Origin of the sequence: Pseudomonas sp. D3 (assembly GCF_029320995.1) — a bacterium.
GTDB lineage: Bacteria > Pseudomonadota > Gammaproteobacteria > Pseudomonadales > Pseudomonadaceae > Aquipseudomonas > Aquipseudomonas paraveronii.
This window is the reverse complement of the sequence record NZ_CP119772.1, coordinates 3,035,032-3,091,784: the sequence shown is the minus strand read 5'-3', so window position 1 is coordinate 3,091,784 and position 56,753 is coordinate 3,035,032. Positions and strand designations below refer to the sequence as shown.

At 60.8% G+C, this 56,753-nt stretch carries 55 protein-coding genes and 1 pseudogene (2 of these 56 only partly in view); 16 read left to right on the top strand and 40 right to left on the bottom strand.

What is annotated here, in order from left to right:
• Positions 1-268, top strand: partial view of a DUF1543 domain-containing protein gene (locus P3S72_RS14195; protein WP_276197818.1) — the 3' portion only. Its footprint begins 227 nt before the window's first position; the window shows 268 of its 495 coding nt (coding positions 228-495); its start codon lies beyond the left edge, outside the window; the stop codon is at positions 266-268.
• A gap of 44 nt (positions 269-312) precedes the next feature.
• On the opposite strand, the gene P3S72_RS14190 is transcribed toward P3S72_RS14195, so the two are convergent.
• From P3S72_RS14190 to P3S72_RS14180, 3 genes are all read right to left on the bottom strand, one after another.
• A complete protein-coding gene (locus P3S72_RS14190; RefSeq protein ID WP_276197817.1) occupies positions 313-816 on the bottom strand; it encodes an AAA family ATPase in 504 nt (167 codons plus the stop codon).
• A gap of 203 nt (positions 817-1,019) precedes the next feature.
• A complete protein-coding gene (gene dapF, locus P3S72_RS14185; protein ID WP_276197816.1) occupies positions 1,020-1,823 on the bottom strand; it encodes a diaminopimelate epimerase in 804 nt (267 codons plus the stop codon).
• Between the two features lie 25 nt (positions 1,824-1,848).
• A complete protein-coding gene (locus P3S72_RS14180; RefSeq protein ID WP_276197815.1) occupies positions 1,849-3,435 on the bottom strand; it encodes a L,D-transpeptidase family protein in 1,587 nt (528 codons plus the stop codon).
• A 39-nt stretch (positions 3,436-3,474) separates the two neighbouring features.
• On the opposite strand from P3S72_RS14180, the gene P3S72_RS14175 reads away from it, so the two are divergent.
• Together P3S72_RS14175 and P3S72_RS14170 are read left to right on the top strand one after the other, a co-directional pair.
• Positions 3,475-4,188, top strand: coding sequence for a murein L,D-transpeptidase catalytic domain family protein (locus P3S72_RS14175; RefSeq protein ID WP_276197814.1), 714 nt, complete (start codon positions 3,475-3,477; stop codon positions 4,186-4,188).
• A 30-nt stretch (positions 4,189-4,218) separates the two neighbouring features.
• Positions 4,219-4,965, top strand: coding sequence for a creatininase family protein (locus P3S72_RS14170; RefSeq protein WP_276197813.1), 747 nt, complete (start codon positions 4,219-4,221; stop codon positions 4,963-4,965).
• 39 nt (positions 4,966-5,004) lie between these two features.
• Here the strand turns inward: P3S72_RS14170 and P3S72_RS14165 are convergent, their stop codons facing one another.
• Together P3S72_RS14165 and P3S72_RS14160 are read right to left on the bottom strand one after the other, a co-directional pair.
• On the bottom strand, positions 5,005-5,346 hold the full coding sequence (locus tag P3S72_RS14165) for a hypothetical protein (protein WP_276197812.1): 342 nt from the start codon (positions 5,344-5,346) through the stop codon (positions 5,005-5,007).
• Between the two features lie 34 nt (positions 5,347-5,380).
• Positions 5,381-6,025 carry an ATPase gene (locus tag P3S72_RS14160; RefSeq protein WP_276197811.1) on the bottom strand — a complete coding sequence of 215 codons (645 nt, stop codon included), beginning with the start codon at positions 6,023-6,025 and terminating at the stop codon, positions 5,381-5,383.
• A 132-nt stretch (positions 6,026-6,157) separates the two neighbouring features.
• Between P3S72_RS14160 and P3S72_RS14155 the strand changes: the two genes are divergently transcribed.
• Positions 6,158-6,424 carry a hypothetical protein gene (locus P3S72_RS14155; protein WP_247403901.1) on the top strand — a complete coding sequence of 89 codons (267 nt, stop codon included), beginning with the start codon at positions 6,158-6,160 and terminating at the stop codon, positions 6,422-6,424.
• On the opposite strand, the gene yfcF is transcribed toward P3S72_RS14155, so the two are convergent.
• The 9 genes from yfcF to P3S72_RS14110 form a co-directional block, all read right to left on the bottom strand.
• Entirely contained in the window at positions 6,399-7,031 is a 633-nt protein-coding gene (yfcF, locus tag P3S72_RS14150; RefSeq protein ID WP_276197810.1) for a glutathione transferase, read from the bottom strand. The two genes, P3S72_RS14155 and yfcF, sit on opposite strands and share 26 nt — an antisense overlap.
• Before the next feature lie 131 nt (positions 7,032-7,162).
• Positions 7,163-9,451 carry a 5-methyltetrahydropteroyltriglutamate--homocysteine S-methyltransferase gene (gene metE / locus P3S72_RS14145; RefSeq protein WP_276197809.1) on the bottom strand — a complete coding sequence of 763 codons (2,289 nt, stop codon included), beginning with the start codon at positions 9,449-9,451 and terminating at the stop codon, positions 7,163-7,165.
• Between the two features lie 223 nt (positions 9,452-9,674).
• The gene (locus P3S72_RS14140; protein WP_276197808.1) at positions 9,675-10,994 is read right to left on the bottom strand and encodes an OprD family porin; all 1,320 of its coding nucleotides are present in this window, start codon (positions 10,992-10,994) and stop codon (positions 9,675-9,677) included.
• A 141-nt stretch (positions 10,995-11,135) separates the two neighbouring features.
• Positions 11,136-11,969: a phosphodiesterase gene (locus P3S72_RS14135; RefSeq protein WP_276197807.1), complete on the bottom strand. Its 834-nt coding sequence runs from the start codon at positions 11,967-11,969 to the stop codon at positions 11,136-11,138.
• Between the two features lie 10 nt (positions 11,970-11,979).
• A complete protein-coding gene (locus tag P3S72_RS14130) occupies positions 11,980-13,011 on the bottom strand; it encodes an ABC transporter ATP-binding protein (protein ID WP_276197806.1) in 1,032 nt (343 codons plus the stop codon).
• Positions 13,008-13,802 (bottom strand): ABC transporter permease subunit, encoded by a 795-nt coding sequence (locus P3S72_RS14125; protein WP_276197805.1) that lies wholly within the window; start codon positions 13,800-13,802, stop codon positions 13,008-13,010. The genes P3S72_RS14130 and P3S72_RS14125 overlap by 4 nt, the downstream gene beginning before the upstream one ends.
• Positions 13,799-14,617: an ABC transporter permease gene (locus P3S72_RS14120; protein ID WP_276197804.1), complete on the bottom strand. Its 819-nt coding sequence runs from the start codon at positions 14,615-14,617 to the stop codon at positions 13,799-13,801. The genes P3S72_RS14125 and P3S72_RS14120 overlap by 4 nt, the downstream gene beginning before the upstream one ends.
• Positions 14,618-15,622, bottom strand: a complete 1,005-nt coding sequence (locus P3S72_RS14115) for an ABC transporter substrate-binding protein (protein WP_276197803.1) — start codon at positions 15,620-15,622, stop codon at positions 14,618-14,620.
• Positions 15,606-16,625, bottom strand: coding sequence for a LacI family DNA-binding transcriptional regulator (locus P3S72_RS14110; RefSeq protein ID WP_276197802.1), 1,020 nt, complete (start codon positions 16,623-16,625; stop codon positions 15,606-15,608). The genes P3S72_RS14115 and P3S72_RS14110 overlap by 17 nt, the downstream gene beginning before the upstream one ends.
• A gap of 356 nt (positions 16,626-16,981) precedes the next feature.
• Between P3S72_RS14110 and P3S72_RS14105 the strand changes: the two genes are divergently transcribed.
• Together P3S72_RS14105 and P3S72_RS14100 are read left to right on the top strand one after the other, a co-directional pair.
• Positions 16,982-18,079 (top strand): carboxynorspermidine decarboxylase, encoded by a 1,098-nt coding sequence (locus P3S72_RS14105; protein ID WP_276197801.1) that lies wholly within the window; start codon positions 16,982-16,984, stop codon positions 18,077-18,079.
• 28 nt (positions 18,080-18,107) lie between these two features.
• Complete coding sequence (locus P3S72_RS14100) at positions 18,108-19,352, top strand: saccharopine dehydrogenase family protein (protein ID WP_247402344.1); 1,245 nt, start codon at positions 18,108-18,110, stop codon at positions 19,350-19,352.
• A gap of 644 nt (positions 19,353-19,996) precedes the next feature.
• Here P3S72_RS14100 and glsB read toward each other — a convergent pair.
• The 3 genes from glsB to P3S72_RS14085 all read right to left on the bottom strand — a co-directional run bounded on the left by glsB (position 19,997) and on the right by P3S72_RS14085 (position 22,769).
• On the bottom strand, positions 19,997-20,905 hold the full coding sequence (gene glsB, locus P3S72_RS14095) for a glutaminase B (protein WP_276197800.1): 909 nt from the start codon (positions 20,903-20,905) through the stop codon (positions 19,997-19,999).
• A gap of 151 nt (positions 20,906-21,056) precedes the next feature.
• Complete coding sequence (locus P3S72_RS14090; protein ID WP_276197799.1) at positions 21,057-21,698, bottom strand: ribonuclease T2; 642 nt, start codon at positions 21,696-21,698, stop codon at positions 21,057-21,059.
• A 90-nt stretch (positions 21,699-21,788) separates the two neighbouring features.
• A complete protein-coding gene (locus P3S72_RS14085; RefSeq protein ID WP_276197798.1) occupies positions 21,789-22,769 on the bottom strand; it encodes a Gfo/Idh/MocA family oxidoreductase in 981 nt (326 codons plus the stop codon).
• A 127-nt stretch (positions 22,770-22,896) separates the two neighbouring features.
• Between P3S72_RS14085 and P3S72_RS14080 the strand changes: the two genes are divergently transcribed.
• A complete protein-coding gene (locus P3S72_RS14080; RefSeq protein WP_276197797.1) occupies positions 22,897-23,268 on the top strand; it encodes an NUDIX domain-containing protein in 372 nt (123 codons plus the stop codon).
• Between the two features lie 554 nt (positions 23,269-23,822).
• Here P3S72_RS14080 and P3S72_RS14075 read toward each other — a convergent pair.
• The 3 genes from P3S72_RS14075 to P3S72_RS14065 all read right to left on the bottom strand — a co-directional run bounded on the left by P3S72_RS14075 (position 23,823) and on the right by P3S72_RS14065 (position 24,981).
• The gene (locus P3S72_RS14075; protein ID WP_276197796.1) at positions 23,823-24,107 is read right to left on the bottom strand and encodes a hypothetical protein; all 285 of its coding nucleotides are present in this window, start codon (positions 24,105-24,107) and stop codon (positions 23,823-23,825) included.
• Position 24,108: 1 nt separating this feature from the next.
• On the bottom strand, positions 24,109-24,555 hold the full coding sequence (locus P3S72_RS14070; protein WP_276197795.1) for a GNAT family N-acetyltransferase: 447 nt from the start codon (positions 24,553-24,555) through the stop codon (positions 24,109-24,111).
• 96 nt (positions 24,556-24,651) lie between these two features.
• Positions 24,652-24,981 (bottom strand): hypothetical protein, encoded by a 330-nt coding sequence (locus P3S72_RS14065; protein WP_124362714.1) that lies wholly within the window; start codon positions 24,979-24,981, stop codon positions 24,652-24,654.
• Positions 24,982-25,382: 401 nt separating this feature from the next.
• Here P3S72_RS14065 and P3S72_RS14060 point away from each other — a divergent pair.
• Positions 25,383-28,313: pseudogene (locus P3S72_RS14060) on the top strand (RHS repeat-associated core domain-containing protein); the annotation flags it as partial.
• Positions 28,314-28,389: 76 nt separating this feature from the next.
• On the opposite strand, the gene P3S72_RS14055 reads toward P3S72_RS14060, so the two are convergent.
• A complete protein-coding gene (locus tag P3S72_RS14055; RefSeq protein WP_276197794.1) occupies positions 28,390-28,827 on the bottom strand; it encodes a DUF3995 domain-containing protein in 438 nt (145 codons plus the stop codon).
• Between the two features lie 93 nt (positions 28,828-28,920).
• Between P3S72_RS14055 and P3S72_RS14050 the strand changes: the two genes are divergently transcribed.
• Both P3S72_RS14050 and P3S72_RS14045 read left to right on the top strand, forming a co-directional pair.
• On the top strand, positions 28,921-29,310 hold the full coding sequence (locus tag P3S72_RS14050) for a DUF2946 domain-containing protein (RefSeq protein ID WP_253396438.1): 390 nt from the start codon (positions 28,921-28,923) through the stop codon (positions 29,308-29,310).
• Positions 29,311-29,402: 92 nt separating this feature from the next.
• Entirely contained in the window at positions 29,403-31,529 is a 2,127-nt protein-coding gene (locus tag P3S72_RS14045) for a TonB-dependent receptor (RefSeq protein ID WP_276197793.1), read from the top strand.
• 89 nt (positions 31,530-31,618) lie between these two features.
• On the opposite strand, the gene P3S72_RS14040 is transcribed toward P3S72_RS14045, so the two are convergent.
• Both P3S72_RS14040 and P3S72_RS14035 read right to left on the bottom strand, forming a co-directional pair.
• Positions 31,619-32,635, bottom strand: coding sequence for an ABC transporter substrate-binding protein (locus P3S72_RS14040; protein ID WP_247402418.1), 1,017 nt, complete (start codon positions 32,633-32,635; stop codon positions 31,619-31,621).
• Between the two features lie 132 nt (positions 32,636-32,767).
• A complete protein-coding gene (locus tag P3S72_RS14035; RefSeq protein ID WP_247402442.1) occupies positions 32,768-33,217 on the bottom strand; it encodes a hypothetical protein in 450 nt (149 codons plus the stop codon).
• A gap of 416 nt (positions 33,218-33,633) precedes the next feature.
• Here P3S72_RS14035 and P3S72_RS14030 point away from each other — a divergent pair, with 416 nt between their 5' ends.
• The 3 genes from P3S72_RS14030 (at position 33,634) to P3S72_RS14020 (ending at position 34,560) form a co-directional block, all read left to right on the top strand.
• Positions 33,634-33,909 carry a hypothetical protein gene (locus P3S72_RS14030; protein WP_276197792.1) on the top strand — a complete coding sequence of 92 codons (276 nt, stop codon included), beginning with the start codon at positions 33,634-33,636 and terminating at the stop codon, positions 33,907-33,909.
• Between the two features lie 110 nt (positions 33,910-34,019).
• Positions 34,020-34,250, top strand: a complete 231-nt coding sequence (locus tag P3S72_RS14025) for a hypothetical protein (protein WP_247402423.1) — start codon at positions 34,020-34,022, stop codon at positions 34,248-34,250.
• 73 nt (positions 34,251-34,323) lie between these two features.
• Positions 34,324-34,560, top strand: a complete 237-nt coding sequence (locus tag P3S72_RS14020; protein ID WP_247402425.1) for a DUF2789 domain-containing protein — start codon at positions 34,324-34,326, stop codon at positions 34,558-34,560.
• Positions 34,561-34,566: 6 nt separating this feature from the next.
• Here the strand turns inward: P3S72_RS14020 and P3S72_RS14015 are convergent, their stop codons facing one another.
• The 13 genes from P3S72_RS14015 to iolC form a co-directional block, all read right to left on the bottom strand.
• On the bottom strand, positions 34,567-34,770 hold the full coding sequence (locus P3S72_RS14015; RefSeq protein WP_276197791.1) for a hypothetical protein: 204 nt from the start codon (positions 34,768-34,770) through the stop codon (positions 34,567-34,569).
• Between the two features lie 115 nt (positions 34,771-34,885).
• Entirely contained in the window at positions 34,886-36,481 is a 1,596-nt protein-coding gene (locus tag P3S72_RS14010; protein WP_276197790.1) for a methyl-accepting chemotaxis protein, read from the bottom strand.
• Between the two features lie 185 nt (positions 36,482-36,666).
• The gene (locus P3S72_RS14005; RefSeq protein ID WP_078742055.1) at positions 36,667-37,071 is read right to left on the bottom strand and encodes a TraR/DksA C4-type zinc finger protein; all 405 of its coding nucleotides are present in this window, start codon (positions 37,069-37,071) and stop codon (positions 36,667-36,669) included.
• Between the two features lie 344 nt (positions 37,072-37,415).
• Positions 37,416-38,438: an ABC transporter permease gene (locus P3S72_RS14000; RefSeq protein WP_276197789.1), complete on the bottom strand. Its 1,023-nt coding sequence runs from the start codon at positions 38,436-38,438 to the stop codon at positions 37,416-37,418.
• A 58-nt stretch (positions 38,439-38,496) separates the two neighbouring features.
• Positions 38,497-40,050 carry a sugar ABC transporter ATP-binding protein gene (locus P3S72_RS13995; protein WP_276197788.1) on the bottom strand — a complete coding sequence of 518 codons (1,554 nt, stop codon included), beginning with the start codon at positions 40,048-40,050 and terminating at the stop codon, positions 38,497-38,499.
• Between the two features lie 65 nt (positions 40,051-40,115).
• Complete coding sequence (locus tag P3S72_RS13990; protein WP_276197787.1) at positions 40,116-41,051, bottom strand: sugar ABC transporter substrate-binding protein; 936 nt, start codon at positions 41,049-41,051, stop codon at positions 40,116-40,118.
• A gap of 48 nt (positions 41,052-41,099) precedes the next feature.
• Positions 41,100-41,279, bottom strand: a complete 180-nt coding sequence (locus P3S72_RS13985; protein WP_076952495.1) for a hypothetical protein — start codon at positions 41,277-41,279, stop codon at positions 41,100-41,102.
• A gap of 109 nt (positions 41,280-41,388) precedes the next feature.
• Positions 41,389-42,435 (bottom strand): Gfo/Idh/MocA family oxidoreductase, encoded by a 1,047-nt coding sequence (locus P3S72_RS13980; RefSeq protein ID WP_276197786.1) that lies wholly within the window; start codon positions 42,433-42,435, stop codon positions 41,389-41,391.
• Between the two features lie 799 nt (positions 42,436-43,234).
• Positions 43,235-44,245 (bottom strand): Gfo/Idh/MocA family oxidoreductase, encoded by a 1,011-nt coding sequence (locus P3S72_RS13975; RefSeq protein WP_276197785.1) that lies wholly within the window; start codon positions 44,243-44,245, stop codon positions 43,235-43,237.
• A gap of 19 nt (positions 44,246-44,264) precedes the next feature.
• Complete coding sequence (gene iolD / locus P3S72_RS13970; protein ID WP_276197784.1) at positions 44,265-46,196, bottom strand: 3D-(3,5/4)-trihydroxycyclohexane-1,2-dione acylhydrolase (decyclizing); 1,932 nt, start codon at positions 46,194-46,196, stop codon at positions 44,265-44,267.
• A 10-nt stretch (positions 46,197-46,206) separates the two neighbouring features.
• Positions 46,207-46,995, bottom strand: coding sequence for a 5-deoxy-glucuronate isomerase (gene iolB, locus P3S72_RS13965; RefSeq protein ID WP_276197783.1), 789 nt, complete (start codon positions 46,993-46,995; stop codon positions 46,207-46,209).
• Complete coding sequence (gene iolE / locus P3S72_RS13960; RefSeq protein WP_276197782.1) at positions 46,992-47,885, bottom strand: myo-inosose-2 dehydratase; 894 nt, start codon at positions 47,883-47,885, stop codon at positions 46,992-46,994. Before iolE ends, iolB begins: the two co-directional genes overlap by 4 nt.
• Positions 47,886-48,035: 150 nt before the next feature.
• Positions 48,036-49,973, bottom strand: coding sequence for a 5-dehydro-2-deoxygluconokinase (gene iolC, locus P3S72_RS13955; RefSeq protein WP_276197781.1), 1,938 nt, complete (start codon positions 49,971-49,973; stop codon positions 48,036-48,038).
• A 283-nt stretch (positions 49,974-50,256) separates the two neighbouring features.
• Between iolC and P3S72_RS13950 the strand changes: the two genes are divergently transcribed.
• Positions 50,257-51,177 (top strand): MurR/RpiR family transcriptional regulator, encoded by a 921-nt coding sequence (locus P3S72_RS13950; protein WP_247406183.1) that lies wholly within the window; start codon positions 50,257-50,259, stop codon positions 51,175-51,177.
• Between the two features lie 213 nt (positions 51,178-51,390).
• Here P3S72_RS13950 and P3S72_RS13945 read toward each other — a convergent pair whose 3' ends face one another.
• A complete protein-coding gene (locus P3S72_RS13945) occupies positions 51,391-52,296 on the bottom strand; it encodes a hypothetical protein (RefSeq protein WP_276197780.1) in 906 nt (301 codons plus the stop codon).
• Positions 52,297-52,630: 334 nt separating this feature from the next.
• On the opposite strand from P3S72_RS13945, the gene P3S72_RS13940 reads away from it, so the two are divergent.
• Both P3S72_RS13940 and P3S72_RS13935 read left to right on the top strand, forming a co-directional pair.
• Entirely contained in the window at positions 52,631-53,314 is a 684-nt protein-coding gene (locus P3S72_RS13940) for a response regulator transcription factor (RefSeq protein WP_010564812.1), read from the top strand.
• Positions 53,292-54,686 (top strand): HAMP domain-containing sensor histidine kinase, encoded by a 1,395-nt coding sequence (locus P3S72_RS13935; RefSeq protein ID WP_276197778.1) that lies wholly within the window; start codon positions 53,292-53,294, stop codon positions 54,684-54,686. Before P3S72_RS13940 ends, P3S72_RS13935 begins: the two co-directional genes overlap by 23 nt.
• Before the next feature lie 134 nt (positions 54,687-54,820).
• Here the strand turns inward: P3S72_RS13935 and P3S72_RS13930 are convergent, their stop codons facing one another.
• The 3 genes in view from P3S72_RS13930 to P3S72_RS13920 are tightly spaced (at most 55 nt apart) and all read right to left on the bottom strand, a layout consistent with a single transcriptional unit that may run on beyond the window.
• On the bottom strand, positions 54,821-55,231 hold the full coding sequence (locus P3S72_RS13930) for an SRPBCC family protein (RefSeq protein WP_276197777.1): 411 nt from the start codon (positions 55,229-55,231) through the stop codon (positions 54,821-54,823).
• Positions 55,232-55,286: 55 nt separating this feature from the next.
• The gene (locus P3S72_RS13925) at positions 55,287-56,582 is read right to left on the bottom strand and encodes an FAD-binding oxidoreductase (protein ID WP_276197776.1); all 1,296 of its coding nucleotides are present in this window, start codon (positions 56,580-56,582) and stop codon (positions 55,287-55,289) included.
• Positions 56,579-56,753: the end of a polyamine ABC transporter substrate-binding protein gene (locus tag P3S72_RS13920; protein ID WP_276197775.1), read on the bottom strand. It continues 914 nt past the right edge of the window; the window shows 175 of its 1,089 coding nt (coding positions 915-1,089); the start codon falls outside the window, past its right edge — the gene reads right to left on this strand; the stop codon is at positions 56,579-56,581. Before P3S72_RS13920 ends, P3S72_RS13925 begins: the two co-directional genes overlap by 4 nt.

Sequence of the window (56,753 nt, the reverse complement as noted above, 5' to 3'; positions counted from 1 at the left end):
CCTGTACTTCATCAACCTGGGCGGCTATGAAGCCAACCGCTTTGGCGAAGCGCACCACTACCTGCTAGTGGTTGCCCGCGACAAGAAGGAAGCGACGCGCAAAGGCAAGCAACAAATGCTGAGCCACTGGTCACAGGCCCACACCGACGGCGTGCTGGATATCGACGACTGCCTGCCCATCGACCTGGTGGACGGCCGTTACCTTCACCTCGTTCAAGGCCAGCACCGGCCGGTGATCCAACAAAACGACTACATTGTGCTGGCGTAAGCGCCATGGCCGGATAGCTCATTTCATAGGATGGGGAGCATGCTCTAAAGTGCAGTGATGTTGTTCAAAATGATCTCGACGGCCTGGGCTGGGCTCAGGAAGGCTGTGTCGACCGTGACAGTCGCCTCATCCCACGGCTCGAACTCATGCGCTAACACGGATTGCCAGCTAGGCGGAACCAGCCCGCCGATATCGCCAACGCGGGCTTCCACGCGGGATTGGTGTTTGTGCCGATCAGAACAAATCACCTGAATGTTGAGCAATGCCACTCCCGCTTGGGCGGCCACGTCCGTCCAGGCCTGCCGGCTGTGTCTGACCGGGTTCACGCAGTCGGCAATCACCGTATGACCCAAGCGCACATTACTCAACGCCAGCGCATTCGCCACGCCATAGCCGCTAGCGCCCACGTCGCCCGCGAATGCCCGAGCATCGCGCAGTGCCTGCTCAATCACGTCTATTCGCAGGTAAACGCCACCGCTCTGGCGCGCAAGTTCGCTGGCGATCGTGGTTTTTCCGCAGCCAGGCAGGCCGCTGAAGACGATAAGCATGGGTCGATCCTTCGATAAGTCAGAGAGGCCAGGTTCAGAGTATTCTGCCGACGCCTACTGACGCGCCCCCATAGGATAAAGTGCCCCTCATGCACAGGGCCCGGCACAGCCCCACCGCGCCCGCCAGCACAAACACAGCAGAGTGTCGCAACCGCCCTATGATAGGGGTTACCTGAGGATTCATCGCAAGGCCCAACTTTATCCTATAGACGCATGGCGATGCCGTGCATGATCGGTTCCACGCTCCCGGTCAACACCACGCCGCCCTGCCCGTCCCACTGCACGGTGACCGTGCCGCCGTCACATTGCACCTCAACGCTATCGTCAAGCAGGCCGCGTCGAACTCCATTCACCACGGCACCACAGCAGCACGAGCCGGACCCCAGCGGCACCCCGCCCCCGCGCTCCCAGATACGCAAGCGAATATGCCCGCGATCAACAACCTGGACAAAATGCACATTGGTCCTGGCGGGAAACAGCGCGTGAGCTTCCAGTGCCGGACCCAGGGTTTCCACGTCGACGGCGGCCAGGTCCGCGACAAAGACGGTGCAATGGGGGTTGCCCATGCTGCACGCCGCCGGGTTGCCTTCGAGTGGCAACCACAGGGTGTCCATCGACTCGGCCAGCGGCACTGTTTCCCAGCCCAGCGATGGCGCGCCCATATTCACCGACACCCGCCGCCCCGACTCACGCACACACGTCAGTAAACCTCGGTCAGTACGCAGCACGATGGAATCGGTGCCGGCTTCGTGCATCAGCCGGTCGGCCACACCGCGCGTGGCGCTGCCGCAGGTTTGCAGCGGCGTGCCATTGGGGTTCCAGAATTTGATCCGCGCGGCGGCGTCTGCACAATCGAGCACCACCGCCAACTGGTTGAAGCCGATGCCGGTGTGACGATTACCGAGGCGGCGAGCGACCTGCGCGGTGATCGGATCATCCAGACCACGGCGATCGATGATGATGAAATCGTCGCCATGCGCGTGCATCTTCACGAAAGACAGCGTCATGGGGTGTGCTGTGGACTGTGACAAATCAGAGCACGCTCCCCATCGCCTTCATCAACACCAGGTCGCGCCCATAAATATCCGGCGCATACACCAACCCACCCTGGCGATCCACTTCCACGGTCCAGTAGCCGAGCAACACCGGCACCGGCGTGGCCAGGCGGAATTCATGGGTCACGCCGGTGGCCAGCAATTCATCGGTGCGAGTGCGTTCTGCCGGGGTCACCAGCAGGTCGCGCAGCAGCAAGGGTTGTTCAACCCGCACGCAACCCGAGCTGAACGCGCGCGGGCCTTTGGTGAACAGCGGTTGGCTGGGGGTGTCGTGCAGGTACACCGAGTACGGGTTGGGGAACCGCATGACGATCTTGCCCAGCGGATTGCGCGGACCGGCTTCCTGGCGCAGCAGGATGTTGCCGGGGCGGGCCCAGTCGATGTGTTCGGGGGCCAGCGGGCGGCCCTCGGGGTCGAGCACTTGGAGGTTTTGCTGGCGCAGGTATTCGGGGTTGAGGCGGATAGCCGGGAGCTTGTCCTCGCGCATGATGGTGGGCGGGATGGTCCAGGTCGGGTTGAGGGTCAACCGCGTGATGCGCGATTTGAGCAGCGGCGTCTGGCGTTCGGCGCGGCCGACCTGCAGGCGGGTTTGCCACACCGGGATGCCACTCTGATAGACGCTCAGTTGCGCGGCGGCGACGTTGACCAGCACGCCCTCGGGCTCCAGGTCCTGGCTCAGCCAGCGGAAGCGCTCCAGGTTGATACGCAACTGTTCGCGGCGCATCAACGGGCTGATATTCAGTTCGGCCACGGTGCCGGCGCCGATCACGCCGTCGGATTGCAGCGAGTGGCTGATCTGGAAGGCCTTGACCGCCTGCACCAGCTCGTCTCGGTACTGCTTGCCGTTGCCCTTGGGTTCGCTGGCGAGGTAGCCGCCACGGTAGAGACGCCGCGCCAGTTCCGGCACGCGCGGGTCTTCCATGCCGGGGCGCAACAGCGGCCCGCTGGCGACCGCGTCCCAATGGGGCAACGGCTGCTGGCGCAGCGTGGAGTAGACGTTACGCAGGCTGCGGTATAAATCCGCAGTGGGGCGGGCCTGGTCGAAGGCTTGCGCCATGTCATGCAGGCCCGTGCTGGCGAAGGCCAGCACCTCGGTATCCGGGTCGCGGCTGGGCGGCTGGGAATGCCACAGCGGTTCGAAGCGCGATTGCTGCAGACGCCCGTAATGCAAATCCTGCAGGGCGTGCAGGTACTGCTCGCTGGTGCCGATATCGCTGCACAGCACGTTGGCCGCGGCATCCGCGATGGGCAGGCTATAGTGGGTGGGGTCCAGGCCGTCGTCGGCCAGCATCAGCAACTGCGCTTGCAGTGCCTGGCGGCGTTCGGCGGCGGCCCACAGCGGCACATCGCCCTGCTGCTGATAGAACGCCTGCAGGCGCGCCAATGTCACCGCGTCGATACGCGGGGCAAGGCCGGGGCAGACGCTGGGCAACTGCGCAAGGGCCTGTTGCACCGGGCTCGCCGGAATCACTGGCAACGCGTCCATAAGCACTTCGTCGGCTGTTGCGACCAGCGGTGCAACGAGCAAGCAAATGCTCAAGTAACATGCGTGTTTTTTGAACAATAGCTTTGCTCCAATCCACAGTGGGGGGATGTACTGTAGATGCTGACTTTTATGTGCCGCCTCGGCCTGATGACCTTGACCGTGGCTACGCTGAGCACCGTTGTGCTCGCCGCCGACGGCAACCCTGTTTCTTTGTATAGCAGCCTGGCGCGCTCGGCTCCAGAACTCAATCCCGCTGTACTGAAAAGCGCGCTGAACGCCGTGCAATGCGCGGTCAATAATGGCGAGGATCGATCCGAGCGCCTGGCCGTGATTGACTATTCTCAGCCTTCGACCGCTCGTCGGCTATGGATTTTCGATTTGCGCAAAAAGACCCTGGTGCTGCGCGACCTGGTGGCCCACGGGGCCAAGTCCGGGGAAAACTTCGCCACCCAGTTCTCCAATCGTGAAGGCAGCCACCAGTCCAGCCTGGGCCTGTTCCGTACCCGGGAAAGTTACCTGGGCACTCATGGCTACTCACTGCGCATGGACGGTCTGGAGCCAGGCTTCAATGATCAGGCGCGTGACCGGGCCCTGGTGATTCACGCCGCCGACTATGTCAGCCCCTTGTGGAGCAAGCGCGAAGGCCGTATCGGCCGCAGCCAGGGCTGCCCGGCGGTACGTCCGCAGGTGGCGCGCCAGGTGGTGGATAAACTCAAGGATGGGCAGTTCATGTTCTCGTGGTACCCGGACCAGCGCTGGTTGAAGTCTTCGGCCTACCTCAACTGCAAACCCCAACAGGTGGCGAGTAGTCGTACAATCCGTGGCGGTTAGCCTGACCCCACCGAGAAGAGAGAACCTCGCATGCTTCTACATAAGTCCACCTGGATCGAGATCGGCCAGTTTCTGGAGCGCAGCCGCACGGTGGTGATCCCCATCGGTTCGAATGAACAACATGGCCCCACCGGCCTGCTGGGCACCGACTGGATGTGCCCGGAAATCATCGCCCACGAAGCGCAACAGCACGCTGACATCCTGATCGGCCCGACCTTCAATATCGGCATGGCCCAGCACCACCTGGGCTTTCCCGGCACCATTTCGCTGCGCCCATCCACCTTTATTGCTGCAATTGGCGATTGGGTCCGTTCACTGGCCGGGCACGGTTTCGACAAGATCCTGTTTCTCAACGGCCATGGCGGCAACATCGCTACGATTGAAGCGGCGTTTTCCGAGCTGTACGCCGAAGCCAGCTTCGCCCGCCAACCGGCCGGGTTTGCGCTGAAACTGGTGAACTGGTGGGACCTGGAAGGCGTCAACGAGCTGGCTCACCGACAGTTCCCGGTCGGCCACGGCAGCCATGCCACGCCGTCGGAGATCGCCGTGACACAGTGGGCTTATCCGGAGTCGATCAAGTCCGCCGATTATTCACCGCAGATCGCCAACACCGGGCCGATCCGTGAAGCGCTGGACTTCCGCGCGCGGTTCCCCGACGGGCGCATGGGCTCGGACCCGGCCCTGGCGACCGTGGAGAAAGGCGGTGAGTTGGTGGCGTTGGCGGCTCAAGGGCTGATCAAGGTTGTCGACAGCTTCAGTCACGAAGCAACACCTTAAACCATAGCCCCGCCTACAGGGTTTATCGGTAGCCTGCGGTTACTTGCACTCTTGCGCCGTCAACTCCAGGCGCGACGGCGTGATGGTCGACGCAAGCGGCTTGCGCTCATACAGGAACACCTTGGTGCCGTCCTGGGACTTGTAGGCCTCCAGCACATCATCGGCGGCAATCTTGCTGGTCAACACTACCTTGGCGTGGCGCGAGTTCTGCGTCACGGTTGAGGTGATGTTGTGTTTTTCAAGCTTGGGCAACACGCATTGCACATAACCTTCGGGGGTTTTGGCGGTTTGCAGGGTCAATGTCGGAGCATTCGGAGAAGACACACAACCGGCCATTAACAAGGAAGCAAAGGCCAGGGCCGGGGCGAAAAAAGAGCGCATAAAAATCCTGACTGTATAAAAGGAAAAGTTCACATCAACCCGCTCGGACTAACGCCTTGAGCGACACATCAAATTGTTTCAAGGCATCGAGCTGGACATCACGCTGCTGCTCGATCTGCGCGGCAATCTCCGGGGCGGCCTTGTCACGGGCCCACACCGATGGCACTTGCTTATGCACCGAGCCTTCGGCCTTGGCGATGTACTGCAGGTTCGCGTCATAGAAGCGCGCGATAAAATGCGCTTCGACCTGATCGTTACGCGGGGTCAACAGTTGGTTATGGGTGTCGAGCATCACCACCACATCGGGGTGAGCCTGCACAAGCGCATCCAGCGTGTCGTAAACGGTCACCGACAAAAACGTGCCTTGCAACGAACTCATCAACCAGTCGATGGCCAACTCCGGGTCGGAGCTGTTGACGAACGCCTCGCGGATGCGCCCATCGAGGGCATCCCTGGCGCCATTCAAGGCCGTGTCGTGGTAGCGTTCAAGGTAGCTGAGGTTGTCGACCGTGTTTTCGCTGTACAGCACCCCCACTGACTGCTCGTGCCGCAGCGAGTCTACGCTACCGCCGAGTGACAGCAAATGGCCTGTACGCAGTTCATCGGCGATTGCCGGGTTGATCATGACCGCAGTGCTCATCATCAGGGTCATTAAAGCCAGTTGAATAAACGTCCTCATCGCGCGATTTCCTTGAACTGCGTCTCGATAGGGCGATTTTCCGCTTTTCCTGAAAAAACAGAACTTGCAATTCTCGATGATGACTATTATCTGAACCAATAGTGCTTACATAAAATCTATAAGGACCACGCGATGAAACCCCACCAGAAAACCTTCGACCGCATCCGCGAAGCCGTATTGCCGGAGTACCGCGAGCGGGTCGCCGATTACCTGGTCGACTATGAACGTGTCTTGCAAGACCCGACGGCCGACTCGGACGATGCCCAAGCCAGCGCCCAGCAATTGCTGGGCTACCTGCGGGGGTTGAACACCACTCGCGTGCTGGGCATGGCCGATTGGGAAGAGCTGGACCGGCGCGTAGCGCAGGAATGGCCTAAAGCGCGGGCCTTGGCAGATTGACCCATTCCTGCACCGATGGCCGCTGCCATTGGCGTTGCGCGTAGTCCACCAACTCGGCCGGTACGCTGTCGCCGTTGAGGATCAGGCGGTTAAGCATCACCGCCAGGTCCAAATCGGCAATCGACCACTCGCCGAACAAGTACGCCGGATTACCCGCCAACAGCACCTGCGCCGCACTGACCAGGCGGTGTGCGGCGGCCTCGGCCAGCGGCGACAACGGCGGCATCTGCTGCCCATAAAACACCACCAACGTCGAACGCTCCTGACGAATCGGCAGCAAATCGCTGCGCAACCACGCCTGGACCTGCCGCGCCCTCGCCCGCTGCTTTGGATCGGCCGGGTACACCGCCGTTTCGGGGTAGGCCTCGTCCAGGTATTCGCTGATCGCCGAGGACTCTGACAGGGCGAAGTCCCCGTCCACCAACGTCGGCACACGCTGGGTCACGGACAGCTGGGCAAAGTCGTGCGTCTGGTGTTGCGCGGCGTCCAAGTCAAGGACCACGGTATCGAACGCCAGACCTTTTTCGCGCAGGGTGACGAAAACCGACATCGCATAGGGGCTGGCGAACAGCGAATCAACGTAAAGGCGCAGCGCGGCTTGGTTCATGATGGATCTCCTTGAGTGAAAGCCCACGCTACGAGATCGGCGGCGATAAAGACAATGCGCAGTTTTTATACGGGCATTCCTGGGCGGAATAGTGGAAGGGAGCAAGCCCCTCTCCACATGTCCAGACCGTGTTAGGCCAGCTCCGCGCGCAGTTGACGCGCTGCCGTCACCATATGGATCAACGCCGCTTCAGTCTCCGGCCAGCCACGCGTTTTCAAGCCGCAGTCCGGGTTCACCCACAAACGCTCTGCCGGAATCCGCTTGGCGGCCTTGCGCAGCAGGTTGGCCATTTCCGACGCGTCCGGCACCCGTGGCGAGTGGATGTCGTAGACGCCCGGGCCGATGTCGTTCGGGTAAGCAAAGGCTTCGAACGCGTCCAGCAACTCCATGTCCGAGCGCGAGGTCTCGAGGGTGATCACGTCGGCATCCATCGCCGCGATGGACTCGATCACATCGTTGAACTCGCTGTAGCACATGTGCGTATGGATCTGGGTTTCGTCACGCACGCCGCAAGCGCACAGGCGGAATGCTTCGGTGGCCCAGTCCAGATAGTGCTGCCATTGCGCCTGGCGCAACGGCAAGCCTTCACGGAACGCAGCTTCATCGATCTGTACGATCTGGATGCCGGCGGCTTCCAGGTCGACCACTTCGTCACGGATTGCCAGGGCGAGTTGACGCGCCTGAATTTCGCGGCTCACGTCTTCACGCGGGAAGGACCACATCAGCATGGTCACCGGGCCGGTCAACATGCCCTTCATCACCTTGCGGGTCAGGCCTTGGGCGTAGCGTATCCAATCCACAGTCATCGCCTGCGGGCGGCTCAGGTCGCCGAAAATCACCGCTGGTTTCACACAGCGTGAACCGTAGCTCTGCACCCAGCCAAAGCGGGTGAACGCGTAGCCGTCCAATTGCTCGGCAAAGTATTCGACCATGTCATTGCGCTCGGCTTCACCATGCACCAGCACGTCCAGGCCGAGGTTTTCCTGCACTTCAACGGCGTGACGAATCTCGCTGTGCATCGCCTCGACGTATTCGGCTTCGCTCAACTTGCCTTGTTTGTAGGACTGACGCGCCAGGCGGATCGACGCGGTTTGTGGGAACGAACCGATGGTGGTGGTCGGGAACGGCGGCAACTTGAGGCCAGCACGTTGTGTCTCAATACGCTGCGCAAACAGCGACTGGCGCTGGATGTCCTGGGCGGTGATCGCCGCCACGCGGGCTTGCACTGCCGGTTTGTGAATGCGTGGCGATGCCGCACGGGCCGCCTGCACGGCACGGCTTTCAGCCAGGGCGGCGAGCACGTTTGGCGCTTCGGGCTGGTTGACGGCCTGGGCCAGCACGGCCACTTCGGCGCACTTCTGGACCGCGAACGCCAGCCAGCTTTTCAACTCGCTATCGAGCTGGTCTTCACGGCCCAGGTCGACCGGGCTGTGCAGCAACGAGCAGGACGGCGCCACCCACAGCCGATCGCCCAGCTTCTCATGGGCGTGCTGCAGGGTGCCGAGGGCGTGTTCCAGATCGCAACGCCAGACGTTACGGCCGTTGACCACGCCCAGGGACAAGACTTTGTAGGCCGGCAGGCGGTCAAGAATGATTGGGTACTGCTCCGGTGCGCGCACCAGGTCAATGTGCAGGCCATCCACCGGCAGGTTGGCGGCCAGGCCGAGGTTTTCTTCAAGGCCACCGAAGTAAGTCGCGACCAGCTTTTTCAGCGGGTCGCGCTGGATCAGGTTGTAGGCGCGTTCGAAGGCGTTTTTCCACGCCTGCGGCAGGTCGAGTACGAGAATCGGTTCGTCGATCTGCACCCACTCCACGCCCAGGTCCGCCAGGCGCTGGAAGATCTGGCCGTACAGCGGCAGCAGGCGTTCGAGCAGGTCGAGCTTGTCGAAATCGCCGCCCTTGGCCTTGCCCAGCCACAGGTACGTCAGCGGGCCGATCACCACGGGCTTGACGGTGTGGCCCAGGTCACGCGCCTCCTTGACCTCGTCGAAGAGCTGATCCCAACCGAGGTGGAAGTGCTGGTCGACGCTGAATTCAGGCACCAGGTAGTGGTAATTGGTGTCGAACCATTTGGTCATTTCCTGAGCGTGCGCCCCGCCGCAGCAAGGGTCACTGATGCCCCGCGCCATGCCGAACAAGGTCTGCAAGGTAGCTTTGCCATCAGCCGGGCGGAAGCGCTCAGGGATCACCCCGAACATCAGCGAATGGGTGAGTACCTGGTCGTACCAGGCAAAATCACCGACGGGCAACAGGTCGATGCCGGCCTGTTTTTGCAGCGCCCAATGCGCCTTGCGCAAGTCACGGCCAACGGCGTGCAGGCCGGCTTCGTCGAGTTCGCCCTTCCAAAACGCTTCCTGCGCTTTTTTCAGTTCACGATCGCGTCCAATGCGTGGAAATCCGAGGGAATGAGCGACTGCCATGACTTACAACTCCAATACCGATAGTGATGGCGGCCATTGTCGGCAGACTCGCATAGTGAGACAAACTCATTTTATTCCTGATGATCACAAGATTCACTCATGTTAATAGAGGTATGACGCGCTCGCTGCCGACCCGCGTCACCGATTTCGTCACGCGGGCGAGCCCCTGCAGGGGCGAGCTTGCTCGCGCCTACAGGGGCTCGGATTCGATCCTCCCCGCCACTTACATCAACGGAATCGAATAACTCACAAACACCCGATTCTGGTCCTGGTCCCGCGCGACCTCACTGCGCGACACACCGTTACGCCAGCCAAACCCGACGTCCTTGAAGGTGCCGCTCTGTACCACATAATCCAACGAGATATCCCGTTCCCACTCGCTGGCGTTATTCCCGCTGGCGGTGAGGATATGGTCGCCTTTCAAATACATCATCGACGCCTTCAAGCCCGGCACGCCCAACGCCGCGAAGTCATAGGCGTACTGCGCAAAAGCCGTGCGCTCGCCGGCCTGGATAAAGGTTTGCACCGTCCGGTCGGTGTAGAGGTACAGGCTGGAGCCCCCCTCCCCTTTGTTCACCAGGCCGCCCTGGTTGAGCTGGGCAAAGTTGCTGTCATCGGACACTTGCTGGTAACCGGCGGTAATCGCGTGGGGCCCCAGGGAGTAGATGAAGGCCGCACTCCAGGTGTTGTTGTCGATTTCACCGCTGCTATTTTTGGTATAGCCGCTGAACTTGTAGCCTTCGGCGCGTCCGGCGGCGCTGCTGTTTTTACCGTCGGAGGTGGTCTTGAAGTAACGCAGGTCGGTTTTCAACGAACCGTAGTCGCCCAGCGGCAATACGTGAATCAAGCCGGCAAAGTGTTGTTGGTAATAGTCTTCGAGGTTGGCGTAGTAGTACTGGACCATCAGGTCCTTGGTCAGCTGGTAGTCGGCACCGGCGTAGGTGAATTTATTGCTTTCCTGGGTGCCGCCCGCCGCTGCCAGGCCGCTGCGGTCGCTGGAGCCGCGCCCGGTGGTGTGTTGAAGCTGGCCGCCGATCAGGGTCAGGTTGTCGATGTCTTTGCTGGTGAGCTGCCCGCCTTCGAACGATTGCGGCAACAGGCGGCCATCGTTGCTCACCAGGATCGGCAGGTTCGGGCGCAGGTAGCCGTAGCGCGCTTCGGTCTTGGCGAAACGCGCCTTGGCCGTGGCGCCGCCACGGGCCCAATTGTCGACGGCTTTGCCGTCATCGCTGGGGATCATCGAACTGCCGACATGGCGGCCGGCACCGCTGTCGAGGGTCATGCCGAGCATGCCGACTGCGTCCAGGCCAAAGCCGACGGTGCCGTCGGTAAAGCCCGACTGGTAATTGAGCATGAACGCCTGGCCCCACTCTTCAGTCTTCGACGGCGCGGCGGTGCCGTCGCGGTTGTCGTTGTTGAAGTAGAAGTTGCGCATACTCAAGTTGGCTTTGCTGTCGCTCAAAAAGTCGGCCGAAGCCAGGGGGCTCAGGGCGATGCCCAGGCTGCCGGTCAATAGGCTTAATACATTCAAAGTAGCTTTCATCAGGACGAACTCCGGCGCGGAATCCAAGTTCCGGGCGCTAAAAAAAATAGACAGCAGGAAGCACGCGGCCACACTGGAGTTGGCCGTTGCGTTAACTAACGTTCAGTTACTTGGTTGGGTGAAGTGAACCTCCGTAAAACCTCAGTCAATCAATCCATGAGCGTCATAAAACGGATACGGCCCCGGGTAGTCCCCGAACACGCCGTTGTGGCTGACCAACCCCTGTTGCGCATCCCAGCGATGCAACAAGTAACCCGCCGGTTCCAGGTTGAAATGCGCTGGCGCGGCGTCTTGCAGATCCAGCACGATCTGATGGGACGTGCCAGGGCATACACAGCTCAAACTGCCGCCGAAACGCCGCTGCATCGACCGGTGCAAATGCCCGCACAGCAGCCGTTCCACTTGCGGGTGGCGCGCCACGACGGTTTCCAGGGCGGCGGCATTGATAAAGCGTTCGCGGTCCATATGGCCGATGCCGCTGATAAACGGCGGGTGATGCAGGATCAGCACGGTCGGCGCTTGCGGACGGAGTGCCAACTGGTCGTCGAGCCACTGCAACTGGCTGCCCAGCAGTTGGCCGCCATGACCACCGGGGATGGTGGAGTCGAGGCCGATCAAGCGCAGCGGGTGTGCGTCGACGACCCAATCCAACGGGCCCGCCGGCGAACTCGGCAAGTAGGTGTGATCGCCGAACGCGTCCAGCAACGGCCCGCGCGCGTCATGGTTGCCGGGCACCAGGTAGCAAGGCATGTGCAGGCGCGCCAGTTCAGGGTGCAGCACGGCGTATTCATCGGCACGGCCGAAGTCGACCAGGTCGCCGCTGATCACCACGATATCGGGCCGTGGGTGCCTGGCGTTCAGATGGTCGACGGCGCGGCGCAGCGCACCCAACGTGTCGACCACGCCATAAGTCAGGCGCTGACCAGCTTTAAGGTGCAGATCGCTGATCTGCGCAACAAGAAACGGACGGTTCAAAAGGCAACTCTCACGCATTCAGGGTGAACAACATGTGCGGCGCAATGGCCAAGGCAATCGGCGCGCCGACGGCGTATAGCTGGTGGTCGTTGCTGTCGACCAACAACGGTTGCGGGCCGCCCACATCCACCAGCAGGCGGCTTTGCGCACCTTGGAAAAACTGCGCCAGCAGATGGCCGTGCAGATGCCCTTCGTGCTCCATCACCCGCAAGTGTTCGGGGCGGCAGTACACGGTGCCGGGCAACTGCGCTGTATGCCACGGCAACTCGCCGCCGCAGACTTTCAAACCATGGGGTGACGGCTCAATGACGTGGAAGGCATTCAGGTTGCCGACAAAGCCTGCGACGAAGGCGTTGGCGGGTTTCTGGTAGATGTCCCGTGGGCTGGCCAGTTGCGCGACGCGGCCGTGCTCCATCACCAGGATGCGATCACCCAGGGCCATGGCTTCACCCTGGTCGTGGGTGACAAACACCGAGGTGATACCGAGGCCGCGCAGCAGTTGATTCAACTCACTGCGCAGGCGCTCACGCAATTGCGCATCGAGGGCGGCCAGGGGTTCGTCCAGCAACAGCACCTTGGGGCGCGGCGCCAGCGCACGGGCCAAGGCCACGCGCTGGCGTTGGCCACCCGAGAGCTCGTGGATGCTGCGCTTGCCATGGTGTTGCAAACCCACCAGCTCCAGCAGTTCCTCACAGCGCTTGTTGCGCTCCGCTGGCGACATGCCGCGAATCTTCAGGCCATAGACGATATTCCCGGCCACATCCAGGTTGGGAAACAGCGCATAGTTCTGGAACACCATGCCCACATCACGGCGCTCGATGGGCAGACGCGTGACAGCCTGGTCGCCGAAGAACACCTGGCCCACATCCGGGCGTTCCAGGCCGGCGATCAGGCGTAACGTGGTGGTTTTGCCGCAACCGGACGGGCCGAGAATGGCGAGGGTTTCGCCGCCTTCGACGGTCAGGTCCAAGTCATGCACGGCCACGGTGCCGTCGGCGAACGCCTTGCGGCAACCTTGCAGGCGGATAGTGATAGCGGTCATCGACGCTCTCCACGGGACAAACGAGCACTGATGGCCTGCAACGCAATCAGCAGCGGCACGATCATCAGCAAAAAGATAAGGGTGTAGGCGCTGGCGATTTCCAGGCGCGCCGAGGCGTAGCTGTCGGCCAGGCCCACGGGCAGGGTCTTGGTCATGGGCGTATGCAGCATCCAGGTCAGGTTGAATTCACCCAGCGACAAGGTGACCACCATCAGCACACCCGCGAGAATGCCCGCCCGGCAATTGGGCACCACCACGCTGAAAAAGCGCTTGATGGGACCTGCGCCCAGGCTGGCCGCCGCTTCCTCCAATACCGGCAAGTGCTGGCGCTGCATCACCGCCATCACCGGGCGCACCAAAAACGGCAAGGTGAACAGCACATGGCCGACCAAAATGAACAGCCAACTGCTGCGAAACGCGCCGAACTGGCCGTAGGTCAACAGTAAGGCCAGCGCGCTGGCCAGCCCCGGCATCGCCACCGGCAGCACCATCAGTTCCTCGAAAGCGCGACTGAAGCGATTGTTCATGCACACCAGCGCGTAGGCCGCCGGCACGCCGATCACGCAGACGCACACCGCGCAGGCCAGGGCCAGTTGCAGCGACAACCACACCGTCGGCGAATAGGCCTGCCAGACCTGGATCAACCAATCGAAGGTCAAGCCACTGGACAGGCCCACAAAGAAATTGCGCGTGAGCCCGGCCAGCAACGACATCAACACCGGCACCAACATGAAGGCGCACACCAACAGGGTAAACAGCAGTTGCATCACGAACAGCGATGAGCGCTTCACAGGACGGTCCCCGCGTTTTTCACCCAGCGCCGGGTGAGCAGCAACACCACCCAGGTCAGCGCGCCCAACACCACAGAGAGCGCCGCGGCGACGGCAAAGTTGGCGTAGTTGGTGAACACGTTGTAGATGGCCACCGGGGTCACGTTCAGCCGCGTGCCCAAGGTGAACGCCGTACCGAAGGCGCCCATGGACGTGGCAAAGCAAATCGCCCCGCAGGACGCCAACGCCGGTGCCAGGCCCGGCACGATCACATCGCACACCACGCGCCAATGCCCTGCTCCCAGCGAGTGCGCGGCTTCTTCCAGGCTGCGGTCAAGGCTTTCGCACGCGGCCATCACCGTGAGGATCACCCGTGGGATCGAGAAGTACAGATAGCCGACAAACAACCCGGCCAGCGAGTAAGCGAAGATCCAGCGCTCACCGACCAACTGCAGGCCCAGGGACGCCAGCAAGCCCTGGCGCCCGGCCAACAGGATCACCAGAAAGCCCACCACAACACCCGGGAATGCCAACGGAAACGTCAGCAACGCAACCAGCGCCGAGCGCCCGAAGAAATGCTGGCGCGCCAGGAATACAGCGCTGATGCCGCCGATCAGTAACGCCACAAGCGTGACGAACATCGCCAGCGCACAGGTTTGCGCCAGGCTGCCTAGATACTGCGCGCTGCTGAGTACCTGCCAGTAACCGCTGCCGTTGCTGTCGCGGCTCTCGGCGCCGAGCACCATCAAGTGCGCCAGCGGCAACAGCCAGAACGCGAGCAGCACCGCAAAGGCCGGGGCCAGGGCCCAGGCGGCGTGTCTTGCCGATGCGGCCACTTACTTGACCTCGTTCAGGTAACGAGCGGCAAAGGCTTCCTGCACGGCGGCCATTTTCTGGTAGTCCACCACACCGGCGCGGGCGTAATCGCTGTCGGGCAGGAACTGCGCGGCAACCTCGGCCGGCATCTGCACCGGGCGTATCGGGCGCAGGTATGCCTTCGCCCATAGCGCCTGGCCTGCATCGGACAGGACGAAATCGAGGACTTTTTCGCCATTGGCGCGGTGCGGCGCGTTGGCCACCAGGCTCATCACGTAGGGCACGCTGATGCTGCCTTCCTTGGGAATCACGAACGCGACGTTGGCGTTGTCTTTGTAGCGTGCGCGGTAGGCGTTGAAGTCGTAGTCCACCAGGATTGGCAACTCACCGGACAACACCCGTGCATAGGCGGTTTGCTTGGGCACGATCGGGGCGTTTTTCGCCAGTGCCTGGAAGTAGTTGATGGCCGGGGCAAAGTTGTCCAGGTCGCCGCCCAGGGCGCGGTTGATCGCCACCGCCGACACGTAGCCGACAAACGCGCTGGACGGGTCCAGGTAGCCGACCATGCCTTTGTATTCAGGCTTGAGCAGGTCGGCCCAGCTTTGCGGCACCGGCAAGCCACCCAGGGCATCGACATTGACCATAATGCCCAGGGTGCCGGAGTGGATGGCGAACCATTGGCCGGACGGGTCTTTCAAACCGACGGGAATCTGCTCCCAACCCTTGGGTTTGTAGCCATCGACCACGCCGGCCTTTTGCGCCTGCAGGCCGAAGGTCACGCCGTAATACACCACGTCGGCCACCGGAGCGGCTTTCTCCGCCACCAACTGCGCCAGGGACTGGCCGGAGTTCTTGTTGTCCAGCGGCACCTGCACGCCGGTGCTGGAAGCGATGGCCTTGAGCTGGGTGCCCCAATCGGCCCAGTCCGGCGGGCAGTTGTAGCAAATCGCCGTGTCGGCGGCCTGGGCTAGGCTGGCCATACCGCACAGCAGCACGGCTGCCAGGGTTTTACTGAATACGCGCATCGAGGGTCTCCTCATGGGGTTGAGTGCTTTCACCCAGCCGGATATGGCAAGGCAGGCAATGGGAAATCGGGACGTTGCCGGCGATCTGCGCCAGCAACTGGTCAATCACGGTGCTGGCGAGCAACGCGATGGGCTGCACCACGCTGCACAACGTCGGGTGCATCTGGGTGCCGAGGGCGATGCCATCGAAGCCCATCACTGACAGTTGCTCGGGTACGTTCCAGGCGTTGCGGCGCAGCTCGGCGATCAGGCTGATCGCCAGGAAGTCGTTGGAGCACACCAGCGCGGTCGGCGCATCCGGGCCTTTGAGAAACGGTGCGATGGCGGCGAATTCAGCCTGAGTGTGGGCCGGCATTTCGATCACCGGGCGAGCTTGGAGGCCATGTTCTTTCATCCCATCGCAATAACCGGCGTAACGCAGACGTGCGCGGTCGGACTGCAACGCGGGGCCGGCGACCATGCTGATGCGCCGGTGCCCCGCTTCCAGCAAATAGCGCGTAGCCAGGGCCATACCGGCGCGGTTGTCGACGGACACGGCGCTGTAGTCGGGGTTGCTGGGTTGGTGGTAGGCCAGCACAAACGGCGTCTGCTCGCTGGACAGGCTGTGCAGCACGCTGTTGCTTTCGGCATCCGTTACCGTCAGCACCAGGCCGTCGACGCGCTGGCGCAGCAACTCTTCCACCACAATGCTTTCGCGCTCGCTGCTGTAGTCGGTGGTTGCCAGCAACAGGCTGTAGCCGCGCAAACGGGCCGCACGCTCCATGGCCTGCAATTGCTCGGCGAAGACGGGGTTGAGCAAATTGGGCACCACCACGCCGATCAGGTTGGTGGTTTGCAGCCGCAACTGGCGGCCGAGCAAGTTAGGCCGAAAACCCAGCTCGCGGGCAGCGGCGAACACCTGTTCACGCGTCGCCGGGCGCACCTGGTCGGGAGAGGCAAAGGTGCGGGCAGCGGTCGCGCGGGATACCCCGGCCAGCCGTGCAACGTCTTTCAAGTCAGTCATTGTCACTCGCTTGAGATCGATCTCATTGGCGACGACAGTAACGGCGCAATGTGGCAGGAACGTGGAGGGCAGATGACGGTTTGGTGTCAGCGCCCTGGATACACCGCGATCCCAATGTGGGAGGGGGCTTGCCCCCGATAGCGTTGTGTCAGACACCCGATAGGCCAGCTGATCCACCGCCATCGGGAGCAAGCCCCCTCCCACATTGGGCCGGTGTATGCCGTTGGAATAGTCATATTCCGGGACTATGCTTGGAAACCCGACGCGCAAAATCCGCCCGCTAACCTTCCGATCTGCGCCAAGTGCGGGCACAATGCGTGTCCTTTTTTGGCAGGCACCGCCGTAGGCTCTCAAAAATGATCAAAACGCCGTACTACCTCATCGATAAACAGAAACTTCTGGTCAACATGCAGAAGATTGCCTACGTGCGCGAACAGTCCGGCGCCAAGGCGTTGCTGGCGCTCAAGTGCTTTGCCACCTGGTCGGTGTTTGACTTGATGCAGCAATACATGGACGGCACCACGTCGTCGTCGCTGTATGAATTGAAGCTCGGTCGCCAGAAATTCGAAGGCGAGGCGCACGCCTACAGCGTGGCCTGGGCCGACGACGAAATCGAAGAGATGCTGGATAACTGCGACAAGATCATCTTCAACTCCATCAGCCAACTGCAGCGCTTTGCCGAGCGTTCCGAGGGCAAGACCCGCGGCCTGCGCGTCAACCCGCAGGTGAGCAGCTCCGACTACCTGCTGGCCGACCCGGCGCGCCCGTTCAGCCGTCTGGGCGAATGGGACCCGGTGAAAATCGAAGGCGTGATCGAGCAGATCTCCGGCTTCATGTTCCACAACAACTGCGAAAACGACGACTTCAGCCTGTTCGACGAGATGCTGTGTACCATCGAAGAGCGCTTCGGTGCGCTGCTGCACAAGGTCAATTGGGTCAGTCTCGGCGGCGGCATCCACTTCACCGGCGAAGGCTATGCGCTGGACGCGTTCTGCGCACGCTTGAAAGCCTTCTCGCAGAAGTACGACGTGCAGGTGTACCTGGAACCCGGCGAAGCCGCGATCACCAACAGCGCCTCGCTGGAAGTCACCGTGCTCGACACCCTCTACAACGGCAAACACCTGGCCGTGGTCGACAGTTCCATCGAAGCCCACCTGCTGGACCTGCTGATCTACCGCCTCAACGCCAAGCTGGCGCCGAGCGCGGGTGAACACACCTACATGGTATGCGGCAAATCCTGCCTGGCCGGGGACATTTTCGGCGAGTATCAATTTGATCGTCCGTTGGCCATCGGCGATCGGCTGTCGTTCATCGACACCGCGGGCTACACCATGGTCAAGAAAAACTGGTTCAACGGCCTGAAAATGCCGTCCATCGTAGTGAAACAACTCGACGGTACAGTCGAAGTGGTTCGTGAATTTGGTTACGACGACTACCTGTCCAGCCTTTCGTAAGCTGGCGGATAAAGGAGAGATAAAGCAATTGAAAAAGAACGTTCTTATCATTGGTGCAGGAGGTGTCGCCAAGGTGGTGGCCCACAAGTGCGCGCAGCACAACGACGAACTCGGTCGTATTGCTATCGCGTCGCGCAACATCTCCAAATGCCAGGCCATCATCGACAGCGTCAAGGCCAAGGGTAGCCTCAAAGTACCCGCCGACATCCAAGCCTTTGCGCTGAACGCCCTGGACGTGGAAGCGACCAAGGCACTGATCCGCGAGACACAATCGCAGATCGTCATCAACGTTGGCTCCGCGTTCCTCAACATGTCGGTGCTGCGTGCCTGCATCGATACCGGCGTGGCTTACCTCGACACCGCCATCCACGAAGAGCCGGGCAAGGTCTGCGAGACCCCGCCGTGGTACGGCAACTACGAATGGAACCACCTGGAAGAGTGCAAACAGAAGAACATCACCGCCATTCTTGGCGTGGGCTTCGACCCGGGTGTCGTCAACGCGTATGCCGCGCTGGCGCAGCAAGAGCATTTCGACCGCATTGATTCGATCGACATTCTCGACGTCAATGCCGGCTCCCATGGCAAATACTTCGCCACCAATTTCGACCCGGAAATCAACTTCCGCGAATTCACCGGACAGGTGTGGAGCTGGCAGAACAGCCAGTGGACCAGCAACACCATGTTCGAAGTCAAACGCACCGACGACTTGCCGGTGGTCGGTTCGCAGAACCTGTACCTGACCGGCCACGATGAAGTCCACTCGCTGTCGAAAAACCTCGACGTGCCCAACGTGCGCTTCTGGATGAGCTTCGGCGAACACTACATCAACGTGTTCACCGTGCTGAACAGCCTCGGCCTGCTCTCCGAAAAGCCGGTCACCACCGCCGAAGGCCTGCAAGTGGTGCCGTTGAAAGTGGTCAAGGCCGTGCTGCCCGACCCGTCTTCGCTCGCCCCCGGCTACACCGGCAAGACCTGCATCGGCGACCTGGTCAAAGGCACCAAGGATGGCCAGCCACGCGAGATGTTCATCTACAACGTGGCGTGCCATGAAGCAGCCTTTGCGGAAACTGAAAGCCAGGGCATTTCCTACACCGCAGGCGTGCCACCCGTCGCCGCTGCGCTGCTGGTTGCACGTGGCGAGTGGGATGTGAAACACATGGCCAACGTTGAGGAGCTGCCGGCTGAGCCGTTCCTCAAGGCGCTGGACGTGATGGGCTTGCCGACTCGGATCAAAGACGAGCACGGTGATCGGGCTTGGGATGCGATTGCCTGACGGCGATGGCTGACTGAACAAAAAAATGCGCCCTCAGGGGCGCATTTTTTGTTTAGCTGTATGGGACTCTCCAAACCACTGCAGATCCAAATGTGGGAGGGAGCTTGTTCCCGATTGCGCTATGTCAGTACCGAATAGGCTGGCTGACACACTGCAATCGGGAGCAAACCCCCTCCCACACTCTTGACCGCGTTCGGCTTCCAGGATCAGGTCGGCTATAAGGCCGCGCCCAAGAGCAAGAGCAGAATGAGCGCTATCTGATCCACGGAGCTCCAAATGTGGGAGGGGGCTTGCCCCCGATAGCAGTGTGTCAGTCAATACATGCATGACTTCACCACCGCAATCGGGAGCAAGCCCCCTCCCACACTCTTGACCGCGTTCGGCTTCCAGGATCAGGTCGGCTATAAGGCCGCGCCCAAGAGCAAGAGCAGAATGAGCGCTATCTGATCCACGGAGCTCCAAATGTGGGAGGGGGCTTGCCCCCGATAGCAGTGTGTCAGTCAATACATGCATGACTTCACCACCGCAATCGGGAGCAAGCCCCCTCCCACATTTGGGTCCGTGATGCTCCACGACGGTTTCAGGGTGTCGCTCCCAGCCGCGTGATGCGTCTTAAAATCGTTCCTGCATACACGGGAACGATCTCAAAACACCGACCAGCCAATCCGCTCACTCAACAACTCCAACGCCTTGATCCCCGCCAGCGAGTTCCCCGCCGCGTTCAACTCCGGCGACCACACGCACACCGTGAACTGCCCCGGCACCACCGCGACAATGCCGCCGCCGACCCCGCTCTTGCCCGGCAAGCCCACGCGATAGGCGAAATTTCCCGCTTCGTCATACAGCCCGCTAGTGGCCATGATCGAGTTGACCTGTTTGGTCTGGCGCGCGGTCAGTATCTGCTCGCCGCTGTGGGCACTTACCCCCTCGTTGGCCAGGAAGCTGAACGCCTTGGACAAATCCAGGCAACTCATTTGTAGCGCACAGTAATTGAAGTAACTGTGCAGCACCGCGTCGACGTCGTTATGGAAGTTGCCGAACGACTTCATCAGGTAGGCCATGGCCGCATTGCGTGCGCCGTGTTGCGCTTCCGACTCGGCGACGACGCTGTTGACCAGGATCTGCGGGTTGCCCGACAGGCGCCGCACAAAGTCGCGCATCGACAGAATCGGCACGGCAAAGCGTGACTGGTTGATATCGCAGATCACCAGCGCGCCGGCATTGATAAAGGGGTTGCGTGGGCGGCCACGCTCGAACTCTAGCTGCACCAGCGAGTTGAACGGCTGGCCCGAGGGCTCGTGGCCCAGGCGCTCCCAGATGGTTTCGCCGCCGTGATCGATGGCTTGCACCAGGCTGAATACCTTGGAAATGCTCTGCACCGAGAACAGGGTATCGGCATCCCCGGCGCAGTAGGCCGTGCCGTCATTGCCGTACACAGCGATCCCCAGTTGATCAGCGGGTACGTCGGCCAGCGCGGGGATGTAGTCGGCAACGTTGCCGAGACCGATCAGTGGACGAACTTCGTCGAGAATCGACTCCAACAGCGCCTGCATGTCTTGTCCTGTCATCGTTCTTTGAATCAGTGGTAAGCGGGGCGCGCAGGATACTTCAATGTGCGCGGTAGTCCCACTGGCGGCGATGACGGGGGGCGGCGTCAACCGCTGCCACTGCGGACATTGCATTGCACTCGCTGCAACCGCTTGATCAGCGCTGAACCGGAATCCGGATATCCCCGCCCCGGCACTGGGTTTTCACACTCTTGGGGCAGCCGGCAAAATGCAGTTCCTTGCTCAGGCACACCCGCACTTCGGACAACACCTTGCCCTTGCAGATCACCGCCACGCCATGGTTGCCCATGGCCGGGTTACTCTCGCGAAACAGCGCCTCAATCTCCCGCGCCTCCAGGTAGCCTGGCACGTTGAACGGCTGCAATTGCTGCGGGATCTGCACCGTGGCCAAGGCCGCATCAGTGGCTTCCAGGTAGCGCGAGGCGCCCAGACCGCTACAGGTGCCATGTTTGGACCATTCATGCTTGAGCAATGCCTGCGTCGGGAACACCAACGCGCCTTTGGCCAGCTCATCTGCCGACAGCCGCGACTGCGCATCGCACGACGCGGGCCAGCCACCCTGCGCGTATTGCGGCCATAGCCCATGCAATACAAACCCGTAGCCTTTGCCGCTGCATTGCTCGTTGTTCGGGTGCGCCAGGCAGAACGTCGGCGACCAGGACAGCGACAGCACATAAAAATCAAAGTCCCCCGTCGGCCGCTGCTCCCGTGGCGCCGCCTGCGTCGCCACACTTGCCAGTACCCACCCCACGGCCAGCCAGGCTGCCTTGTATTTCATCCGTCTGTTCCTTGAAAAAAATAAGCCCGCATTGTTAGCGCAGGCCAACGCCCGGCGAAAGTCGTGAATGCAACACGTCGCCAAAGAAAACTACTCAGGATGGTAGGGATTGCGTTGCAGCACCTTGTCCAGAATCCGATCGGTCTTCAACGCCTCGATCGCCAGCGCAGGATGCTCGGCGTCGCCGCGAATATGCGCATTCATGCCCAACACATGGTGCCACTGGATATGCGTGTGGCAAGGCACCTCCAGCACTTCGTCGACTTTCCCTTCAAGCCGCAAGGGTTGGTCGTCGAACACCGCAAACGTGATACGACCCTGCGTGCCGATCAGCTCGACGCGATCTTCACGGCGGTCCGCGACAAAGTTCCAGCAACCCATGCCCAGCGCGCCGGAGCTGAAGGTCCAGCAGGCGGTCACCGCGTCTTCCGCCGTATACTGCCCGGACTGTCGCGCGGAAAACCCGGCAACCTCGACAATGTCCCCGGCCAGGTACTGGAACAGATCAAAACCGTGGCTGGCCAGGTCGGCAAAATAGCCGCCACCGGCAATGGCCGGGTCGGTGCGCCAATTGGCGGCGCTGGTGTCGTCGTCGGCCGGCGGCTTGCACAGGGACCAGGTCAGGTGCCGCAGTTGGCCGATACGCCCGTCGCGCAGCCAGTCGCGCACTTGCAGGAAACGCGGCAGCGAGCGGCGGTAGTAGGACACAAACAAGTGCAAACCAGCACGTTCGAAGGTGCGCTGCATCAATGCGCCCTGCTCGGCATTCAGTGCCATGGGTTTCTCGACGCAACAGTGCTTGCCGGCAGCGGCGACCATCAGGCTGTATTCAAGGTGGCTGTCGGGCGGTGTGGCGATGTACACCGCGTCCACTTCAGGGTCGTTAATCAGTGCCTGAGCGTCGGTATAGAAACGGGCAATGCCGTGGCGTGCCGCATAATCGCGCACTACCTCTTCGCGGCGCCCCATCACTGCCACCAGAGCCGAACCTGGCGCTTTGTAGAAAGCAGGTCCACTCTTTAACTCAGTGACACTGCCACAACCGATCATGCCCCAACGTACGGTTTTCATCTATTTGCCTCGTGCGTTGTCGTCAATCGACCAGTATCCACATCATCACGCAGGTGCGCTACCACCACCCAGCATGACATTTGCATTACACTTTTATGACAAATATCTCTCTGCGGGGGCACAGACGATGAAAATACGCGCAACGGTGATTTGCGAACACGAGGGGCACATCCTCTTCGTGCGCAAGGCCAGATCGAAATGGGCGCTGCCGGGCGGCAAGGTCGAACGCGACGAGCGCCCGGTGGGCGCCGCCGAGAGGGAGTTGGAAGAAGAAACCGGGTTGAACGTCGACGGGCTGCTGTACCTGCAGGAATTGAAGGCGCGCGACACGCTGCACCATGTGTTCGAGGCGTCGGTCGTGAACATCGCGCAAGCGCGGCCATGCAACGAGATCACCGCTTGCCGGTGGCACGCCTACGGTGCCCTGGACGAGCTGGACACCACCGACACCACCGACACCACGCGGCACATCGTCAAATCCTTTCTGCGGCGCCTGTAGTTCCGCACTCTGCCCGCTCGCTTGACCAGACCATTCGCTGACTGCCGTTCGACAAAGGATTTGACGAACGTGCCAGCGGCTGTGCGCCACCGCTCGCCCCGTGAACATGCGCGTTGATGATTGGCCAACGGCTCACATTTACCTTTAACTCTACCCAACAGGATATTGGGCTTCTTTGAGCACTGTCTTCGTGGCATTTTGAAACATTCGACTCCATGAAGGGGCTGCGACCAATTCCGGTACCAGGCCAAACACAATAGACGGATTCGCGCGGAGTTTGCCGAGATTAAAGTTTGATGCCGACGAGAAATCCCAGGCAAAAAAATCCCAAGTAGCTGATGGAAACTTGGGATTTAAAAATGCATAAACCGTGGGAGGTGAACGCGCCGCTATAATACCGATTGCCTAAACCTGTAACAAGATGGTTTTAATCCTTTCGTCGGACTGAAGTCGCTGTAAGTCATTCAATAACCACACATTTATTAAGGTGGACGGGTATATAAACGCCACTTTTTGGTGCAACTACCGGAGTGACTTGCGAGCACTATCTCCCTTTATAAAGAAGGGTTATCAATCGATCGCTGTATAAGATTTTTCATCGACTGTCCTCTCAACTGGTTGCACGTCTCGCCAAGTTCAATCCTGTTTGACGACGCCGCACTGGCCACGCGTTCCACTTGCCTGCAGAGGGCCAGGTGCTCGGTGGCCTCTTCACGCTGGCGGTCGACTTCGGTATTGAAGTGCACGAAATAGCTCCCCAACAACACCGCAATACACAGCACCGCAACCGCGAAGTAGCGCAAGCTGTCGGGCGACCGGGGCTCTGAAGGGTTCGTCACCTTAGCGTTTCCTACTCTTTTCGTAGCGAACGTCGTCACCTTCCGCAGTGGCCACCACCGACCAGCCCAACCGTCGGTAAAACCCATTGGCCCGGACTTCATCGCGCCCGTCGGTGATCAGGAACAGCGTGTCGTGCAGTTCAAAGAGCGCAGCCTCAGCGACTGCCATCAATTTTCGCCCAAGGCCGAGGTTCTCGTGTGTCTGCAACACGAACATCGCAAACACTTCGCCCTCGGCCAGGTCAACCATGGAAAAGGCAACGGGCTGGCCGCCCACTTGGGCGATCCATGCGCAATCCGCTTCTTGGATGCGGTCGGCCAACACCTGAGGTGTGATGCCGAGATCGGCCATCTGTTCTCGGCTGAGGTAGTTCTGCACCACCAAAGTGCGAATGGCGAAAAGCGTATCGACATCATCCTGCGTCGCGACGCGAATATGTATTTGCATACCTGCCTCCTAAATGCAGGGCGCAATTGTATGCAAATTGAAACACAGAGATTGTCGTGGATTTGTAAAGCGCGCAGCCGAACAGCAAGAAGCTCCTTATTTACGCGCCACTTTGTAGCGCACGCAATCCTGATAAAAACTCTGGCGAATTGCCTCGGGCTTGAGCCGTGAACGGCTGTCATAGGTCTGTTCGGTGATGCCCATGGCCATCATGCGCATCCATGATTTATTGAACTTGATGGTCTGGATCTTCTGCCGCGCGGCATACAGTGAGACGCCCGAGAGCTTGAGTTCCTGAGCCCTGGCAGCCGTGCCCGCGCCCCAACTGCACATGTACTTGTCACCCTCGCGCAGCTCCCGTGCCTGCGCGGCAGCTGCGCCGCCGGCCAGGGAACAGGCGATCAGCATGATTCCAACAGTGCGCATTTGCGTCCTCACCTAACCACCTGAAAATAAAAGCGATTCTGGCGAGGATTTTGTTACAAAGGGGCCACTAAATTGCCTTATCGCACTGCATGAGTGGGTGCCTTCGTCGGAAATGGCGGTTGCTATATCGATATCACAATCGGTCGGATCGACTTTTTGGAGTGCCCTTTCAAGTCGTTTCATACGTTTTTTCCCCAGGCAGTGTCAGCCCGTTCTGATTTTTCCAGCCGTTCGTCCAGCGCCTTTTTTCCGCAGCAAACTCCGACGCCTTTCCCTTTGCCGAGACGTCACGGATGACTAACGCCTCCCACATTGCCTTTATCAACCCTGAGCTGAACAGCATCGATCAACGCCCGGCCGAGTCCCCCCAGCAGGTTAACGCCAGGTATGCCCACGCACTCGACTCCCTGAGACTGTCCGATGCTGCACTGGACGGGATTTTGCCGTTTGAGTGGACGCGGTGGTACCACACCCGTGCGGTGGACGTAGACTGTGGATTGGGGTTTGGCTGGGGTCACTCGCTGGCACATCGGCTGACGCTGACGGACGATTCTGCAGTATGGATTGACCATGAGAACCGATCGACTGTCCTGCCCTTGCCGACTGAGGCGCGACCGACAATCAGCAATCGCCTGGCCGACGCTTCGCTCTACCTGGGGGCTTGGCCCGATGAGCTGGTGCTGTCCCAGGCATCACGTTTCTACCACTTCTACGACGGTGTGCTGACCGCAATCAGCGACGCCTACGACAACCGGCTGCGTGTTTTCCGCGATGCGTTGGGGCGCATTGAGCGATTGGATACCGGTGTCGGTCGCTCGCTGTTTTGGCGTTATGAGCACGGCCGCATGGTGGCGGTCGATTACCAGGTTGAGCGGGCCAAGGGGCGTGCGGACGGCGTCTGGGTGACCGAGCAGACCGTGGTTTCCTACACCTATGACGACATTGGACGACTGACTTCAGCAACCAATGCGGCCGGGGAAAGCGAGGTTTATCGATACGACGAGCAGCACGTCATTCTTGAATGCCAGTTGGCCGGCGGCGCGCGTTTCTTTTGGGCGTGGGAAGGGGCTGGCAAGGCCGCGCGATGTGTCCGGCATTGGGCCGGTTTTTTGCAGATAGACACGCGGTATGTCTGGGGCGACGACGGCAGCGTTACCCTTCACAACGCCGATGGGCGCCAGGAAATGTATGTTCATGCCCCACAGGCACAACTGGTGCAGCGTGTTGATCCGAATGGCGCCAAGCATTTCAAATCCTACGACGACAAGGGTCGGCTGACGGTCGAGCAAGACCCACTCGGCGCGGTGACGGCGTATCAATACGATGACGCCGGACGCTTGGTGGCGTTTTTTCCAGGGGAGGATGAGCCAACGTCCTACGAGTATGCCAATGGATTTTTACGCGTAGTACGCCGTGGCCAGGCCGTTTGGAACTACGAGCATAATGACCAAGGCAATGTCATTCGTAAGACCGACCCCGATGGCAACGTGACCGACTATAGCTACAACAAATGTGGGCAGTTGATCGGGGTTTGGTTTCCTGACCACAGTTGCCTGCGGCGGGCGTGGAATGAGCGTGGGCAACTGCTTGAGGAGCAGTGGCCGGACGGCGGCGGGAAGCGCTATCGCTATGACGATCTCGGTCGGCGGGTGGCGCAAGAGGACAAGCATGGGGCGCTGACCCAGTACCAGTGGGACAGTGTCGGACGGTTAGCGTGTGTGATCATGCCCGACGGTGGCACGCGGGAATACAGCTACAACCCCTACGGAAAAATCACCGCCGAACGCGATGAACTGGGGCACGTCACTCGCTACGACTACATCGACGGTCTGCCCCTGATCAGCCGCCGCTTGAATGCGGACGGCACCCAGGTCAACTACCGCTATGACCACGTTCGATTGCTGCTCACCGAAATCGAGAACGAAATCGGCGACGTCTATCGGTTCGACTACCACCCCAACGGCCTACTCCAGCAGGAAATCGGCTTTGACGGCCGACGCACCGCCTACGCCTACGACCTCAACGGTCACCTGCTGGAAAAAACCGAACATGGCGCCGACGGCAGTCTGCTGGTCACCCGTTACCGGCGAGACCACGCCGGTCGGTTGATAAGGAAAATCCTGCCCGACGGCAGCATCGTTGAATATACCTACGACCGCCAAGGCAACCTTCTCAGCGTCAATGACGACCACCGGCCCCTCACTTTCGCCTACGACCAGCAAAACCGCCTGATCGCCGAACATCAGGGCTGGGGCACACTCCGCTATGGCTACGACGCTTGCGGCCGGCTTAAACACCTGTGCTTACCGGACAACAACCAGTTAGTGTTCAACCATGACAAGGGCGGCCACCTGGCGACCGTCGAACTCAATGGCGCGCTGCTGACTTCACACCTGTTCGACGCCGGCCGAGAGCACCAGCGCGCCCAAGGCAAACTGCTCAGCAGCTACCAGTACGATGACCATGAACGCCTGTTCAACCATGGCATCTGCGATGTCCAAGGCACTCGCTACCGCCGCCAATACGGTTACGACCAAGCCGGCAACCTCAGCCGTTTGCTCGACACGCGCAAAGGCGAACATCGCTACCACTACGACACGCTAAACCGCCTGGCCCGCGCCGATCACTCCCAGGCCGCGCAGGAACGCTTCGCCTACACTCCGGCTGGCGACCGTCTGACGCTCCAGGATGACCACAACTACGACTACGACACCTTTGGCAACCTCGTCCGCGAACGGCACGGCAAGGACCACCCACTGATCACCGAATACCGCTACGACTGTCAGCACCGCCTGATCGGCCTCACCCGACCCAACGGCCAAACCGCCCACTACCGCTACGACCCGTTTGGTCGGCGCGTCAGCAAAACCGTTGCCGGCACGACCCGCGAGTTTTTCTGGCAAGGCGACAAACTGATCGCCGAACACCACGCACAACTGCATCGCAGCTACGTCTACGAACCCGACAGTTTCCGCCCACTGGCCCTGCTGGAAGGCTTCGGCCCACACCACACCAAGCCTTTCCACTACCAACTGGATCATCTAGGCACCGCGCAGGAGCTGACCGCGCCCGACGGCGAAATCGTGTGGTCCGCGCACTACCGCGCCTACGGCCAGATCACCCGATTCGACATCGAAAAAATCGAAAACCCGCTGCGTTTCCAAGGTCAATACTTCGACCCGGAAAGCGGGCTGCACTACCATCGCCACCGCTACTACAATCCGCAGAGTGGTCGCTACCTGACGCCCGACCCGCTGAAAGGGATGAGCGGGCTCAACGGCTATCGCTATGCGCCCAACCCCACAGGGAGGGCTCCGTCGGGGCTGAGCGCCTGCCACGCAAGTGAAGGGGCGCAAAGCGCAAACAAACTACAAAACGGGTGTGACGGCTCGCTGCGTGATCAGCCGATCAACTCCATGCCACCACCAACAACCCTGCCCCCAGTACCATGCACAACGGCGAATAAAAATACGTATCCCACCGCGCAAACCGCGAACCACCTACCTTTTTGAAAAAGCCCACCAGCTCCGAATCGCCGATCGCCCGAGCAAACATGATCACGGCAATCGCGCTGATGCCCCATTGCAATGCGCCATGGGACACCGCCGAAAAATACAGCCCGGCTCGCAGGCAAACGAGCAAGGCAATTGCCACCAGGCCCAGCGCCACCAGAAAGGTGCCCAACGCCGAGGGCTTGAACGCCGGGCGGGGTCCGCTGGCGAATTCGCCGGGGAGTTGGGGGATGGCGGCGAGGCTGCCGAGTTTGCCGCCGGCGGCCCAATACAAATGCACCATGCTGACAAAGGTGAAAATACCGACGATCCATCGTGCGACGATAAAGCTCATGGCGGCTTCTCCCAGAATTTGTGCGATCTAGGATAGTCCCCCTGAGATTTTTTGCAGGCATTTCGCCGGCGGCTGATGGTAAAGTCCCGCCCCATGAAAATCGCCCGTGCCGACCGTTCGCTCATTGCCTGGATGCTCTACTGCTGCGTCCTGTTCAATGTGTTCGCGTGCAGCATCGGTCATGGGCAAATGGTGGGCATGCAGCTCAACGGCATCGGTGGGCAGTTCTGTACCGTCGACCCGCGCACCCAGGCGCCCAAACCGTCCAACTCCACCGATGAAAGCCTGCCGACGCTGTCCAAGGCATTTGGTTGCCCGCTGTGCTCCACCGGCGGCATGGGCCCGGCGCTGAGCTCCAGCCTCAACGTCGCGGTGTTGCCGCAACCCCATGCACCGCCGCCGGCTATCGTACTGGCCGCCGATATCCCTGCTCGCTTCACCTGGCCCACGGCCCACCCACGGGCACCGCCCGCCCTCGCCTGATCCTCGCGCTTTCTGATCTGCACTGACGCCGTTTCCGTAAGGAAATACGGGCGACTGTGCGTTGTTTTCAAGCAGGTTTTCAGGATTCAAGCATGAAACATTTACCTCTGTTGGCGGGCCTGTTCGGCTGCCTGCCTGTCTGTGCCTGGGCGCTCGAACTCGCCCCGACCACCATCGATGGCGACCCCACCAGCGAACCGGGCCTGGGCCTGGACCAGTCCAGTGGCGTCGCTTCGCGGCTGGGGCTGAGCGTGCGCGAAACGCCTGCCTCGGTGGCTATCGCCAACCGCAATGACATCGAGCGCCATGGCGCCAAGACTTTCCGGGATGCGGCCAATACCTTGCCCGGCGTCAACGCCAGCGCACCGCCGGGGTTTGGGGGCTTTGTGTCGTATCGCGGGTTTACCAGCAGCCAGATCACCCAGATGTTCAACGGCATCAACGTCGCCACCGGGCTGGCCCGGCCGGTGGATGCGTGGATCTATGATCGGGTGGAGCTGGTCGGCGGGCCCTCGTCCTTGATCAATGGTGCGGGCTCCGTAGGCGGTTCGCTGAACTACGTGACCAAGCTGGCGACCCGCGAGGAACAGGCCGCCGCAGGCCAATTGACCTATGGCAGCTACGACACCGCCGGCATGGCGTTCGGCCTGAACCACGCGCTGACCGACCCCAGCGCCGACGTGCAGCATTACGCACGCCTGGACGTCAGCCGCAATACCAACCACAGCTACATCGACCGCGATCAGCGCGACGCCTGGAGCGTAGCGTTTTCCCTGCTCAGTGACCTCACCCCCAACCTGTCCCATACCCTGGCCCTGGAACACCAGGACGAGCATGAAGACAGTCCGTACTGGGGCACGCCGGTGCTGAATCCCAAGGCTGGCGAGCTGAAGATCGATAAACACAACCGGTTCAACAATTACAACGTCGCCGACGGCCGTTACGAACAGCGCACGCTTTGGGCGCGCTCGATCATCGACTACCGGATCAACGACAGCACCACGCTGAAAAATACCCTGTATCACCTCGACAGTCAGCGCGATTACCGCAACCTGGAGACCTACCAGTACAACGCCGACAACAGCGCGGTGAACCGCTCGACCGCGTATCAGGTACGTCATCAGGGCGCGCAGAATGGCAACCAGTTCGAACTGCGTCATGACGACAGCGTGTTCGGCCTCTCCACCACCTGGTCCGGGGGCTTCGAATACAAGGTCAACAGCACGACCAACAGCCCGCTGAGAGCCGCTGGCAATAGCACGGTCGATCCTGACCACTATGACCCAGGGCACTTTTACGACATTCCTGGCACCCGACCAGGCTTTATCAGGGACAAGACCAACGAAGTCACCACCAAAGCGCTGTTCGTGGAAAATCGCCTGGGCCTGACCGATAAGCTGACATTGCTGACGGGCCTGCGCTACGACGCCATCGACCTGGATGTCACCAACCACGGCGCGATAACCGCCAGCAGCCCACGGTACTTCACGCGCAGTTGGGCGCCAGTGACCGGGCGCGCAGGCCTGACCTACCAGTTCATCCCGACGGCCAATGTGTACGTGCAATACAGTACGGCCGCCGAACAACCGAGCACCACCACCCAGGTATTCGACGTATCCACCGGCAAGCAGTGGGAAGTGGGCAGCAAATTCGACTACCTGGACGGTCGCGGTTCGGCCAGCGTCGCCGCTTATAAAATCGAGCGCAAGGACTTTGCCGTCACCGACCCGCTGGACCCGATCAACAGCATCCCGGTAGGCGCGCAGTCGTCCAAAGGCATTGAGTTGGCCAGTTCGTTGCGCATCACGCCGCGACTACTCGCCGAAGGTAACTTCGCCTGGGTGGATGCCGAGTACGACGAGTTCAATGAGAAAATCGCCAGCGGCGCGGTGGTTTCGCGCAAGGGCAATACACCGACCAACGTGCCCAAGCGTGTCGGTAACCTGTGGCTGACCTATGATTTTTCCGAGGATTGGCAAGGCGGTGTGGACGCGCGATATGTCGCGCAGGTTTATCCGGATAACGCCAACACCCAGACAGTGCCGGCCTACACCTTGTTCGGAACATTCCTGCGCTACCGGGTGGACGCCCACACCTCGGTGACCGGCCGCGTGCGCAACCTGACCAACGAGGTGTATGCCGAGTTCGCCCATGTGTCCCCGGCGTATTACCTGGGGGCGCCACGGACGTTTGAAGTGGCGGTGCAAACCCGCTTCTGACCCTACAATACAAACCAATGTGAGAGCGGGCGTACTGTGGCACGCCTGCGTCCACATGCTTGATCTGCGTTCTGCCGCGGGATGGGCCTCTATTTCAGGCTGGCTTCAACCTTCTGCGCTACATCTTCCGTCAACCATGCCTTCCACACTTCGGGATGCGCCTTGAGGAACGCCAGCGCGACGTCCCGTGGCGCCGTGTGATTCTCGCTCATGGTCGCCAAGGCTTTGTTCAGCGGCTCAATCGGGAACTCGACCTTCTCGAAGAACCCGGCAATCTGCGGATGTTCTTTCTGGAACGGCGTGGACACCCCGATACTCAACTTGGACGCCAGAGACCGCGTCGGCTTCGGATCGGGATTGTCCGCATCCGTCAGCGTCTTCCAGGCCTGTGCATCAAACGGCGGCTCTTCCAGTTGGATCAACTTGTAGCGCCCCATCAAGGGCGTCGGTGACCAGTAGTAGAACAGCACCGGCTTGCCACGACGAATCGAGGAGGCAATTTCGGCATCCAATGCCGCCCCCGAGCCACTGCGGAAGTTCACATAGCTGTCGTCCAGGCCGTAGGCCTTGAGTTTCTGTTTGTTGACCACTTCCGAGGTCCAGCCAATGGGGCTGTTGAGAAAGCGCCCTTTGCCGGGGGATTCGGGGTCCTTGAACACGTCTTTGTAGCGCGCCAGGTCCGCGACACTTTTCAGGTCTGGCGCCAGCGGCTTAAGGCCTTTTGCGGGGTCGCCCTTGACCACGTACTCCGGCACCCACCAGCCTTCGGTGGCGCCCTTGACCGTATCGCCCAACCCGGCGACTTTGCCTTCGGCCTCGGCCTTGACCCACACCGGACTACGACCCGCCCATTCTTCGCCGATCACCTGGATATCATTCTTCGCCAGGGCGGTTTCCAGGGTGATGGTGGTGCCGGGCAAGGTGTCGGTAGGCAGGTCATAGCCGTTCTCGACGATATACCGCAGCACTTCGGTGATCAGACTGCCGCTTTCCCAGTTCAAATCGGCGAAATGCACAGGCGCCTGCGCAGCCGAAACGGGCAACGAAGCCACCGACAGACTCAAGGTCGCCAGGGACGCCGCCAACAGGGTTCTCAATCCTTTCATGCCTTTGCACCTCACGTGTTCGCAGCAAAAACGGACGGCTTTGCCGCCAATGCGCGAAGCCTCTGAATAGTTAAGTCAACTCAACTGTAGTAGAGGTTCCCGGAGATAAAGGCTGTTCGCTGTACGGAGGGGTTATTCGCTGGCCTTGAAGGTCACCAGTTCACCCTTGCGCCACTTGGCGGCCTTGCCGGTCACGGCCTTGAGGGTTTTGGTCAAGCCTTCCTGCAATTGTTCGTTGGCGGCAAACACCAGCATCACGTTGTGACCTTCCTTGAACACAATGCCCTGGCCTTCCGCCGAGGAAACAAAGGCGTAGTCGCCCAGGCCATAAACCGTCAACTTGATATCGCGAAACTTCAATTCAAACTTGCCACCTTCGCGACTGGGCAATACCGCTGCGCGAAAATGATCGCCTACCTTGAGTTCGAGGCGCTGTTTGTCATCCACGACCAACGCCGATTCAGTATCGATCTCGGCGATGTAGATGCCTTCCGGTGTTTGTTCAGTGATGTAAACAAAACGGGATTGAAACTGTTTGACCAACTTTGCGCGCAAATCACCCAGCACGAATAACGCGTGCATATCCAGATTACTGACTGCCAAGGAAACGCCCCCACATCAAAAAAAGCACTGTCCGCCGGGACGGGCAGCACAAAAAAACGGCCATAACGGCACGCTCACACAACACATTTATTAAAAAACCTGAAAAAACGCCCCCTGCGGTGCCGCAAGACCAATACAGGCATACACGATAGACCCTATGCAGGCCATCGATCTTCACAGCAAATCACAGGTTTAGCGGCCCGAGAAGACGGGCCGACCAGCTTCAGAGAATAACCCAATTAAAAAACGCAGTTTCCGACAATCTGCACAAAACAAAATACCTGGGTATGGAACCGAGTGCCGACCGCCGACGACAATACTAAAACAGCAACACGGGTCAAAACCACCCGTTCCGCTGCTGGCGGGCCAACCAGATCGATCGACAGGAGCTGACCATGCAACGACGTCAACACGGCGCTACGTCTTCCGGCACTCATTCATCCTATCAAGACGAGCGCCAATACTACTGCTTGCAAAGCCATACTGGATACTCGAACTCCGTGCTTTATCAAGTTGTACCCGCCGGCCGGAACTTCTTTCATATTCTGGAAGTAACCAGCGGCAGGATCAAAGGCTTTCGCAGCAACCATATCCGCGCCTGCGAACTGGCAAAAACCCTCGAAGCCGCAAAGCACGCCCCTCACGGCGGGATCGTTTCGTCACCTGGATGACTTTACCGCGCCGCCGTCCCTCAACAACTGCCATACTGGCCCGTCCATTGAAGTTTGCCCCCTGCGGGTCAGGTTTCATCAGTGCAGTTACCTTGAAGGGAAGGTTATACGTGACGGAATTTGATATTGGCGAATTTTTTATCCATGGCGAAGCCAGAGAAGTAGACGGTGAATTCCAAGCAGTTATCGTAATGCGTGCCAAGCCTCCCTTGACCACGATCACAATGCACCAAGTGGAAAAAGATCGTTGGTTCAAGACTGCAGACACCGCCGACATCGCGGCAAAAGAAGCCGCCAAAGCGCTCAAGACTGCGGTGGACTCAGGGGCACTGACCACCTAAGAATCCGATAGAACTCTACTGCGCGAAAAACCTCCGATGCATATCCCCCCCCAAAAACCGCACGGAGAACGATATGGACGCGCCAGTACCGACCCTTGAAACCCTGTTTGATCAACTGGGCCTGGATTCCACCCCGAAGGCCATCGATGCGTTTATCGCCGCGCATCCTTTGGCCAACGACGTGAAGCTGATCGACGCGCCCTTCTGGGCGCCCCAACAAGCTCAGTTGCTCAAGGAAGAGCTGCGTGAAGACGCCGAATGGGCAATGGCCGTGGATGAACTGAACCAGCGTCTGCACCAAGCGCAATAACGCCCCTCAATGCAGGCTGTCTGACTGTTCCATGCGCAACAGCGCTTGCCAGGCGGCCCTGCACTCCTCGGCTTCATCACGGCTGGCGAAGGCCGTGCCACGCTGTTCACCGTTGAGCAGCACGACCCAACAAGCCTTTTGACCCAGCGCACGCAGGGTTTCGGGTACGCCACTGCCAATCATCACAGCGACATCGACTTTTTTTTGCATGGGGCTTCTCCGCAGCGATAGTTAGCTGACTAACAATGTCGGCCATGCTACGTTTTTCCTCCGGTCAGAAAAAGCTATCCCCTGAATAGCTTCATTGCATAAACCGCAACAATACTCAGCGCTTGGCCTTGGTGTTTTCGGGTTTATAGCCCAGGCGCAATCCACCCCAATGCCGGCCCTTGACCATGATCGGCACCGACAAGTCGTGCATCAGCTCGCCTGTATCGCGGGTGTAAGTCTGCAGCAGCACCGCTTGCTGATGGCTGCCACAGCGAATCCCGGTACGGTCGTCGAACTTGCGTTTGGTGCGATTCTGTAAGGCGTCCACCTGTGCGTCGCCAGTCAACGGCTGGGAAAACGCCTTGTTGTGTGTCGGAACATACCCCTGCTGCGTACAGGCGATGGCAAATACCAGGCCCTCATGGCGCGGCAGCAGCGTCTCTTGAATCGCTGGCAATACCTGGTCGGTGTAGCCATCAAAGCGCGTGTGGAACTTGCTGGGGCGGGTGTTGGGGATCGACGTGTAGCTGCGGTCAAACAGATCCTCCAGGCTGATACGGTTTTGCAGTACATCCGCCTCGAACTGTTCGGCAATGCGGCTCGCGCCTTCCCGGGCGAGGTCGTAGATGCGTTGGTGATAGTCATCCAGCCCGACTTCAGCCAGGCGTTCGCTGATGGTTTCGGCCTGCCCTTCCATTTGCACGGCGGCATCGGCCAATTGACGGGTTTGCTCGTCGCTCACCGTCAGGTCGCTGCGCATTTGCTCCACGGCATGGAACAAGCTGTCGAGTTGGGCCCGGTTGGTATCGGTGCCCTGGGCGATTTCGTTGACCTGCCCTTCGACATCCGCCGCCAGGCTGGCGATGTTCTGCAACTGCTCACCCGCGTGCTCCACCTGCTCCACACCGGTTTGCAGGTCTGTCGACAGTTGGCGAATCTGTTCCACCACCTGGCCCGTGCGTTGCTGGATATCGGCGACCATTACCCCCACTTCCTCGGTGGCAGTTGCAGTACGACCGGCCAGCCCGCGGACTTCATCGGCCACCACGGCAAACCCGCGCCCATGCTCGCCGGCACGCGCGGCTTCGATGGCGGCGTTCAAGGCAAGCAAGTTGGTCTGGCTGGCGATGGATTGGATCACCAGGGTGACGCGCTGGATTTCCTCGCTGCGCTGGCTCAGGGCCTCAATCATCTCGCGGCTGTCATTCGCACGCTGACTGAGCTGGTGCATGCGGGTGATCGACTGGGCCAGCACTTCGCGGCCCTCGGTGCTGCGCTGATGCGCCTGGCTGGCGGCACCCAGTGCCTGGCGGCTGAGTTGGGAGGTGACTTGTTCGGTGCCGATCATCACTTCGGCGCTGCTGACGATCTGTTGGGCGGCGCTCAACTGCGACTTCAAGCGAGCAGCCAGTTGCTTGACCGAATAGGCCACGCCGGCCGCCGACAATGCGTTATGGCTGGTGGTATGGGACAGGTCGCGGGTCAGGTCGCCAATGGCATCGGCCGCTTCAGACGGCGCCGCGCTGGGCGTGCGTTTTTTCAGGCGGGGCAGCCAGATCACCAGCAAGGCCAGTGTCAGGCAGAGATAAATAGGCAGGCTGGCAAACGCAATGCCCAGCAGGACCAGCACCAGGGCGGTGCTCTGCAAGAGCGGCGTCAGCCAGCTGGGCAACCCGCTCACCACCGCGTGCGGTGGCACTGCTGCGCCCATCAGAGGTCCGTCCCCAGCCATCTTCGTCACCCCACTGCTTGTCATTATTGTCTCTGCATTAAACGCCACTATCAGGCCATTATCTATGGGCCTTTAGTGGGGGAGCTTGCAGCAGATCAAGAGACCGGGCGTAACGGGTATTTTCCCTGGGGAGCGCAGTACTCGCCCCCCTCGGCTTCAGCGCATCAGGCTTGGCGCTGGTGCTTGTCGATCTGCTCGTGGCGCTCTTGCGCTTCGATGCAGTACTTGGTGGTCGGGCTGATCAGCAGGCGCTTGAGGCCGATAGCCTCGCCGCTGTCATCGCACCAGCCAAAGGAATCTTCCTTGATGCGCTCCAGGGCGCGCTCAAGCTGCGGCAGCATGCGCTGGTCGCGATCAATGGCATTCACCAACCAGGTGCGCTCTTCTTCCACGGAAGCGGCATCTGCCGGGTCGGCCGGGGTGTCCAGGCTTTCAATGGCGATGCGGTTCTGTTCAATGCGCTCGTGGTGTTCCACTTTCATGTCTTGCAGCAACTGCTCGAAAAAAGCGTGCTGTTCGGCATTCATGTAGTCATCCGCCGGCATGGCCAGCAACTTTTCCTTTGTCATTGATTTCTCTATAAAAAATACGTGCATTAAGGCGAATAAGGGAGCGTTCCGGCCGACCTCTGCAGGTCTCGGAAAGGCGCCATCCATTCCAAGCGCCACCCGGCACTCAATTTACGAGGGGCGGCAGTCTAAGGCCGACTTGAGGGCGCAGCAACTGAAAAGACAGGCATTTTTCCAAGATAACCCCCAAAAGCACCAGGACGGGCTCGGTGAATGGTTATCGGAGTGCGTTTATAGCAAGAAATTCAGTGTTGTGGAGCTATATAGAAGACAAACGGTTAGATCTGACGAATGCAGGTCCAAATGTGGGAGGGGGCAAGCCCCCTCCCACATGTTGCACGGCGTCAGCGTTTTAGCTTGCGCTTGTTGCGATATTGGTCGATCACCACTGCCACCACGATAATCAGGCCCTTGATAATGTCCTGGATATACGCGTCGACCCCGACAAAGGTAAACCCGCTGGCCATCACCCCAAGGATCAGCGCGCCAATCACCGTGCCGGTGATGCGCCCTACTCCGCCCGCCAGGCTGGTGCCGCCGATCACAGCGGCAGCGATCGCATCCAATTCGTAGGACATGCCCATGCCGGCCTGGCCGGTGGCGGCACGCGCCGAGGCCACCACACCGGCCAGGCCTGCCAGGAGCCCGGCGATGCTGTAGACGATGATCAGGTGACGCTTGACGTTGATCCCCGAGGTGCGCGCCGCCTGCATATTGCCGCCGATGGCGTAGGTGTACTTACCGTACTTGGTGTAGCGCAGGGCGATATGGAAGATCACCGCCACCACCAGAAAGATGATCACCGGCATCGCCCCATGACCGATGGCCGTGTAGGAATCCGAGAGCATGCTCACCGGCTGGCCTTCGGTGTAATAACGCGCCAGGCCACGGGCCGACACCATCATCCCAAGTGTTGCGATAAACGGCGGGATACCGGTCACCGCGATAATACTGCCGTTGATCGCCCCCGCCAGCAGCCCCACACCGAGGCCAACCGCGACCGGGATCCACACCGGCAGGTCGGTCAGCGACGGAAACACCGCACGGGAAAAATCAGATGTTTGCGCAAGACTGGCAGCGATCATCGCCGATAACGCAAGGACAGACCCGGAAGACAGGTCGATGCCCGTGGTGATGATCACCTGGGTCACACCAATGGCCAACAGGCCGATGATCGACACTTGCAGGATCATCAGCACCAGGCGCTGGGAGTTCATCAGGAAGCTCTGGTCACGCACAATCCAGCCGAACACTTCAAACACCAGGCCGATGCCGATCAGCACCAGGAAGATGCTCAGCTCCGTCGGCAAGCGTCGACGGCGCTTGACCGTTGCCGTGGCAGGCTTGTTGTCTGTTATTGCGTTCATAGCCGATCACCTTTTTATTCTATGGCGCGGGCCAACCGCAGGCCCGCGCGGCTGTTCGTCAGTGGACCACGGTCATACCGGAGGCCAACTGCATGACTTTTTCCTGGGTCGCCTCTAAGCGGTCCAGGGTGCCCATCAGTTCGCCTTCGTGCATCACCATCACCCGGTCGCTCATGCCCAGCACTTCGGGCAGCTCCGAGGAAATCATGATCACCGCCATGCCCTCGCTGGCGAGGAACGAAATCAAACGGTAGATCTCGGCCTTGGCGCCGACGTCGATGCCACGGGTCGGCTCATCGAGAATCAGCAGGCGCGGCTTGGTCATCAGCCAGCGCGCCAGCAGGGCTTTTTGCTGGTTACCGCCGGACAAAGTGTCGATGCATTGCTCCAGCGACGGAGTCTTCACCCGCAGCTTCTTGCACATGTCTTCACACAGCGCACGCAGGGCTTTCTGCTGAATAAACCCGTTGCCCGAATAATGCGGCAGCACCGCCATTTCCATGTTCTCCAGGACCGACAGGCAAGGGAACAGCCCGCTGAGCTTGCGATCCTCGGTCAACAGCGCAAAGCCTTTGTCGATGGCCATGTGCGGGTCGGTAATACGCAGCGCCTTGCCATCGAGGGTTATCTGCCCGTGGGTGCTTGGGGTGATGCCGAAAATGGTTTCCGCCACGTTGGTGCGGCCCGAGCCCATCAACCCGGCGATGCCGAGGATCTCGCCGGCATGCAGGTCGAACGAGACGTTGTTGAACACGCCGTCCAGGCCCAGGTCGCGCACCGACAACAGCAACTCGCCGATGGGCGTTTCGCGTACCGGGAACAACTGGCTCAGTTCACGGCCGACCATCATCGAGATCAGGCTGTCGCTGTTCATGCTGTCGGCGCGCTGCAGGCCGATGTACTGGCCGTCACGAAACACCGCCACTTCATCGGCGATGGCGAACACTTCATTCATCTTGTGCGTGATGTAGACGATGCCTTTGCCCTGGGCCTTGAGGTCGGCAATGATCGAAAACAGGTGGGCGACTTCCTTCTCGGTGATGGCGGACGTCGGTTCATCCATGATCAGGATGTCGGAATCGTAGGACACCGCCTTGGCAATCTCGACCATCTGCCGTTCGGCGATACTCAGGTTGCCCACATGCTCCTCGGGGTCGAGGTTGATGCGCAGGCGGGCGAGCAAGTCGGCGGTGCAGCGGTGCATTTCGCGGTGGTTGACCATGCGCAGGCTGTTGAGCTGCTCGCGGCCGATCCAGATATTCTCGGCGATGCTCATGTGCGGCATCAGGTTGAGTTCCTGGTGGATCATCGCGATCCCAGCCTTTTGCGCGGCCAGCGGCGTCTCAAACACAATCGGCTTGCCACGCAGGCGGATTTCGCCGGCGTCGGGCTGGTAGATGCCGGCGATGATTTTCATCAGCGTCGACTTACCCGCGCCGTTCTCACCCATCAGCGCCAGCACCGAGCCTGGGCGCACGCGCAGTTGCACATCGGCCAGGGCCACCACACCGGGAAAACCTTTGCTGATGTTGAGGATTTCCAGCAGGTAGGGTTCTTCCAGCAGTGAAGGCTGGATACCGGGAGGCTGCGAGACAGTGGCTTGAGCAAGCATAGGACGGTACTCCATCGGCAGGGCGGGCACGACCGCCCTACCGGCTTATTGTTGTGATGGTGGGGCTACTTGAAGTCTTTGACGTTGTCCGGGGTGATCAGCTTGAACGGGATGACAATGTTCTGCTCGATCGTCTCCTTCTTCGCCATCTTGCGCGCCGCCTCCACCGAGCCGACCGCCTGACCGTTGGCGTCCTGGAACACCGACACGGTCATTTCGCCTTTAGTGATCGCATTCAAGCCGTCCGGCGTGCCGTCGACCCCCGCAATCAAGATGCTGCCCGGCTTGGTGCCGGCCGACTTCAACGCCATGGCGGCGCCAATGGCCATTTCATCGTTATTGGCCAGCACGGCATTAAATTCGCGGCCCTGGGTCAACCAGTCGTTGACCAGGGTCATCCCGCGGTCACGCAGCCAGATACCGGTCTGTTCCTGCTCGATCTGGATCTGCGGGTACTTGGCCAGGATTTCTTTAATGCCCTTGGTACGGTTGGTGGTGGAGTTGTTCGCCAAGTCACCGAGCAGGATCACGACCTTGCCCTTGCCGCCGAGTTTTTCGGCGATGTATTGCATTTGCATGCGGCCGGCCTCTTCATCATTGGAGGTCACGGCGGCCACGCCTTTGGGCAGATCTTTCTGGTCCGGTCGGCGGTTGACGTAGACCAGCGGAATACCCGCCTCGAGCGCTGACTTGCTGATTCGCGCCGTGGACGCCGTGTCCACCGGGTTGACAATGATCGCATCGACCTTCTGGCTGATGAAGTTCTCGACCTGGCTCAGTTGCTTGACCACGTCGGCGCGCGCGTCTTCGAACTGCAACTGCACACCATCGCCCTTGGGATAGGACTTGGCTTGCTTGTCCATGTACTCACGCACGTTGGTCAGGTAGGTGTCATCGAACTGCGACATGCTCACGCCGATCTTCAGATCGGCAGCTGTGGCAAAACCGCTGGCCAGCAGCAGGGACAACGCCAGCGCGGTAAAACGGATCGGGGTCTTCATGAACGGTCTGTCTCCACTTTCTTGTTGGTTTTCTGGACGTAGCGTTTATCAGAGCGAGGATGACGGCAGGCGGACGACCGGTGCCCCCGGAATGCAGCACACCAGGGCGCCTTGGTTTTCGACGCACAGCACATTAAGGAAGGAAAAGTAAAACGGCCGGGCGCGGGGCAGACCGCGTGGCGTGTGGGCAGGGCGTAAAACTCGCAGTACAGCGTTGAAGATTTTCATCTGACGGTACCTGGTTGTTTTTGATCTTGTTTTTGTTGAGTCGCCAGAATCGAATCCGGACGTACTTTATGCAACCTGGAAAAGACTTTATTGGAAAATAATTTCTATATCAACATGTTTTAGAATTTAATTCTATTTCCATTGAAACCACCTGCTGCCGCTCGGCGCTCAGGCGTGCAGCGTCCAGGACACGGGTGGTTTCCAGCGCCTCATAGGCGTCCACCGGCAACGGCCCCTGCCCTTGCACGGCGGACTGCAACTGGCGATAGAACTGCGTCCAGCAGCCTTTCTCCGACGGTACACGCTCGCGCTCCGAGCCTTGTTCGAACCAGCCCCAGCGGCGGTGCTCCTCAAAACCCCAGTGCTCGCCCTCGGTTTTGGGCGACTTGCCGGCCATCAGTGCGTCTTCCTGGCCGTCCAGCCCTTCGACGGTGTAGCAACCCAGGGTGCCGCTGACCCTGAAGCGCGGCGCCGGGCTGTTCTGTAAGGCATTGCCCCACAGGTGGGAAAGCACCCCGTTGCGGTGGGTCAGGGCAACAAAGAAGCCGTGGTCGACGCTGGGGTGTTCAGCGCTGTAGTGCAATTGCGCGAAGACCCGATCCACCGGGCCGAACAGTTGCAGCGCCTGGTCCACCAGATGGCTGCCCAGGTCGCGCAGCCAGCCGCCGCCGCTGGCATTGCCCACGGCTTGCGGGCTGAAACGCTCGACGCAAGATTCAAACCGGGTGACAGCGCCGAGGGCGCCGGCGTCGATCAGTTTGCGCAAAGTCAGGAAATCCGAATCCCAGCGCCGGTTCTGGTAGACGCTGAGCAACACGCCGTGGCGTTCGGCTGCAGTGATCAGCACCTGGGCCTGTTCGGCGTTGGCGGCAAAGGGTTTGTCGCTGACGACGGCGACGCCGTGCTCGATCGCTTCGAGTACCAGTGCCGGGCGCCCTTTAAGCGTGGTGGAAATCACCAGGGCGTCGACGCCGGCCTCGACAATCTGGCCGATGCTGTCAAAGGCTTTAACCCCTGGAAGATCAGCGCTCAATTGCTCGCGGCGCTCGGGTGAGCGAGTCACCACACCAACAAAAGTAGCACCTGGCAGGGTTGCAATCAGTGGCGCATGAAAAAAGCGCCCTCCATGGCCATAGCCGACTAGTCCAATTCGCATACATTCACTCCTTCATTGAAGTGCAAACCACAATCCAACTGTGGGAGGGGGCTTGCCCCCGATGGCGGTGGATCAGATACAGTTTTATTGGCTGACCCACTGCTATCGGGGGCAAGCCCCCTCCCACATTGACCGGGTGTTAACCGTAGAAGGCAGGGTTGCAGCCAGTGGCGCATGAAAAAAGCGCCCTCCATGGCCATAGCCGACTGGTCCAATTCGCATACATTCACGCCTTTATTGAAGTGCAAACCCAATCCAACTGTGGGAGGGGGCTTGCTCCCGATGGCGGTGGATCAGATACAGACTTATTGGCTGACCCACTGCTATCGGGGCAAGCCCCCTCCCACATTGACCGGGTGTTAGCCGTAGAAGGCAGGGTTGCAGCCAGTGGCGCATGAAAAAAGCGCCCTCCATGGCCATAGCCGACTGGTCCAATTCGCATACATTCACGCCTTTATTGAAGTGCAAACCCAATCCAACTGTGGGAGGGGGCTTGCCCCCGATGGCGGTAGATCAGCTACAGCTTTATTGGCTGACCCACTGCTATCGGGGGCAAGCCCCCTCCCACATTGACCGCGTGTTAGCCGTGGTAGGCAGGGTTGCAGCCAGTGGCGCATGAAAAAAGCGCCCTCCATGGCCATAGCCGACTGGTCCAATTCGCATACATTCACGCCTTTATTGAAGTGCAAACCCAATCCAACTGTGGGAGGGGGCTTGCCCCCGATGGCGGTAGATCAGCTACAGCTTTATTGGCTGACCCACTGCTATCGGGAGCAAGCCCTCCCACATTGACCGAGTGTTAGCCGTAGAAGCGCGGACGCTCAGGCAGGCTGACGTGGACAATTTGCCCACTGCCTTGCGCTTCGATACACGCATCCGCCGCGACCGCCGCCGCAAACCCGTCCCACGCCGACGGCCCGCCCACTTGCCCGGCGCGCACGCTGTCGATGAACGCCTGCAACTCGATGTCATAGGCGCCGATAAAGCGGTCTTTCCAGTCCATCAGAATTGCATTGGACAGCTTGGCCTCGCTGCGCAATTGCACCTGCGACGGCTCCGGCAGCTTGGCGATACCGGTCTCCCCCACCACTTCGCACTGAATGTCGTAGCCGTACTGGCAGTTCACAAACACTTCCACATCGATGCGCGTGCCCTTGGCGGTTTCCAGCAGCACGATCTGCGGGTCGCGCAGATGGGCCAGGGCCTTGCTGGTCTTGCGCGGGAACACCACTTGCACGCAGACGTAGTCGTCATCAAGCAGCCAACGCAACACGTCCAGCTCGTGGATCAAGGTGTCGGTGATCGCCATGTCGGTCTTGTAGTTCTCGCCCACCCGCGGGTTGCGGTGCGCGCAGTGCAGCATCAGCGGCTCGCCGATCTGGCCGCTGTCGATCACCGCTTTCAGGGCGCGATAACCTTCGTCATAGGGGCGCATGAAGCCCACTTGCACCAGGCGCTTGCCGTGCGCGACTTCAGCTTCGACGATCCTGCGGCAGCCGTCGGCGGTGACCGCCAGCGGTTTTTCGCAGAACACCGGTTTGCCGGCGGCGATGGCTGCGAGCACGAACTCCTCATGGCTCGGGCCCCAGGAGGTGACGAGAATAGCCTCAACCTGAGGCGAATCGATCAGCGCATGGCCGTGCGCATACACCTCGGCGTCCAGTTTCAGATCCGCCACCACCTTGGCGGCCTGCTCAAGGTCGATGTCGGTCACCGCCACCACCTGGCTGTTGAGCAAGGTCTGGCTGCAACGACGAATATGGTCCCGGCCGATAGCGCCCGTACCGATAACACCCAGCTTCAACGACATACATTCACTCCTCTTGTTATTAGTACTGCCGGGCCTTGGCCAGCTGTTCATTGAGTTTTTTCGCCGCAGCATTGGTGCGTTCGCTGGTGGAGACCTGCGCCACGCCCACCCGCCACCAGGACAGGTAGCCGTGGATCATGGTCTTGGGCAACACCTTGATATCGATCAGCGTCGACACCGTTTGCGTGCGCGCATCGGCCAGCGCCGCTTCGAGCTGCGCCACGCTGCTGACCTTGTAGGTCTTGCAGCCGTAGGCCGCTGCGCTCATGGCGAAGTCCACCGGCACCAGGCCGCCGTCGAGCTTGCCGCTCTCGGGGTTGCGGTAGCGGAACTCGGTGCCGAAGCTGTCCATGCCGTTGCCGATCTGCAGGTTGTTGATGCAACCGAAGGCCATGTTGTCCAGCAGCACCACGTTGATCTTGCGCCGCTCCTGGATCGAGGTGGCCAGCTCCGAATGCAGCATCATGTAAGAGCCATCGCCGACCAGCGCATAGACCTCGCGCGTCGGCTCGGCCAGCTTCACGCCGAGCGCAGCGTTGATCTCGTAGCCCATGCACGAATAACCGTACTCGACGTGGTAGGTGTTAACGCCCTTGCTGCGCCAACTGCGCTGCAAGTCGCCGGGCAGGCTGCCGGCGGCGGCGACAATGATCGCGTCGTCGGCCAGGGCCTGGTTGAGCACGCCGAGGACGCGGCTTTGGGTCAGGCACGAACCGGTCAGCTCGATGAATTCGCGCAGCACGGCGCGGTCCAGGCGGTCGTTGACCTCCGGTACGAAGTCGTCGCCCGCGTATTCCACCTGATGCACCCGGTCGACTTCCGCGTCCAATTGCGCCCTGGCGTCGCGTACCTGCTCGCCCCACCCGGCGCGATAATCCCCCAGTGCAGCGGCCAATGCCTCAAGGGCGACTTGCGCATCCGCCAGCACTTGCACGCCATCGAGTTTCAACGCGTCGCAGGGGCTGATATTGAGGTTGAGGAACTGCACGTCGGCGTGCTTGAACAGCGACTTCGACGACGTGGTGAAGTCGGTGTAACGCGTGCCGATCCCGATAATAAGGTCGGCCTCGGGGGCCAACAAGTTCGCGGCCAGGCAGCCGGTCTCGCCGATCCCGCCGACGTTCAGCGGATGGCAGGAGACCACCGCGCTCTTGCCCGCCTGGGTTTCGGCGAAGGGAATCTCGAAGCGTTCGGCAAACGCCTGCAAGGCGGCATTCGCCCCGGAGTACTTGACCCCGCCGCCGCAGATGATCAACGGCTTGCGCTTGCCCTTGAAGGCCGCCACGGCGTCGCCAATCATCGCCGCGGTAGCCGGGCGACGGTCGAGGCGGTGGACGCGTTTTTGCAAGAAATAATCCGGGTAATCCCAGGCCTCGGCTTGCACATCCTGCGGCAGCGCCAGGGTGACGGCGCCGGTTTCGGCCGGATCGGTGAGCACGCGCATGGCGTGGATCGCCGCGCTCATCAATTGCTCGGGGCGGTTGATACGGTCCCAGTATTTGCTCACCGAACGGAAGGCGTCGTTGGTGCTGATGCTCAGGTCATGGAACTGCTCGATCTGTTGCAGCACCGGGTCGGGCTGGCGGCTGGCGTAGACATCGCCGGGCAACAGCAGCAACGGGATACGGTTGGCCGTGGCGGTCGCGGCAGCGGTCAGCATATTCGCCGCCCCCGGGCCGACCGACGCAGTACACGCGTAGATCTTGCGCCGCAGGTGTTGCTTGGCAAAACCGATGGCAGCGTGGGCCATGCCTTGCTCGTTGCGGCCCTGGTGGACCACCAAGTCGCCGCTGTCCTGCTCCAGCGCCTGGCCCAGGCCAAGTACGTTGCCATGGCCAAAAATCGTGAACACCCCGGCGACAAACTTGCTCTGCACGCCATCGACTTCGATGTATTGGTTATCCAGAAACTTCACCAGGGCCTGGGCCATGGTCAATCGGGTGGTGGTCATGTCGCGCCCCTTAAAGGTCCAGCAGCCAGCTGTGCTGAGGGTCGTTATGAAAATGCCAGGCGCGCTTGGGGCCGGCCATCACGTTGAGGTAATAGGACTCGTAGCCATACGGCACGCTGACCGGGTGGTAACCCTTGGGCACCACCACCAGGTCGCTGTTTTCCACCGCCATCGCCTGGTCGATGCTGCGGTCGTCGGTGTACACCCGCTGGAACACGAAGCCCTGAGGCGGGTTGATCTGGTGGTAATAGGTTTCTTCGAGAAAGCTCTGGTGCGGCAGGTCGTCGGTGTCGTGCTTGTGCGGCGGGTAGCTCGACGAGTGCCCGGACGGCGTGCGCACCTCCACCACCAGCAGCGAATGGGCGGGCTCGCTGTCGGGCAGGATGTCGCACACGTAGCGGGTGTTGGCGCCTTTGCCGCGCACGCTGCGTTTGCACTGTTCGGGGCGGATCAGGCGAGGCTCGAAACCCGCCGCACCGGGCGCGGCGCAGACCGCGATCTGCACGTCGCTCAATGCCGTCACCTGGGCGTCGGTGCCCGGCGGCAGGTAAGCGGCAAAGGGCGATTTGTCTTCAAACACCGACTGACGATCGCCGAGGTTCTGCCAGCTAAAACCGTCGCCTTCGATCGTCACCCGACCGCTGAGCAGCACCAGGCACAGCTCCTGGTCACCGGCCGTGACCGGCAGGGTTTCGCCCAGGCTCAGGCGGTAGGCGGCAAAGCCGACGTAGTCCAGGCGGCCTTCTTCGAGGGCGACCATGGTTTGCCCGCGTTTATTGCTCTTGACCAGCAAGCTCATTGGCCCGTCCTCTCGTTGAGCAGCGCACGCAAGGTGTCATAGCCCTTTTTCGCATAGATATAGCTGGGCGCGACGGCCGGGTCCTGTTCGGCTTCGACCACCAGCCAGCCTTGGTAATGCGCGGCCAGCAGCACGTCGAGCAACGCGGCAAAGTCGATATCGCCGTCGCCCGGCACGGTGAAGGTGCCGTTGACGATGCAGTCGGGGAAGCTCCACATCTGGTTGCGCGCCAGTTGCACCACCGCTTTGCGCACGTCCTTGAAATGCACGTGGCACACCCGGTCGATATGCTTGCGCAGCACGTCGAGGGGTTCGCCACCGCCCATGTAGCAGTGGCCCGAATCGAACAGCAGGCCGACTTCCGGGCCGGTGCGGCGCATCAGTTGATCGATGTCCTCCGGCGATTCGACATAGGCGCCCATATGGTGGTGGTAGGCCAGGCGCACGCCCTGGGACAGGGTAAAGCGCGCCAGTTCGGTGAGTTTGTCGGCATAGTCCTGCCAGGCCTGCTCGCTGTGGAAACGCGGGCGTTCGATCAGGCGGATGCGGGAGCCCTGAATCGAATCGGCGACTTCGCCGTACACCAGCACCGTAGCGCCATTGTGTTTGAGCAACTCGACGTGAGCGGCAATCGCCTCGATTTCCTGCGCCACCGAACGCTGGGCCAGGCGGCTCGAATACCAACCGGAGACCAGCGCTAGGTCATAGGGGCGCAACACATCGGCGACGCCCTTGGCGTCCTTGGGGAATTTGCCGTTGAGCTCAAAACCTTCGTAGCCAATCTGCTTGCCTTCGCTCAGGGCGGTGCTCAGCGGCGTTTCGCCGCCCAGGGCCGGCAGGTCGTCGTTGCTCCAGGAGATCGGGTTGATGCCAATTCGGATTGCGGGCATGGCTGCACCTTTTGTTTTTATCTGACTTAAGCCTGGTGAGGTTTGCTTTATGTGGGAGCGGGCTTGCTCGCGAATGCGGTGTGTCAGTTGAAAAATTTGTATCTGATACACCGCATTCGCGCGCAAGCCCGCTCCCACATTTGATCGTGTTTAATGTCGAGCGCTGCGCCAGGCGTTGATGAGCTGTTCGAAGGTCTGCTGCACCTGCTGAATCAGCGTTTCGTCATCGATCTCCCCCGCCATCCACGCGCGGCTCGGCGCCTGGAAGATCGTGCGACCCACGGCAAAACCACGGCAGGTGCGGCTCTGGCTGGCCTGGCGAAAGCCCTCGGCCAGGCGTTCGGCCGACGCATTCAGGCCCAGCAACACCACGCCACGGCAGTACGGGTCGCGTTCCTCGATCAACTCGTCGAGTTTTTTCCAGTCCTCGGCCGACTGCGCCTCGATCTTCCACCACGCCGGGTAGATCCCCAGGTTGTACAGGCGCTTGAGGCTGCGGTAGAGCACATCGGGGTAGGTGGATGGGTGATCCTTGGGCGGGATGACTTCCAGCAACAGTTCATGCCCGCTGACCAGCGAAGCCTCGTACACCGCCTTGAGTTGCGCTTCCTGTTCCAGGCGCAGCAGCGGTTCGTCATCGGGGTGGTATTGCACCAGGCACTTGATGATTTGCTCCTGGGGCCAGGCGATCAGGTTGCTGCCGATCGAGCGGCCGTGTTCGAACGCCAACGGCCGCGAGTTCTGCACCTCCACCGGGCGTGCAATCCACCAGCCGCGACCGCTGGCGGCGTTGAGCGCGTCCTGGCCGAAGCGCTGGTCGGCGAGCAAGCCCACATCGGCCTCGACGCCCTGCTCGCGCAGCTTTTTCTCCACGCGCTCGACGGCCTGGATAAACAGTTGCTTGATCGCGCTGATGCGGCTCGCGTCCTGGCCTCCGCGTTGGGCCAGGTCGACCAGTTGCCAACGGTGGTCGAAGGCAAATACGAACAACTGCTTCCAGGCCTTGCGCGGCACCGTGACGCGGTGCAGGCGTTGCAGAGTCGCGTCTTGATCGGGACGGGTGATCGGCAGCGGGCTGTTGAACAGGTAATCCAGCTCGGCGGGCGTCGGCATGGCCGGTGCGCAGGCGTGGCGCGACACCACCAAACCACCGCAGGCATTGGCCAACTGGCTGCATCGCGCGTCGTTGGCATCGTTCAGCCAGCCGCTGAGAAAGCCCGACATGAACGCATCGCCGGCGCCCAGCACGTTAAGCACTTCGACGCGCACGCCGGGGTAGATTGCGCCGTCTTCCAAGCGTGCCGGGATCGCGCCGTGGATCACCGTGCAACCCTGCGGGCCGAGTTTGACCACCAGGGTCGCCGGGGTCAGCTCGCGTACCCTGCGCAGCGCGCTGAGCAAATCCTCACTGCCGCCGGCGATCAAGAATTCTTCTTCAGTGCCGACGATCAGGTCGAAGCGCGGCAGGATGCTCTGCACGTGCTGGCTGACACTGCGGTCGGCGACAAACCGGGTTTCCCCATCGGCCTTGCCTGCCAGGCCCCACAGCACCGGGCGGTAGTCGATGTCCAGCACGCGCTGGACGTTGTGTTTGGCCGCGTAATCCAGCGCCTGGAGGCTGGCCTTGTACACGCCGTCGGTGGAGAAATGCGTGCCGGTAATCAGCAGGGCCTTGCTGGAGGCGATAAAGGCTTCGCTGATGTCCTCGGCGCGCAGGGCCATGTCGGCGCAGTTTTCGCGGTAGAACACCAAGGGGAAGGTTTCGCGGTCCTTGAGGCCGAGCAACACCAGGGCGGTGAGGCGTTCCGGGTCGATCTTGATGCCGCTGACATCACAGCCTTCACGGGCCAGGGACTCCGTCAGGAAGCGGCCCATATGGTCGTCCCCGACCCGGCTCAACATCGCCGACTTGAGGCCCAAGCGTGCGGTGCCGAAGGCGATGTTGGCGGAAGAACCGCCGAGGTACTTGGCAAAGCTGGAGACGTCCTCCAGCCGCGCACCGACTTGCTGTGCATAGAGGTCGACGCCCAGGCGACCGAGGCAAATCAGATCCAATTGACGCCCACTGGCAAAACGAGTCTGGCCCATGCTGGCTCCTGTTATTTTTATCAGCCTGCGTTGTGCCACCGTGGCGACGGCAAACGCTCTTGGTGGAGCAGACTAGAACGTTCAGCGAACTCAATCAATATTTATTCCATAATTATTTTAAGTGGAATTTTTATTCCAATACTTCAGCATAGAGGCACACCCGCGACACTGCATCGATTCAGCAGGCCACTCGCGGCCGCATGCCGGGGTATTTTTTTGCGCCTACCCTGTAGACTTGCGCCCACCATCAGCGCACCAGATGAACCCGCCAGAAGGATTGCTTATGTCCCGCACCGATCAGCCGGCCACGCCCGAGACCGCTTCCCAAGACACTCTCGCCAGCCCTGCGATCAATGCCGAACGCCTGCTGCAGCTGATCACCGACGAATACGAAAGCCTGCCACGCCAGCTCAAACGCATCGCCAGCTACATGAGCCAGCAGAGCGACCGGATCATGGTCGACCGCATCAGCGACATCGCCCGCGAATGCGAAGTGCATCCGTCGGCCATCGTGCGGTTTTCCCAGCGTTTCGGGTTCAGCGGGTTCAGTGAGATGCAGGCGCTGTTTCGCGAGGCGTACACGCACAAGACCACGCCCGTGCAGAACTATCAGCAGCGCATCCGCAGCATGATCGCCAACAAGTCGCAGAAGGCCAGCGGCGGCGACCTGGCGCGCGAGTGCGTCAACGCCACCCTCTCGGGCATTGAGCGCCTGGGCCTGGAACTGGATGACACGGCGTTCGAAAAAGCCGTGGACCTGGTGGTCAACGCCGACAACATCTACGTGGTCGGCGTGCGCCGTTCGTTTGCGGTGGCCGACTACCTGGTCTACAACCTGCAGCACACCAACAAGCGCATCCACCTGATCTCAGGCCTGGGCGGCAGCTACCGCGAGCAGATGCGCAGCGTGCGCGCCAATGACCTGGTGATCGCCATCAGCTTCACGCCCTACGGCAAAGAGACCCAGCACTGCCTGCGTATCGCCCAGCACCACCAGGCCAAGACCCTGATCATTACCGACAGCAACCTGTCGCCCCTGGCCAAACGGGCGAACGCAGTGTTGCTGGTGAATGAAGGCTCATCGTTTGCCTTCCGCTCCCTGAGCGCCACGTTGTGCCTGTGCCAGGCGTTGTTCATTGCGGTGGCGTATCGCTTGGAATTGAAGGTGGATGAGATTCATGAGCAGGTCGGGTTTGACGACTGACTATCTGACACAGCAGGCCAAATGAGGGAAGGGGCTTGCCCCCGATGGCGTTGGAACAGTCGAAAGTGCTGTCGACTGACACTCCGCTACCGGGGGCAAGCCCCCTCCCACAAATCACCGGGATCAGTGCATGAAGATCGCGATCAGGATGATCACCGGAATCGGCACGCCGAGGAACCACAGAAGTAATGAGCGCATGTTGTTCTCCTTGAATTAACGAACGTAGGTTTCGGTTTCGACGTACACCACGGCATCGCGGCGACGGCCACCAAAGGTCGCAGCGAAGCTGGCAAAGAAGGCGCCGATCAACAGTGCGACAAAGGTCCACAGTGAGGTATAGGCAGCGACTTTGGCGGCCGTATCAGCGGCTTGCTTGGCTTTGAGCTTGGCGTCTTCGACGGCTTTACGCGCATCACCGTAGACTTTGTCGATACGCGCTTCGGCATCGGCCTGGCTAAGGTTGGTGCGCTGGCTGATCAACTGGGCCAGGTAGGCACGGTCTTCAGCGGCGAGTTGGCCGTCATTACTCAGGGTGCGGGTGAAGATGCGTGCAACCACGCCATGGGCAGCGTCATCACTGACCGCGACCGGGCGATCATCACGAAACAGGCTGTCGACGTAGTAGTCGAAGTCGCCGCCGTTAAGGCCTTTGGCTGCACTGCCCGCGGCTTGAGTGATACCGCTGGCCGCGCCCGCTGCCACGCTAGTACCGGCTTTCACACCACCGCTCACGACACTGCTGACCGAACCGACCACCAGCACTGCGGTGATCAGCGTGGCGACCGCCCAGGCCAGGAAACCATGGGCGGTGTCGCGAAAGTACACCTCATCGCCGTGCATATTGGCCCACTTAACCCGCAACCGGCCGGCGATATAACCGCCCAGCCCAGACGCGACAATCTGGGTAAAGGCCAGCCAGATAATGGTGGAAATGCCAAGCCCCTTGGCGCTGATACCGCTGTCGGCCCACGGCGAGACCGCCGAAAAACCCAGGCCGAAGCCCAGCAATACCAGAATCAGCGACAACGCAGCCGCCGCAGCGGCCCCGGCAAAGATAGCCCCCCAGGAAACCCCGGAGAGCGTGCTCGACTCTTGCAGTGTGGATGAGGATGTGATCATTGTTGTTGTGCTCCCGGCAGGAAAAATAGTGTTACAACTCTCAAAAGGGACAGTGCAGGCAGCATGCCAGTCGCGTAAAAAATTAAAGTCTTTATATTTCAAAAGGTTAAGTAAATTGAACTTGCCAGAACCATGCAACTTGCAAGAAATGGCTGTTGCAGGCGGGCGTAATGCATTCCCCTGTGGGAAGGAGCACGCCCCCTGCCACACTGGCCGGTGCCTGCCGTGAAACTTGTGTCAGTTTTGCCAACATGAAGTTTTATTTAGGAAGCGTTCAGCCATTTCTTGGCAAAATGCCCGCACTTCTAGTGTGAATCGCTCACCAGGTAATCCTATGACCCGCATTTTGACCATCGAGGATGACGCCGTAACGGCCCGCGAGATCGTCGCCGAGCTGAGTAGCCATGGACTGGATGTAGACTGGGTGGACAACGGCCGCGAAGGCCTGGTCCGCGCCGTGAGTGGTGATTACGATCTGATCACCCTCGACCGTATGCTGCCGGAACTCGACGGCCTGGCCATCGTCACCACCCTGCGCACCATCGGCGTGTCGACGCCGATCCTGATGATCAGCGCGCTCTCCGATGTCGACGAGCGGGTACGCGGCCTGCGCGCCGGTGGGGATGACTACCTGACCAAGCCGTTCGCCTCCGATGAAATGGCCGCCCGCGTCGAAGTGCTGCTGCGGCGCAAAAGCACGGTCAAGGAATTCGAAACCGCCCTGCGCGTGGCCGACCTTGAGCTGAACCTGATCAGCCGTGAAGCCAGCCGCGCCGACCAACCGCTGAGCCTGCTGCCCACCGAATACAAACTGCTGGAATTCCTGATGCGCAACACCGGGCAGATCCTGTCGCGGATGATGATCTTCGAGGAAGTCTGGGGTTATCACTTCGACCCCGGCACCAACCTGATCGACGTCCACATCGGGCGCCTGCGCAAGAAGATCGATCCACCGGGCCTCACACCGCTGATCCGCACGGTACGAGGTTCCGGTTATGTCATTGCTGAACCCCTCTAAGGGCTGGCGCTCCTCCAGCAGTCGCTTGCTGGCGCTGTACAGTTCGCTGTTCGTGGCCTGGAGTTGCATCCTCATGGGGGTGCTGTATTACGAGGTGTCAGATTATCTAAGCGACCTGTCGCGCCATTCGCTGATGCAGCGCCAGCACCTGTTCCAGCGGTTCGACGGCGACGAACTGGTGGAAGCGCTGACCACCAGCATGACCTTCGACATGAAGGGTGTAGAAGCCTACGGCCTGTTCGATGAGCAATTTCGCCCATTGAGCGGGCCAATCCATGCGATACCGCCCGACTTGCGCCTGGACGGAAAAATCCACGCCCTGGCCAACTGCATCGACTCCGACGACCCGAAACTGCCCAAAGACAGCTGCGACGCCGTCGCCACCCACACCTCGGACGGCCGCTGGCTGGTGCTGGTGCGCGCCAACGGTTCGCTGTTCGGGGTGACTCGGATCATCTGGCACGCGCTGCTGTGGGCGGTGTCCCTGACCATCATCCCCGGCGCCGCCGGCTGGCATTTACTGCGCCGCCGCCCGTTGCGAAGGATTCGCGGGATCCAGGCCAGTGCCGAGGCCATCGTCGCCGGCGACCTCACCCATCGCCTGCCGCTGTCGAACCGGCGTGACGAACTGGACATGCTCGCCGCCATCGTCAACGCCATGCTCGACCGCATCGAGAAGCTGATGAACGAGGTCAAAGGCGTGTGCGACAACATCGCCCACGACCTGCGCACCCCGCTCACCCGCCTGCGCGCACAGCTCTACCGCATCCGACAGGAGGCCGAGCAGGACTCGGGCTACGCGGTAAAACTGGACGACGCCATCGCCGAGACCGACACCCTGATGGCGCGCTTTCGCGGGCTGTTGCGGATCTCGGAACTGGAAGACCACCAGCGCCGCTCGGGTTTCCTGGTGCTGGACCCGCTACCGCTGCTGCGCGAACTGCACGACTTCTATCTGCCCCTGGCCGAGGAAGGCGAACTGCAACTGGTGCTCGACACCCCGCCATCCCTGCCCTGGATCACCGGAGACCGGGCCTTGCTGTTCGAGGCCCTGGCCAACCTGCTGAGCAACTCGATCAAGTTCACCCCACCGGGCGGCGAAGTGATTTTGCGTGGGGTCAACGATGCGGGCAGCACGCGTATCGAAGTCCACGACTCCGGCCCCGGCATCCCCGCCGCAGAACGCAAGGCGGTGTTCCAGCGTTTTTATCGCCTGGACGAAAGCGACCAGCAAGGCGGGTTCGGGCTGGGCTTGTCGATTGTGGCGGCGATCATCAACTTGCACGGCTTCAAGCTGGACGTCGGCACCAGCCAGCGCGGCGGTGCGCGGTTGGTGCTGGAGTGTCGCCAGCAACTGATGCCCGAAGCCTGAGACCTGCACAGGCCAAATGTGGGAGGGAGCTTGCTCCCGATAGCAGTGTTTCAGTCATTCATCCGGTGACTGACACTCCGCTATCGGGAGCACGCCCCCTCCCACATTAGCCCTGCATTGCCTGATAGATCTGCTCAGAAATTCGCGCGCAGCGCCTCAACCCCGCCTTTGTAAACCCCGGCAAACAGCTCTTCCGCCGCCGCCTCCGTAGTACCCGCCGCCGGGGTAAACACACCGGACCACGTCACCTTCGCCGACGACTCCGTCAGCGCCTCAACCTGCAACGTTGCCAGGTAGGCGCTCACCGGAAACGGCGATTCTTCAATGGTGTAGCTGTAAGTACGCCCGACGTTATCGAAGGTCTGCAAACGCTCCACCACCACACCACCGTCGGCGGTTTCCAGGTGACGCACACGCCCGCCTTCGCCGGCTTCGCTCTTGACGATCAGCGGCAGCCAGTCCGGCAGGCTGTTGAAGCCACCGACCAATTTCCAGACCTGATCGGCCGATACCGGGATTTCAATTGCTGCAGATGCTGTTGGCACGGTAACTCTCCAGAAGTCATGGGAAAACGTCGTCCAGCCTGCCACGCCACGAGCTTCAATGCATCAACTCCCGCAACCGATACCACGCCATCCCCAACGCCAGCAGCGGCGAGCGCAACGCCTTGCCACCGGGAAAGGTCATGTGCGGCACCTGGCTGAAAATATCCAGGCCCTGGCTGTGGCTCGCGTGTATGCCTTCGGCCAACAGCCGCGCGCACCAGTGGGTCACGTTAAGCCCATGCCCGGAATAGCCCTGGGCGTAGAACACATTCGGGTACTGCTGCAGCCGCCCGACCTGCGGGAAGCGATTGGCGGTGATGCCGATCTTGCCGCCCCACTGGAACTCGATGGCGGTGTCGGCCAGTTGCGGGAATACCTTGAGCATCTTGGGCTGCATATAGGCAGCGATGTCTTTAGGATCGCGCCCCGAGTAATGGCAGGCGCCGCCGAACAACAGGCGGCGGTCGGCGGACAACCGGTAGTAATCCAGCCCGACTTTCTGGTCACAGAGGGCCAGGTTTTGCGGGATCAGTGGGTGGGCGACGTCCTGCGGCAACGGTTCAGTGGCGATGATGTAACTGCCCGCCGCGAGCACCTTGCCGCTCAGGCGCGGTTCCAATTCTTCCAGATGGGCATTGCAGGCCAGTACCAGATTGGCGGCGCGTACCGTGCCACCCGCGCAACGCACCTGCACCGTGTCACCGTGGATCAGTTCCAGCACGTCGGTGTGTTCAAAGATCCGCACCCCAAGGGACTCGGCCACCTGTGCCTCGCCGAGCACCAGGTTCAGCGGGTGCAAATGCCCGGAGCCCATGTCCACCAACGCGCCGGCATACTGCGTCGAATCCACCACTTCGCGGATATCCTGCGGGCCCACCAGGCGGGTCTCATGGGCATACCCCAGGCGCGCCAGGCTGCCCTGCTCGCCCTTGAATGCGGCGAACTGCGCCGGGGTGTTGGCCAGCTCGGCAAACCCCCAGCGCAAGTCGCAATCGATGGCGTGCTCACGAATACGCTCACCGACCAGCGCCACCGAATCGATACCGGCGCGCTCCAGGTAACGCACGCCCTCCTCGCCCACGTACTTGGCAAACCCCGACACATCGTGGCCGATCCCACGAATCAACTGCCCACCGTTGCGCCCACTGGCACCCCAGCCGATGCGCCGGGCCTCCAGCAGGATCACCGACAACCCGCGCTGGGCCAGCTCGATGGCGGTATTGACCCCGGTGAACCCACCGCCGACCACACACACATCGGCCGTCAGGTCGGCGCCCAGCGACGGACGCTCGGGCATGGCATTGGCCGAAGCTCGGTAATAGGACTGGGCGTGGTCACTGGATTGAATCATTTATTGGTCTTCACTTTGCTCCAGGCGCGGGTCATCAGGCGCATGGTCGCCGGGGTCGGCGTGGTGGAGATATAGAGTTTGTCGAGCACGGCCTGGGAAGGATACACCTCAGGGTTGTTCACCAGCTCCGGGTCCATGAAGGCCTTGGCTGCGGGGTTGGCGTTGGCATAG

Coding starts and splice junctions, on each gene's coding strand:
- P3S72_RS14190 (WP_276197817.1), bottom strand. CDS start 816: ATGCTTATCGTCTTCAGCGGCCTGCCTGGCTGCGGAAAAACCACGATC.
- dapF (WP_276197816.1), bottom strand. CDS start 1,823: ATGACGCTGTCTTTCGTGAAGATGCACGCGCATGGCGACGATTTCATC.
- P3S72_RS14175 (WP_276197814.1), top strand. CDS start 3,475: ATGCTGACTTTTATGTGCCGCCTCGGCCTGATGACCTTGACCGTGGCT.
- P3S72_RS14170 (WP_276197813.1), top strand. CDS start 4,219: ATGCTTCTACATAAGTCCACCTGGATCGAGATCGGCCAGTTTCTGGAG.
- P3S72_RS14165 (WP_276197812.1), bottom strand. CDS start 5,346: ATGCGCTCTTTTTTCGCCCCGGCCCTGGCCTTTGCTTCCTTGTTAATG.
- P3S72_RS14160 (WP_276197811.1), bottom strand. CDS start 6,025: ATGAGGACGTTTATTCAACTGGCTTTAATGACCCTGATGATGAGCACT.
- P3S72_RS14155 (WP_247403901.1), top strand. CDS start 6,158: ATGAAACCCCACCAGAAAACCTTCGACCGCATCCGCGAAGCCGTATTG.
- yfcF (WP_276197810.1), bottom strand. CDS start 7,031: ATGAACCAAGCCGCGCTGCGCCTTTACGTTGATTCGCTGTTCGCCAGC.
- metE (WP_276197809.1), bottom strand. CDS start 9,451: ATGGCAGTCGCTCATTCCCTCGGATTTCCACGCATTGGACGCGATCGT.
- P3S72_RS14140 (WP_276197808.1), bottom strand. CDS start 10,994: ATGAAAGCTACTTTGAATGTATTAAGCCTATTGACCGGCAGCCTGGGC.
- P3S72_RS14130 (WP_276197806.1), bottom strand. CDS start 13,011: ATGACCGCTATCACTATCCGCCTGCAAGGTTGCCGCAAGGCGTTCGCC.
- P3S72_RS14115 (WP_276197803.1), bottom strand. CDS start 15,622: ATGCGCGTATTCAGTAAAACCCTGGCAGCCGTGCTGCTGTGCGGTATG.
- P3S72_RS14110 (WP_276197802.1), bottom strand. CDS start 16,625: ATGACTGACTTGAAAGACGTTGCACGGCTGGCCGGGGTATCCCGCGCG.
- P3S72_RS14105 (WP_276197801.1), top strand. CDS start 16,982: ATGATCAAAACGCCGTACTACCTCATCGATAAACAGAAACTTCTGGTC.
- glsB (WP_276197800.1), bottom strand. CDS start 20,905: ATGCAGGCGCTGTTGGAGTCGATTCTCGACGAAGTTCGTCCACTGATC.
- P3S72_RS14090 (WP_276197799.1), bottom strand. CDS start 21,698: ATGAAATACAAGGCAGCCTGGCTGGCCGTGGGGTGGGTACTGGCAAGT.
- P3S72_RS14085 (WP_276197798.1), bottom strand. CDS start 22,769: ATGAAAACCGTACGTTGGGGCATGATCGGTTGTGGCAGTGTCACTGAG.
- P3S72_RS14080 (WP_276197797.1), top strand. CDS start 22,897: ATGAAAATACGCGCAACGGTGATTTGCGAACACGAGGGGCACATCCTC.
- P3S72_RS14070 (WP_276197795.1), bottom strand. CDS start 24,555: ATGCAAATACATATTCGCGTCGCGACGCAGGATGATGTCGATACGCTT.
- P3S72_RS14065 (WP_124362714.1), bottom strand. CDS start 24,981: ATGCGCACTGTTGGAATCATGCTGATCGCCTGTTCCCTGGCCGGCGGC.
- P3S72_RS14055 (WP_276197794.1), bottom strand. CDS start 28,827: ATGAGCTTTATCGTCGCACGATGGATCGTCGGTATTTTCACCTTTGTC.
- P3S72_RS14050 (WP_253396438.1), top strand. CDS start 28,921: ATGAAAATCGCCCGTGCCGACCGTTCGCTCATTGCCTGGATGCTCTAC.
- P3S72_RS14045 (WP_276197793.1), top strand. CDS start 29,403: ATGAAACATTTACCTCTGTTGGCGGGCCTGTTCGGCTGCCTGCCTGTC.
- P3S72_RS14040 (WP_247402418.1), bottom strand. CDS start 32,635: ATGAAAGGATTGAGAACCCTGTTGGCGGCGTCCCTGGCGACCTTGAGT.
- P3S72_RS14035 (WP_247402442.1), bottom strand. CDS start 33,217: ATGCACGCGTTATTCGTGCTGGGTGATTTGCGCGCAAAGTTGGTCAAA.
- P3S72_RS14030 (WP_276197792.1), top strand. CDS start 33,634: ATGCAACGACGTCAACACGGCGCTACGTCTTCCGGCACTCATTCATCC.
- P3S72_RS14020 (WP_247402425.1), top strand. CDS start 34,324: ATGGACGCGCCAGTACCGACCCTTGAAACCCTGTTTGATCAACTGGGC.
- P3S72_RS14015 (WP_276197791.1), bottom strand. CDS start 34,770: ATGCAAAAAAAAGTCGATGTCGCTGTGATGATTGGCAGTGGCGTACCC.
- P3S72_RS14010 (WP_276197790.1), bottom strand. CDS start 36,481: ATGGGCGCAGCAGTGCCACCGCACGCGGTGGTGAGCGGGTTGCCCAGC.
- P3S72_RS14005 (WP_078742055.1), bottom strand. CDS start 37,071: ATGACAAAGGAAAAGTTGCTGGCCATGCCGGCGGATGACTACATGAAT.
- P3S72_RS14000 (WP_276197789.1), bottom strand. CDS start 38,438: ATGAACGCAATAACAGACAACAAGCCTGCCACGGCAACGGTCAAGCGC.
- P3S72_RS13995 (WP_276197788.1), bottom strand. CDS start 40,050: ATGCTTGCTCAAGCCACTGTCTCGCAGCCTCCCGGTATCCAGCCTTCA.
- P3S72_RS13990 (WP_276197787.1), bottom strand. CDS start 41,051: ATGAAGACCCCGATCCGTTTTACCGCGCTGGCGTTGTCCCTGCTGCTG.
- P3S72_RS13985 (WP_076952495.1), bottom strand. CDS start 41,279: ATGAAAATCTTCAACGCTGTACTGCGAGTTTTACGCCCTGCCCACACG.
- P3S72_RS13980 (WP_276197786.1), bottom strand. CDS start 42,435: ATGCGAATTGGACTAGTCGGCTATGGCCATGGAGGGCGCTTTTTTCAT.
- P3S72_RS13975 (WP_276197785.1), bottom strand. CDS start 44,245: ATGTCGTTGAAGCTGGGTGTTATCGGTACGGGCGCTATCGGCCGGGAC.
- iolD (WP_276197784.1), bottom strand. CDS start 46,196: ATGACCACCACCCGATTGACCATGGCCCAGGCCCTGGTGAAGTTTCTG.
- iolB (WP_276197783.1), bottom strand. CDS start 46,995: ATGAGCTTGCTGGTCAAGAGCAATAAACGCGGGCAAACCATGGTCGCC.
- iolE (WP_276197782.1), bottom strand. CDS start 47,885: ATGCCCGCAATCCGAATTGGCATCAACCCGATCTCCTGGAGCAACGAC.
- iolC (WP_276197781.1), bottom strand. CDS start 49,973: ATGGGCCAGACTCGTTTTGCCAGTGGGCGTCAATTGGATCTGATTTGC.
- P3S72_RS13950 (WP_247406183.1), top strand. CDS start 50,257: ATGTCCCGCACCGATCAGCCGGCCACGCCCGAGACCGCTTCCCAAGAC.
- P3S72_RS13945 (WP_276197780.1), bottom strand. CDS start 52,296: ATGATCACATCCTCATCCACACTGCAAGAGTCGAGCACGCTCTCCGGG.
- P3S72_RS13940 (WP_010564812.1), top strand. CDS start 52,631: ATGACCCGCATTTTGACCATCGAGGATGACGCCGTAACGGCCCGCGAG.
- P3S72_RS13935 (WP_276197778.1), top strand. CDS start 53,292: ATGTCATTGCTGAACCCCTCTAAGGGCTGGCGCTCCTCCAGCAGTCGC.
- P3S72_RS13925 (WP_276197776.1), bottom strand. CDS start 56,582: ATGATTCAATCCAGTGACCACGCCCAGTCCTATTACCGAGCTTCGGCC.